Annotated in this window: 47 protein-coding genes and 1 rRNA gene; 21 read left to right on the plus strand and 27 right to left on the minus strand. The window is 47.5% G+C overall.

The genetic code is table 11. The features are described 5' to 3' along the window. Positions 1 to 215 precede the first annotated feature (215 nt). Positions 216 to 331 (plus strand): 5S ribosomal RNA (gene rrf, locus HRU42_RS10885). Between the two features lie 1,528 nt (positions 332 to 1,859). On the opposite strand, the gene HRU42_RS10890 is transcribed toward rrf, so the two are convergent. After that, on the minus strand, positions 1,860 to 2,171 hold the full coding sequence (locus HRU42_RS10890) for a hypothetical protein (protein ID WP_295031054.1): 312 nt from the start codon (positions 2,169 to 2,171) through the stop codon (positions 1,860 to 1,862). A gap of 342 nt (positions 2,172 to 2,513) precedes the next feature. Between HRU42_RS10890 and HRU42_RS10895 the strand changes: the two genes are divergently transcribed. The 3 genes from HRU42_RS10895 to HRU42_RS10905 all read left to right on the plus strand — a co-directional run bounded on the left by HRU42_RS10895 (position 2,514) and on the right by HRU42_RS10905 (position 6,910). Continuing rightward, positions 2,514 to 3,920, plus strand: coding sequence for an MFS transporter (locus HRU42_RS10895; RefSeq protein ID WP_295031055.1), 1,407 nt, complete (start codon positions 2,514 to 2,516; stop codon positions 3,918 to 3,920). A 327-nt stretch (positions 3,921 to 4,247) separates the two neighbouring features. Then, complete coding sequence (dbpA, locus tag HRU42_RS10900; RefSeq protein ID WP_295031128.1) at positions 4,248 to 5,624, plus strand: ATP-dependent RNA helicase DbpA; 1,377 nt, start codon at positions 4,248 to 4,250, stop codon at positions 5,622 to 5,624. Positions 5,625 to 6,007: 383 nt separating this feature from the next. Beyond that, positions 6,008 to 6,910: a diguanylate cyclase gene (locus tag HRU42_RS10905; protein WP_295031057.1), complete on the plus strand. Its 903-nt coding sequence runs from the start codon at positions 6,008 to 6,010 to the stop codon at positions 6,908 to 6,910. A gap of 313 nt (positions 6,911 to 7,223) precedes the next feature. Here the strand turns inward: HRU42_RS10905 and HRU42_RS10910 are convergent, their stop codons facing one another. From HRU42_RS10910 to HRU42_RS10930, 5 genes are all read right to left on the minus strand, one after another. Beyond that, positions 7,224 to 7,358, minus strand: coding sequence for a hypothetical protein (locus tag HRU42_RS10910; protein ID WP_295031058.1), 135 nt, complete (start codon positions 7,356 to 7,358; stop codon positions 7,224 to 7,226). A 251-nt stretch (positions 7,359 to 7,609) separates the two neighbouring features. Continuing rightward, complete coding sequence (locus HRU42_RS10915; RefSeq protein WP_295031060.1) at positions 7,610 to 9,316, minus strand: amidohydrolase; 1,707 nt, start codon at positions 9,314 to 9,316, stop codon at positions 7,610 to 7,612. Between the two features lie 136 nt (positions 9,317 to 9,452). Next, positions 9,453 to 10,217 carry a hypothetical protein gene (locus HRU42_RS10920; protein WP_295031062.1) on the minus strand — a complete coding sequence of 255 codons (765 nt, stop codon included), beginning with the start codon at positions 10,215 to 10,217 and terminating at the stop codon, positions 9,453 to 9,455. A gap of 496 nt (positions 10,218 to 10,713) precedes the next feature. Continuing rightward, complete coding sequence (locus HRU42_RS10925; protein ID WP_295031063.1) at positions 10,714 to 12,177, minus strand: DEAD/DEAH box helicase; 1,464 nt, start codon at positions 12,175 to 12,177, stop codon at positions 10,714 to 10,716. A 160-nt stretch (positions 12,178 to 12,337) separates the two neighbouring features. Beyond that, positions 12,338 to 12,853 (minus strand): type II secretion system protein, encoded by a 516-nt coding sequence (locus tag HRU42_RS10930; protein WP_295031065.1) that lies wholly within the window; start codon positions 12,851 to 12,853, stop codon positions 12,338 to 12,340. 361 nt (positions 12,854 to 13,214) lie between these two features. Between HRU42_RS10930 and HRU42_RS10935 the strand changes: the two genes are divergently transcribed. From HRU42_RS10935 to cydC, 4 genes are all read left to right on the plus strand, one after another. Beyond that, on the plus strand, positions 13,215 to 13,424 hold the full coding sequence (locus tag HRU42_RS10935; RefSeq protein WP_295031066.1) for a DUF3565 domain-containing protein: 210 nt from the start codon (positions 13,215 to 13,217) through the stop codon (positions 13,422 to 13,424). Between the two features lie 79 nt (positions 13,425 to 13,503). Beyond that, positions 13,504 to 13,866, plus strand: a complete 363-nt coding sequence (locus HRU42_RS10940; protein WP_295031068.1) for a DUF3622 domain-containing protein — start codon at positions 13,504 to 13,506, stop codon at positions 13,864 to 13,866. A gap of 351 nt (positions 13,867 to 14,217) precedes the next feature. After that, entirely contained in the window at positions 14,218 to 16,023 is a 1,806-nt protein-coding gene (cydD, locus tag HRU42_RS10945; protein ID WP_295031070.1) for a cysteine/glutathione ABC transporter permease/ATP-binding protein CydD, read from the plus strand. After that, positions 16,020 to 17,813, plus strand: a complete 1,794-nt coding sequence (gene cydC / locus HRU42_RS10950; protein ID WP_295031071.1) for a cysteine/glutathione ABC transporter ATP-binding protein/permease CydC — start codon at positions 16,020 to 16,022, stop codon at positions 17,811 to 17,813. Before cydD ends, cydC begins: the two co-directional genes overlap by 4 nt. 197 nt (positions 17,814 to 18,010) lie before the next feature. Here the strand turns inward: cydC and putA are convergent, their stop codons facing one another. From putA to HRU42_RS10970, 4 genes are all read right to left on the minus strand, one after another. After that, a complete protein-coding gene (gene putA / locus HRU42_RS10955; RefSeq protein WP_295031073.1) occupies positions 18,011 to 21,205 on the minus strand; it encodes a bifunctional proline dehydrogenase/L-glutamate gamma-semialdehyde dehydrogenase PutA in 3,195 nt (1,064 codons plus the stop codon). 306 nt (positions 21,206 to 21,511) lie between these two features. After that, positions 21,512 to 22,087, minus strand: coding sequence for a TIGR04211 family SH3 domain-containing protein (locus tag HRU42_RS10960; protein ID WP_295031075.1), 576 nt, complete (start codon positions 22,085 to 22,087; stop codon positions 21,512 to 21,514). Between the two features lie 251 nt (positions 22,088 to 22,338). Beyond that, positions 22,339 to 23,607: an inorganic phosphate transporter gene (locus HRU42_RS10965; protein ID WP_295031076.1), complete on the minus strand. Its 1,269-nt coding sequence runs from the start codon at positions 23,605 to 23,607 to the stop codon at positions 22,339 to 22,341. Positions 23,608 to 23,631: 24 nt separating this feature from the next. Beyond that, on the minus strand, positions 23,632 to 24,312 hold the full coding sequence (locus HRU42_RS10970; protein ID WP_295031078.1) for a TIGR00153 family protein: 681 nt from the start codon (positions 24,310 to 24,312) through the stop codon (positions 23,632 to 23,634). Between the two features lie 285 nt (positions 24,313 to 24,597). Here HRU42_RS10970 and HRU42_RS10975 point away from each other — a divergent pair, with 285 nt between their 5' ends. Then, on the plus strand, positions 24,598 to 26,100 hold the full coding sequence (locus HRU42_RS10975) for an inorganic triphosphatase (protein ID WP_295031130.1): 1,503 nt from the start codon (positions 24,598 to 24,600) through the stop codon (positions 26,098 to 26,100). Between the two features lie 212 nt (positions 26,101 to 26,312). Here the strand turns inward: HRU42_RS10975 and HRU42_RS10980 are convergent, their stop codons facing one another. The 8 genes from HRU42_RS10980 to HRU42_RS11015 form a co-directional block, all read right to left on the minus strand. Further along, entirely contained in the window at positions 26,313 to 27,119 is an 807-nt protein-coding gene (locus tag HRU42_RS10980; protein WP_295031080.1) for an ion transporter, read from the minus strand. Positions 27,120 to 27,191: 72 nt separating this feature from the next. Then, on the minus strand, positions 27,192 to 27,521 hold the full coding sequence (locus HRU42_RS10985) for a hypothetical protein (RefSeq protein ID WP_295031082.1): 330 nt from the start codon (positions 27,519 to 27,521) through the stop codon (positions 27,192 to 27,194). Between the two features lie 202 nt (positions 27,522 to 27,723). Beyond that, positions 27,724 to 28,377 carry a hypothetical protein gene (locus tag HRU42_RS10990; RefSeq protein ID WP_295031084.1) on the minus strand — a complete coding sequence of 218 codons (654 nt, stop codon included), beginning with the start codon at positions 28,375 to 28,377 and terminating at the stop codon, positions 27,724 to 27,726. A gap of 218 nt (positions 28,378 to 28,595) precedes the next feature. Continuing rightward, positions 28,596 to 29,282: a PspA/IM30 family protein gene (locus HRU42_RS10995; RefSeq protein ID WP_295031086.1), complete on the minus strand. Its 687-nt coding sequence runs from the start codon at positions 29,280 to 29,282 to the stop codon at positions 28,596 to 28,598. Between the two features lie 43 nt (positions 29,283 to 29,325). Then, positions 29,326 to 29,739, minus strand: a complete 414-nt coding sequence (locus HRU42_RS11000) for a DUF2170 family protein (protein ID WP_295031088.1) — start codon at positions 29,737 to 29,739, stop codon at positions 29,326 to 29,328. A 58-nt stretch (positions 29,740 to 29,797) separates the two neighbouring features. Beyond that, complete coding sequence (locus HRU42_RS11005; RefSeq protein WP_295031090.1) at positions 29,798 to 31,555, minus strand: polyamine aminopropyltransferase; 1,758 nt, start codon at positions 31,553 to 31,555, stop codon at positions 29,798 to 29,800. Between the two features lie 60 nt (positions 31,556 to 31,615). Then, positions 31,616 to 32,515, minus strand: a complete 900-nt coding sequence (locus HRU42_RS11010) for a DUF350 domain-containing protein (protein ID WP_295031092.1) — start codon at positions 32,513 to 32,515, stop codon at positions 31,616 to 31,618. A gap of 13 nt (positions 32,516 to 32,528) precedes the next feature. After that, positions 32,529 to 33,488: a hypothetical protein gene (locus HRU42_RS11015; protein WP_295031094.1), complete on the minus strand. Its 960-nt coding sequence runs from the start codon at positions 33,486 to 33,488 to the stop codon at positions 32,529 to 32,531. 269 nt (positions 33,489 to 33,757) lie between these two features. On the opposite strand from HRU42_RS11015, the gene glnE reads away from it, so the two are divergent. The 4 genes from glnE (at position 33,758) to HRU42_RS11035 (ending at position 39,178) form a co-directional block, all read left to right on the plus strand. Beyond that, positions 33,758 to 36,619, plus strand: a complete 2,862-nt coding sequence (gene glnE, locus HRU42_RS11020) for a bifunctional [glutamate--ammonia ligase]-adenylyl-L-tyrosine phosphorylase/[glutamate--ammonia-ligase] adenylyltransferase (RefSeq protein ID WP_295031096.1) — start codon at positions 33,758 to 33,760, stop codon at positions 36,617 to 36,619. A 248-nt stretch (positions 36,620 to 36,867) separates the two neighbouring features. After that, positions 36,868 to 37,617 carry a DUF4347 domain-containing protein gene (locus HRU42_RS11025; RefSeq protein WP_295031098.1) on the plus strand — a complete coding sequence of 250 codons (750 nt, stop codon included), beginning with the start codon at positions 36,868 to 36,870 and terminating at the stop codon, positions 37,615 to 37,617. 645 nt (positions 37,618 to 38,262) lie between these two features. Beyond that, complete coding sequence (locus HRU42_RS11030; RefSeq protein WP_295031100.1) at positions 38,263 to 38,631, plus strand: hypothetical protein; 369 nt, start codon at positions 38,263 to 38,265, stop codon at positions 38,629 to 38,631. A 379-nt stretch (positions 38,632 to 39,010) separates the two neighbouring features. Beyond that, a complete protein-coding gene (locus tag HRU42_RS11035; protein ID WP_295031102.1) occupies positions 39,011 to 39,178 on the plus strand; it encodes a hypothetical protein in 168 nt (55 codons plus the stop codon). A 16-nt stretch (positions 39,179 to 39,194) separates the two neighbouring features. Here the strand turns inward: HRU42_RS11035 and HRU42_RS11040 are convergent, their stop codons facing one another. Then, positions 39,195 to 39,986 carry an ABC transporter permease gene (locus HRU42_RS11040; RefSeq protein ID WP_295031103.1) on the minus strand — a complete coding sequence of 264 codons (792 nt, stop codon included), beginning with the start codon at positions 39,984 to 39,986 and terminating at the stop codon, positions 39,195 to 39,197. Between the two features lie 202 nt (positions 39,987 to 40,188). Here HRU42_RS11040 and mpl point away from each other — a divergent pair, with 202 nt between their 5' ends. The 5 genes from mpl (at position 40,189) to HRU42_RS11065 (ending at position 44,954) form a co-directional block, all read left to right on the plus strand. Beyond that, positions 40,189 to 41,616, plus strand: coding sequence for a UDP-N-acetylmuramate:L-alanyl-gamma-D-glutamyl-meso-diaminopimelate ligase (mpl, locus tag HRU42_RS11045; protein ID WP_295031105.1), 1,428 nt, complete (start codon positions 40,189 to 40,191; stop codon positions 41,614 to 41,616). 52 nt (positions 41,617 to 41,668) lie between these two features. Beyond that, the gene (locus HRU42_RS11050) at positions 41,669 to 42,331 is read left to right on the plus strand and encodes a flavin prenyltransferase UbiX (protein ID WP_295031106.1); all 663 of its coding nucleotides are present in this window, start codon (positions 41,669 to 41,671) and stop codon (positions 42,329 to 42,331) included. Positions 42,332 to 42,372: 41 nt separating this feature from the next. Further along, positions 42,373 to 42,903 (plus strand): hypoxanthine phosphoribosyltransferase, encoded by a 531-nt coding sequence (gene hpt / locus HRU42_RS11055; protein WP_295031107.1) that lies wholly within the window; start codon positions 42,373 to 42,375, stop codon positions 42,901 to 42,903. Between the two features lie 219 nt (positions 42,904 to 43,122). After that, positions 43,123 to 44,181, plus strand: coding sequence for an ABC transporter ATP-binding protein (locus HRU42_RS11060; RefSeq protein WP_295031109.1), 1,059 nt, complete (start codon positions 43,123 to 43,125; stop codon positions 44,179 to 44,181). 2 nt (positions 44,182 to 44,183) lie between these two features. Next, entirely contained in the window at positions 44,184 to 44,954 is a 771-nt protein-coding gene (locus tag HRU42_RS11065; RefSeq protein WP_295031132.1) for an ABC transporter permease, read from the plus strand. 50 nt (positions 44,955 to 45,004) lie between these two features. On the opposite strand, the gene HRU42_RS11070 is transcribed toward HRU42_RS11065, so the two are convergent. From HRU42_RS11070 to sfsA, 8 genes are all read right to left on the minus strand, one after another. After that, on the minus strand, positions 45,005 to 45,388 hold the full coding sequence (locus HRU42_RS11070) for a DUF4144 family protein (protein WP_295031110.1): 384 nt from the start codon (positions 45,386 to 45,388) through the stop codon (positions 45,005 to 45,007). An 85-nt stretch (positions 45,389 to 45,473) separates the two neighbouring features. Continuing rightward, on the minus strand, positions 45,474 to 46,319 hold the full coding sequence (panC, locus tag HRU42_RS11075) for a pantoate--beta-alanine ligase (RefSeq protein WP_295031111.1): 846 nt from the start codon (positions 46,317 to 46,319) through the stop codon (positions 45,474 to 45,476). Positions 46,320 to 46,470: 151 nt separating this feature from the next. Beyond that, positions 46,471 to 47,265 (minus strand): 3-methyl-2-oxobutanoate hydroxymethyltransferase, encoded by a 795-nt coding sequence (panB, locus tag HRU42_RS11080; RefSeq protein WP_295031113.1) that lies wholly within the window; start codon positions 47,263 to 47,265, stop codon positions 46,471 to 46,473. Positions 47,266 to 47,350: 85 nt separating this feature from the next. Then, a complete protein-coding gene (gene folK, locus HRU42_RS11085) occupies positions 47,351 to 47,842 on the minus strand; it encodes a 2-amino-4-hydroxy-6-hydroxymethyldihydropteridine diphosphokinase (RefSeq protein ID WP_295031115.1) in 492 nt (163 codons plus the stop codon). Beyond that, positions 47,842 to 49,197, minus strand: coding sequence for a polynucleotide adenylyltransferase PcnB (locus HRU42_RS11090; protein WP_295031117.1), 1,356 nt, complete (start codon positions 49,195 to 49,197; stop codon positions 47,842 to 47,844). The genes folK and HRU42_RS11090 overlap by 1 nt, the downstream gene beginning before the upstream one ends. Before the next feature lie 224 nt (positions 49,198 to 49,421). Continuing rightward, positions 49,422 to 50,294, minus strand: a complete 873-nt coding sequence (gluQRS, locus tag HRU42_RS11095; RefSeq protein WP_295031119.1) for a tRNA glutamyl-Q(34) synthetase GluQRS — start codon at positions 50,292 to 50,294, stop codon at positions 49,422 to 49,424. Between the two features lie 138 nt (positions 50,295 to 50,432). Beyond that, complete coding sequence (dksA, locus tag HRU42_RS11100) at positions 50,433 to 50,876, minus strand: RNA polymerase-binding protein DksA (RefSeq protein WP_295031120.1); 444 nt, start codon at positions 50,874 to 50,876, stop codon at positions 50,433 to 50,435. Between the two features lie 159 nt (positions 50,877 to 51,035). Next, on the minus strand, positions 51,036 to 51,752 hold the full coding sequence (sfsA, locus tag HRU42_RS11105) for a DNA/RNA nuclease SfsA (protein ID WP_295031122.1): 717 nt from the start codon (positions 51,750 to 51,752) through the stop codon (positions 51,036 to 51,038). Positions 51,753 to 51,876: 124 nt separating this feature from the next. Here sfsA and pepB point away from each other — a divergent pair, with 124 nt between their 5' ends. From pepB to HRU42_RS11120, 3 genes are all read left to right on the plus strand, one after another. Next, positions 51,877 to 53,154, plus strand: coding sequence for an aminopeptidase PepB (pepB, locus tag HRU42_RS11110; protein WP_295031124.1), 1,278 nt, complete (start codon positions 51,877 to 51,879; stop codon positions 53,152 to 53,154). Positions 53,155 to 53,425: 271 nt separating this feature from the next. Further along, positions 53,426 to 53,737 carry an Mg2+ and Co2+ transporter gene (locus HRU42_RS11115; protein WP_144048033.1) on the plus strand — a complete coding sequence of 104 codons (312 nt, stop codon included), beginning with the start codon at positions 53,426 to 53,428 and terminating at the stop codon, positions 53,735 to 53,737. Beyond that, positions 53,734 to 54,765, plus strand: a complete 1,032-nt coding sequence (locus HRU42_RS11120) for an efflux RND transporter periplasmic adaptor subunit (RefSeq protein WP_295031126.1) — start codon at positions 53,734 to 53,736, stop codon at positions 54,763 to 54,765. Before HRU42_RS11115 ends, HRU42_RS11120 begins: the two co-directional genes overlap by 4 nt. The last annotated feature ends 731 nt before the right edge of the window (positions 54,766 to 55,496 follow it).

Genomic DNA, 55,496 nt, shown 5'->3' on the forward strand with positions numbered 1-55,496 from the left:
TTAACCATACAACCCAGATGGGTTTATTCTTGTGAAGAGAAGTATGTGGTTAATGCGTGTATTACTTGATAAGCACAAAAGAATACGAACTTGATTTAAGTCGAACTTAATTATTACTTTTATTTAACGCTGTTTAAAAGACTATTTTAAATGGCCAGCTTTCTAAATTCTTTTACCTTTAGCTTTTTAAAAGCTGAAAGTAATCGCCAAATTAGTCTGGAAACCATAGCATTGTGGCACCACCTGAACCCATCTCGAACTCAGAAGTGAAACGCAATCGCGCCGATGGTAGTGTGGGGTCTCCCCATGTGAGAGTAGGTCATTTCCAGGCGCCTATTTAAGTAGAAAAGCCACCTGAATAAGGTGGCTTTTTTGCGTCTGGGTATTTTAAAAATATAGATGTTATTGCCCATATCCTACTTCAGTGCAGGCAGGTGACTTTTCCACTTAAGCACGTACGTGCAATGCCTAGCCCCGATGTCGACCCGCCGCTTAGCGGGGTCCCCAGCTTGCAGCAAAGCTGCTGAATACTGCGTATTCAAAGCACTGTTTTTTCGCCCCCATGTGTCCACTTCGCGGATCGAGGTCACTGATATGCTCCTGCATAAGTGACACTTCCCACATCCATGTGGGTCGTAAGTCATTTCCAGGCGCCTAATTTCTCGTAAAGAGAGTCGATAAAGCCCGTTGCTAACGCAACGGGCTTTTTTCGTTTAGGCCTGACTCTTTGTTGCAAGAAGTGACCGAACGAACATGGGGAATATAAAGAGCCCGAACGCAGTGAGGTTCATTCCATGTGATAGGTCGATAATTGCATCCTGCATAATCGACACTTCCCACATCCATGTGGGTCGTAGGGTGAAGGGCCTGCGCTTATCAAGCTGGGTTGGTAGAAAAACGTTCCAGACATTTTCTATATTCCTCACATCCTTGTGAGTCAACGCGGAGGATTTCGATAACTGCTCCTGCGTTATTCTACTTACCGCCATCCTTGGCGGCACGCCCGAAGCTGGGCCATTGGAAGGCGCCTTGGTTGCAGACTACAAAATCACTATTTCCGAGACCAATCGCCGCTGAGCTTGGTCAGAAATTGCGTCCATGCATTGCTGACATTCACCACATCCATGTGGCTTGCTCCCCAGCTTGCAGCAAAGCTGCTGCGCGTTACGACAATGCAATGTACTGTGTACATTAAGCACACTGTCTCCACCCCCATGTGAGAGTAGGGTGAAGGGCCTGCGCTTATCAAGCGTAGCTTGATGCTGGGTTGGTAGAAAAACGTTCCAGACATTTTCTACATTCCTCACATCCTTGTGAGTCAACGCGGAGGGCTTCGATAACTGCTGCTGCGTTATTCTACTTACCGCCATCCTTGGCGGCATGCCCGAAGCTGGGCCATTGGAAGGCGCCTTCGATTTTTTGTTCCATAACAGGCGCTCATTAAGTGACTAAGCCACCTGAATAAGGTGGCTTTTTTGTACAGGAAGTACTTATCCTTGAACGCCAAGGATGGCGTAGGAAAGGGTTTTCGTCTGGAATTTAATAAAATTCAGCTGTTTAGCTCGAACTTATCAGTACTGATATCAGGTGACTTATCCATTTAAGCACGTACGTGCAATGCTATTTTGGTTTATAAAGAGTCGATGTCGGTCGATAAATGCTCCTCGATAACGGCTCCTGCGTTATTCTACCTTCGTCCATCCTTGGTCTCGTACCTCCTGAATCCTTTCAGTCGTGCATAATCGACACTTCCCACATCCATGTGGATCGCCACGCCGCTGAGCTTGGTCAGAAATTGCATCCATGCATTGCTGACATTCACCACATCCCCACAGTTTGCAACAATGCTACTTCATGGTCTAATCGCAGAAACCTTCATGAAGAAATAGGTGTCTGGTTTGGTTAAATCTGGATTCGTCTGCAGTGATAAAGTCTATGGCTAGCTGATACTTTGCTAGGACAAATTTTTCTAGTTTAGCTATTTCGTATTCATTCATAACTATATTCATGGCTTCTTGAGTCCACTCGGGTTCACCAAGCCCTATATCATTGTCATCAGGATCATAGTGCGTCACCATCCATTCCTGAAGCTGATCTGAGTTTATCTTCTGCTCTCCCCAAGAGTTAAGTACATCGAGAAGCTGCTGTTTACTGATATTAGGTTTCGTCATAGGTCTACCATTACAAGGGAGCAAATTGAGTAATGGCGAAGAGTACCTGTAATTGCTGGTAGGATCGAGTCTTGTCGCAGTCGATGATAACCCTAGCCGTATGCTAGATATCTCCCTTTAGCTTAACTGAACCTTAATTTACTGTAATTCACTTGGCTATGCGTGTTAGTATCAAAAACTAATTTAACTGGGTTGATTAGTACTTTTGTTCTAACTAATCTATTGATAAATAACTTTAAAATAGTTGGTTGTGGGTGGTGCAGACAAGGTAGTGATGACAATTCACTTGTCATATCCAGTCATCAACTTATAACACTTACTTGAGCTGTGGATAACAATAATATGAATGAAAGAGTCTCACCAAAACCTCAATTCCCAAGAATATTTTGGATCGCTAACTGTGTCGAACTGTTAGAGCGCGCGGCTTACTACGGCGTGTTTATCGTTATTACCCTATACCTGTCCAGAATTCTTGGTTTCACTGATATCGAAGCGGCCTGGTTAGCGGGTTCATTTTCTGCTGGTTTATATTTTCTGCCTACATTTACCGGTGCACTGGCGGATAAAATGGGCTTCAGGTCGGCTCTTTTGTTAGCTTTTGGTCTGCTAACCTTAGGTTATTCAGGTTTAGCCCTTTTCCCCGCTCTGTTAGAGGCTCAGGGATTGGTAGAGTATGGCCGTGAAGCCATTTACCATGGATTGAAAGAAGCTGATATTCGTTGGGCTATTATTCCTATCTTGATTGTCATCATGATCGGCGGTTCATTTATCAAGGCGGTGATCACTGCCACAGTGGCTAAGTCCACCACAGCGGCGAACCGTGCCAAAGGCTTCTCGATTTTCTACATGATGGTCAATATCGGTGCCTTCTCTGGTAAGACTGTGGTCAAGCCGTTGCGGGAGTCGATGGGAGATCTTGGTCTGGTTAACTTGAACTATTTTGCCGCGACTATGACCTTGATAGCCTTTGTCAGTATCTACTTTTTCTTCAAAAATGCCGAGACAAATACCCAAGGTAAATCACTCGACGAGATATGGTCAGCCCTTATCAAGGTACTTACCAATGGCCGTCTAGTTACCTTAATACTCATCATCACTGGCTTCTGGATGGTGCAACATCAGTTGTATGCAACTATGCCTAAATATGTGCTGCGCATGGCGGGCGAAGGGGCTTCTCCTTCTTGGTATGCTAACGTTAATCCGTTAGTGGTATTTATGACTGTCAGCTTAGTGACCTCGTTAATGAGTAAGCGAAGTGCCTTATTTTCCATGAGCATAGGCATGCTTATCATGCCATTTTCTGCACTCTTGATGGCTTCTGGAAACATGCTCGATGGCGACGTGGATCTCGGATTTATGCAGATGCATCCTATCGCCTTTATGATGATAATCGGTATCGTGTTTCAGGGTTTGGCTGAGTCATTTATCTCACCGCGTTTCCTCGAATACTTCTCGTTGCAGGCCCCCAAAGGAGAAGAGGGCTTGTACTTAGGCTTCTCTCACCTGCACTCATTTATCAGTTCACTGCTCGGCTTTGGTCTATCGGGTTATTTGCTGCAAGCTTACTGCCCAGATCCACGTACGTTTTCCAGCCATGAAGCCTGGCTAGAGGCATCGGCCAATGCTCACTATATCTGGTATGTGTTTGCGGCCATCGCTACTGTCTCGGCAATTTCATTGATCATCTATGGCGTAGTGATCAAACGGTTGGATTCTAAAGCCGCAGAGGCAAGTCTGGTTACAGCTTAGGGTAAAGTGAGTCGAAAGGATTAAACCAGAAACAAGTATGCTCCAGCTTTGGGGCATACTTGTTTCTAGTGCTTAAATTTTCAGAGATTGACTACGATTTTCGGTTACCTATTAGCGCAAGTCAGTATAAAAATTGCTATACTCCGCCCATCATTATTAAGCCTGATTACCATCGATTTCACGGGGTGATATTTCGCTTAATAAATTCGATTTATATCAGCGGTATATCAGTAGTTTTAATTGATATTCGCTTTCATGGCGAGCTTGTCGTCGTGATAAAAATAGGAATAGACCTTGAGCCAAGTTACCCCAAAAGCAGACACCAATATGTCATTTTCGACATTGACCTTGAAACCTGAGTTAATTGATAACCTTAAGACCATGGGTTATGACTCGATGACAGCCATTCAGGCGCAAAGCTTACCGGCTATCTTGAACGGTGAAGATGTGATCGGCCAAGGTAAAACCGGCTCGGGTAAAACCGCAGCATTTGGCCTAGGTCTATTGAACAAGTTAGATGTGAAACGTTTTCGAATTCAGTCGCTGGTCTTGTGTCCGACTCGAGAGTTGGCTGATCAGGTAGCGAAAGAGATCCGTACTCTGGCTCGCGGTATTCACAACATCAAGGTGCTGACCTTATGTGGTGGCGTGCCTATGGGGCCGCAGATCGGCTCGCTCGAACATGGAGCCCATATCATAGTGGGTACGCCGGGTCGTATTATCGATCACCTGTCGCGTGAGCTGTTAAATCTTGAAAACGTTAACACCTTAGTGCTCGATGAAGCCGATCGTATGTTGGAGATGGGCTTCTTGCCAGATCTGGATTACATCATGGCCGAGATGCCACGTGAACGTCAGACCTTGTTGTTTAGCGCCACATTCCCTAAGCAGATCCAAAAGGTCGCAGAGCAGATAATGTTTAAGCCTGTGATGGTCAAGGTCGCATCAACTCATGATAGCAACAGTATCGATCAGCATTTTTATCAGATTGACAGTAATAAAGATCGTCAAAAAGCGTTGCGCTTATTGCTACTGCAGCACCGTCCTGATAGCGCAGTGGTCTTTTGTAATACCAAGCGTGAGACTAAAGATGTGGCGGCCACATTAGCCAATGATGGTTTCAATGTCGTAGCGCTTCATGGTGATCTGGAGCAAAGAGACAGAGATATCACCCTGATGCAGTTCGCCAACAAGAGTGCCTCGATCATGGTAGCAACCGATGTCGCCGCTCGCGGCTTGGACATCGAAGCATTGGATATGGTGATTAACTACGAATTTGCCTTCGATACCGAAGTGCATATTCACCGCATAGGTCGTACTGGCCGTGCTGGCAGTAAGGGCACAGCCTTTACCTTCTACACCTATGACGATGATTACAAGATTAAGTTGTTAGAAGAGTCTTTGGGTCGTGATATCGTCAGCGAAGGTTTACCCCCTGAGAATCTATTAGACACCTTCCCGACTCAGCCTAGAATGGTCACCCTACAGATCGAAGGCGGCAAGAAGAACAAGGTGCGCCCCGGCGATATTCTTGGCGCACTAACCGGTGACGATGGCATTCAAGGCTCAGAAGTCGGCAAGATTAAGATCACCGAATTTCGCTCATATGTCGCCGTTGACCGTAAAGTCGCTAAGCGTGCCCTGCATAAAATAGTCAACGGCAAGCTTAAAGGTCGCACGTATCGTGCTTGGGAAATGAGATAACCTAGTTTGCTAGTCTCATAGTTGAGACTAGGTTTTAATTTTTGAAGGGGAGCGATTAAGATCGCTGCCCTTTTTATTACCTTTAATTCAATGGTAACGTTAAGCCTCTAGTGCCCCACTAGAGGGGGGGAAGACCGTTTTAAATATGCTTCTCAAACTCAATCATAAAACGATTTTAGACAAAAGTAATAATTTCCCAAGGCTAGATCATAGCCTAGCGCTGGTTAATTATAAGGAGTGGTTACTCTAGTTTTTTGTGAGTAGTAGCTATTTTTACTATCTGTTTATTGTACACACCTAGTTACAATAAAATTCGTTACGATAATGATGGTTATGGATATATAAGTGTTAGCATTTTGAAAAGTGCTTACTGGATTTAGCGTGTGAACAACAATAATAATTATAATAAAATACTGTTTGATCACGCTGTCATCGGCCTAGCGTTATGTCGAATGAATGGCGACTTGGTCGATGTTAACTCTGCGTTCGCGGCAATAATTGGTAGGTCAACTGAGGAAGTATTAACCTTAAGCTATTGGGAAATCACGCCAGAAAAATATCTATCACAAGAAGCTATGCAACTAGAGAGTCTCGAAGACACAGGGAAATACGGGCCTTATGAAAAAGAGTACCTTCACGTGGATGGTCATCTAGTGCCTGTGTGCTTATCTGGACAAATTGTCGACATAGAGGGTGAGCGCTACATTTGGTCCAGTGTTGAAGATATCACAGCCCGTAAACAAACAGAAAATGAACTTGCTCGTCTCTACAAAGAAGTGAAACAACAGTCGTTATTGGATGGGTTGACAGGAGTATCCAATAGAAGAATGTTTGACTTAAGCCTTGAGAGAGAGTGGAAGCATTCTGTAAGAGACGGAGTGCCATTGTCATTGATCTTGATCGATGTGGATTATTTTAAGATGTACAATGATGGTTACGGTCATAGGCAGGGCGACGAGTGTTTGAAACTGATTGCTCAATTATTAAGTACGTTAGCAAGGCGTCCCCTTGATTTAATATCACGATATGGTGGCGAAGAATTTGTCTTATTGCTTCCTAATACAAGCAAATTACAGGCTATTCGTATCGCAGAGCAATGCATTAGCATTGTACGAGCAAGGAGCATCCCACATAAATTATCCAAGACCAGTGATATCGTTACGGTTAGCGCTGGAGTGTGTACTGTCATTCCCATGGGGGATACAAGGTCATCTAGTCTCATCGAAGCCGCTGATAAATTGCTCTATGAGGCCAAGACAAATGGTCGTAACCGACTTGAATATTAAGATATTAATCTGAGACAGCTGATTGCCATGGTATTTTTTGAATTCAGGTCATGCAGGGATTTTACTTGAGTCCTAGTGGTTAGATGTCTTTACAAGGTTATCCTTACCGAAAATCCAGTTTAGCTTCCAAGTTTCTGGTTCATGGGGCTAGCTACGCCAGCGTTTAGTCGAATACCTTACTGCATGCAGAACATGTGTTGAAAGCATCATCCCAACGGCGGATATCGTTGGCGCGTCTCCATCGTGATTGCCAGAATCCATCATGCAGGCACCATCCTAGCTCTATCAGTAGCGTGTCTTGCTCTTTTACCGGCTAAAACGGGGTGATCATTACTGCGGCCCAGGTGATGCCGCCGCGGTTATCGGCCCAGTTTTGCCAGAAGCTATCCAGATTAATCCATTGCAGACTCGACACTTCCCATGCCTTAGATTGACCATTTATTAACATGATCTGGCCGTTATATTCGCCTTTTAGCCCGTCTGTTAGTTCCGCCTCTTGGGTTTGTTTTTTGCATCACCTGTGTAGACTGCTGCAGAGATTAATATCATCATCAATACTATGGTAGCCGCCATGGCGCGTAAAAAGTACCAACAGACCTAACCTGGTGTACTTGAGAGCTGAGATTAGGTCAGAATGTATGCGGACTTAGCATGTTCCAAAGGAGCTCATTGAGCTCCTTTGGAACAATAAAAGCAAAGTTATAGATTTTTTGTTGGTTGTGACGCTATATCAAACACCTTAATTCCATTAATCCAGGTCTCTAATACCTGGGTCTGCCATATCATCTGTGGGTTGCCTTTAACCAGATCTTGGTCGATAAGAATAAAGTCGGCTTTCATACCTGGAGCCAGCTGGCCGATACTGTGTTCCTGATGCGCAGAATAAGCCGCTGCAACCGTGAAGCTATTGAGCGCTTGTGTCACGGTCATCTTCTCGTCTGGGTACCAACCATTAGCGGGCTGGTTGTTGTGATCTTGGCGAGTCACAGATGCATGTAAGCCAAAGAAAGGATTGGCAGATTCAACAGGGAAGTCGGATCCCGCGGCTATAACGGCATTGGCTTGCAGTAGCTTGTGCCAGGCATAAGCGCCCTTGATACGATTAGGCCCTATCCTGTCTTCTGCCATATTTTTATCACTGGTGGCATGAGTCGCTTGCATCGATGCAATAACGCCTAGTTCGGCAAAACGTGGTATATCGTCGAGGCGTAATACCTGAGCGTGTTCGACTCTGTGTCTGAGAGCCTTAGTATTCGTCTCTTGTATCAAGTCTTCATAGGCATCTAATACTAGCTTGTTAGCGTGATCGCCAATGGCGTGAGTATTGACCTGAAATCCGGCTTGCATGGCAGTTAGCATGTATTTTTTAAGTTGCTTATCGCTATGTAACAATAGGCCTTTGTGGCCGTGAAGATCCGAATAGTCCTCGATGAGCGCTGCGCCGCGACTGCCTAATGCGCCGTCAGATGAGATTTTAACACTGCTGAGATCTAGCATACCCGAGGCGTGGTGGTAGGGGCCTTTAGCCATGATGGCGGAGAAATGTGGATCACCCACGGCAACCATGGCGTAGACTCGCACCGGCATTTCATTTTTATCGGCTAAGTTCTTGTAGGCGGTAACGGTATCGCTGCCCACACCTGCGTCGTGTACGCTGGTCAGGCCGAGTCTGGCCAGATCTGTCATAGCCGTCTTGAGTACGGTTTCTTGCTCTGCCACACTAAGCGCTGGAATTGCCCTACTAATAAGTGACATGGCGTTGTCGATAAACACGCCGCTTGGTTCACCGGTTTTAGTGCGAACTATCTCCCCGCCTTCAGGCGCTTGAGTATCACGGTCAATATTGGCAAGCTTCATTGCCGCAGTATTGGCCCAGCCAGCATGCCCATCGACACGTCTGAGCCATACGGGGGTATTAGGGAAATGTTTGTCTAATGTCGCAGCCGTCGGGAAAGTCTGTGTGGGCCATAAGACCTGATTCCATCCTCGGCCCTGTATCCAGCTAAGCTCTGGGTTATGGGTGCGAAATTCAATGGTACGAGTCACAGCCTCATCTTCAGAACGACTGCCACGAAGATTAGTCCGCATCAAGTTTAACCCCCAACCTAGAACATGACCGTGAGCATCGATTAGCCCTGGTAGCATAGTCTTGCCACCGGCATCGATAACACGTATTTCTTTAGTTAGCTGCTCGCTTACCTGAGTGGTGAAGAGTTTATCTATTTTATTGTTGGTAAACTGAATAGCATTAAAGGTCACTAATTCGCCTTGGTTTACCGTGTAGCCCTTCAGATTCTTGATCACTGTAGTCTGCTTAGTTTCTCCAGTCTCTGCTGCACTTAAAGAAGCCGATAGACTTAATAGTATGGCCGATTTTAGTAGCCAGTGACGTGTAGTAATCTTCATAGTATCAACATCTTATTCTAGTTATTTTTACCGAACTCCATACTAACAGCTAGATAACAATACGCAATGTCCGAATCGCAGTGAGTAGCGTGTGCCTAGTTGGACTATGAAAAGGGCATGACAAGGTTGGTGAATTTTAATTTAGCGGTATGTTAAGTAGACTTTCATCCAGTTTTACTTCAAAATTAGTCATAAAATCATCGGTAAGTCTTTGTTTTTCTTCTCTACTGACATATCTATCTTTACCTTGGATATTAGCGACTAATTGACTTGTTATTTCACCGTAAACTGTATGTAATAAATGTTGTAATGCAACAATGTTATCATCACTCATTGAGGGATTAAATGTTAAAGATTTATTTTTGCTTATGGGTCCATAGAGCCCTTCCCAAAGGGGAGTTCCAGTAAGCGAGATTAGCGTTGCTTTAAGCTGGGGCAAAAACATTAACCCCTTCTCGCTAGGAATAACAATACACCAGGGCTCGAGTTTTATAACCTGCTTTTTTATATTTGAATTTAGATGAATAGATTTGATAATTCCCATTAAATCTTGGTTTTCATGTAGTGAACTCAGTAGAATTTTTGCCAAGTCAAATTTTTCTTGCAACTCCAGTTCTAAACTACCCTGTAAGCTATTCTCATTAACAATATCTGATACTAAAACGCCTATAAGGCCGAAATATGGCCCTAAATTTTCAGATGAATCAGACCAATCTACTACAACAAAACCAGTACCTTTAATTCTTCTGTCACCAGGAGAGAGACTTAAGTCGTTCCAGTTAATGTTTAATACATCTAAATTTAATTCTTTATTCGACTCACTAGGAATAGCGCCTCCCTTTTGTGTCGACTGACAGCCCATAGATAAAAAAACTAAGATTATGATAATTAAATATTTCAAATACACTCTGAACCATCCTTGTCTTCGTTACGCCTCAGTATTTATGGGGCGCACGGTTTGCCTAGTATAAATCGCTCGTTTAACTTACTGCTGCCAAATCCATATTATTCTGGGCTGTAGGCATTCTACATGCTAAAGGAATTTTATTTTTTGTTGTAGTCTATTTTCAAACTATACGAAATAAATGTTGGATATTATTTAATAAGATAAATAGGTTAGAGTAAATATAGACAAACGTTCTTATCAATCAGCCAGTGTCGATGCGGCTGAGAGCTTCCAAAACAGGGACGAAATCCTCATCAATGCGCCTTGAATTGAAAAACTAAGAGTCTCTGAACTGATCAGATATTTACTCTGAATGGTATAACTCATTAGGAGAGGCTTATATGAGGCAAAAAAAAGCAGAGCGGCTGCTCTGCTTATGGTTCGAAACGAGTATCGGTAGGCTGTTTAATTAAAGCGTTAATTTAAGCCGTAGTTAGGAAACCGGTATAAACTAGTTATTACCCCAGATGCTGGTATTTGAACCTGGCTTAGAGGCTGCTGAACTCGCACTGTTGCTAGCGCGGGTTTGAGAGCCAGATCTGCGGCGACTGTGACTGGCATTGCTATCATTTGGTTGATGACCGCGAGCGGCTTCACCACTGCGTTGGCCGTCTTTATGCTCGACCTTGCCTTGACCGCTGCGTGAGTCGCGAGAACCTTCGCCTGAGCGAGCGCCATTGCTACGCGAATTGCCATTACGACCATTTCCGCGGCCATTGGCATTGCGTGGACCACGGTTTTGACCATGTTTTCTGTCATTGAGATCGGTTTCGGCTACCACTTGTGTCGGCACAAAACCTTCCACCTCTTTGCGTGGAATATTTTGCTTAATTAAACGTTCAATGTCCCTGAGAAGCTTGCTTTCGTCAGCACTGACTAAGGAGACTGCTTGGCCACTGGCACCGGCGCGGCCAGTACGGCCGATACGATGAACATAATCTTCTGGCACATTCGGCAGGTCGAAGTTAACCACGTTAGGCAATTGGTCGATATCGATACCACGAGCGGCGATGTCGGTTGCGACTAACACACGAACGGCACCACTCTTGAAATTCGCCAGCGCCTTTGTGCGTGCGCCCTGGCTCTTGTTGCCATGGATAGCGGCAGCAGTCAGATCGTTAGCCTCGAGATTCTTGGCGATGCGGTTGGCACCATGCTTAGTACGGCTGAAGACGAGTACCTGTTGCCAGTCATTTTGTTTGATCAGATGGATCAGCGCCGCAGTCTTCTGCTTCTGATCGATCATATAGATATATTGCTCAACGGACTTCGCCGTGGCGTTACGTGGGGTAACAGAGATCTCGACTGGATTGTTCACCAGGCCTTTAGCCAGTTTACGAATATCGTCGGAGAAGGTCGCCGAAAACATCAGGTTCTGACGTTTAGCCGGCAATGCTCGAAGAATTTTTTTGATGTCATGAATGAAGCCCATATCTAACATGCGATCGGCTTCATCGAGGATCAGCACTTCAAGTTGGTTGAAGTTCACCGCGCCTTGGTTATATAGGTCAAGTAAACGACCGGGAGTGGCGACTAATATGTCGACGCCTTTACCCAGCTTAGAAATTTGTGGGCCTATGCCTACGCCACCGAAGACTACTGCGGATTTGAGTGGCAGGTACTTACCATAAGTTTCGACACTCTCGGCGACTTGAGCCGCAAGCTCACGAGTCGGTGTTAATACCAGAGCGCGTACTTTTTTAGCTTGAGCACGGTTGCCTCTGCTTAACAGCTCTAATAGAGGTAGAGTGAAGCCTGCGGTTTTACCTGTGCCAGTCTGGGCTGCTGCCATTACATCCTTGCCTTCGAGCACTGCGGGGATCGCTTGAGCTTGAATTGGCGAAGGTGTCTCATAGCCTTTATTGGCTACGGCTTTTAAAATCGGAGCGGATAAACCCAGGGAGGTAAAACTCATAGATTGGTCTCTTGACGCGGCTAAAACAGCGGCTTTCATGGAGCCAGATGGTCTGGCGGGCGTGCAGCTTACAGCATCCCCATTGAAAGCGCTATGTAATTAAAGGCCACAGAGGCCGAGTCATAGGAGTATGCCCGGCGCTTGTCATTCAGGTTGTCTCTTAACAACCCGAATCTTCACGGTCGAAACTAGCCGTGTTGCCTGACGTCTCCCACTTGTAGTGGATATAGCATTTTGTCGCCTCAACCTGGGCCTGACTTGGTTGAGCAATATTCAGTTTTTGTTTGGGGCTGGCGACGACTTGATAGGTACCGGCCACATAAATACGATAGGACCAGTCGCTAACATCGAGGCCAGCAGCCTTAAAAATTTCGGGCGGCGTCGAATAACCCGTGCTCGGAGATGTGCCGTTTGAGCTTGCGGCCCAGACTTGGTGCTTCGAACCCACGATTTCGTTATAGACGACTCTGGCGTCTCCACCATTTGAAATCAGTGACTTGGACTTAAACAGTGTGGCCGCCGATTTCATTGCTGCGGATGCGCCAGCAAGCTGGCTGCGGTAGGCATCGGATTGCAGGTTAATAAATTTAGGCGCCGCGGTCACTGCAAGTATGCCCAAAATGATGATGACCACCACTAATTCGATGAGGGTAAAACCTGTTATTGTTTTTTTCATATTGTGTAAGCTCCGTCTTAGCGACTGTCGAAAAAGCGTTAATCATAAAATTTAAGCTGTGGTTAAAATAATAGTCTCATTGTTTCTATGCTAATTCCTTTAGTCATTTACAGCGGGATACACACAGATACATATATAGTATTTATGAAAACATTCTTTGGCTAGTGCAGGCACATTAAGTGTGACCTAGGTCACGTTTTCGAGTGTTAATGAATGGGTTTAAATTTTTGTGGTGACACTTACTGTTATAAGATGCGAAACTTGATGGTTAAAGGATGTTGTTTACACTCTGTACGTGTTAGTCTCGCGCCCTAAAAGGCTCATTTGCCTCTATCACTCGGGCTTTAGGCCTGTAGGCGCTATGAAACAGTCGATAGTGGGTTATATCAAAGATGATGAGAATCATTGGCTTGTTAAGCTTTCATGTGGTCACAACCAGCATGTCAGACATACGCCACCTTGGGTTGTTCGCCCTTGGGTGATAACGGCCGAAGGCAGAGCATCTATGCTTGGTCATAGGCTCGATTGCAAAAAATGTGATCTGAGCCAGTCTAGAGAAGTGGATGAGTAAATGAGCTGGAAACATATTTTGTACTTAACGCCTGGGCCATTGGCTGGCGATAAGATTTTATCTGTAGGAAATAAGTAATATGACACAAACCAAAAAGTTCGATTTTCGCATCGTTCAAGACAAGCAAGTTTGGGCGGCCGAGATCACTCGTCGTATGACTGCGCGAAAAACTATCGTCTCTAAGCGTAAAACAGGTTTCGCGACCGAAGCCGAAGCAAGTGCCTGGGGAGAGAAGGAGCTTCAATCCTTCCTCGATAAGCTGATGCTGCGTAACGAGCGTAAGGCTAAGCAACGTGACGAGCGTACCCAAGCCGCTGCATCTAAAGAGCAAGCTGCCGATGCATGGCGTGATGCGCGTGATGTTGCCGACGGCGGCGAGTCGTCTGACTCAAGCACTTTCGATGAAGACAGTGACGACTACGCGTCTGATGAGTCGAAGTAACGGGATTCAAACTTGCTCATTGTCATGGTTCATTATCATGACTGATTAGATAAGGGTCGGTTGAGCAGATGCTCACCGACCTTTTTTTATGGGCTCATTTCTCTACCGATTATATTGTCCTAGTTTATCGCCACTCGATATTCCTATTGGTTTTGTGCTTGCCGAAATTTAGCCCTTTTCTAAGACAGATTAACTAAGTACAGGTTCCATGTTTTTTTGATCTAGCGCAATTTTTGTGAATCTCTTAACATTTCCAAGCCTGCTAGTTTATTCCTTGTGCTATGCCTGCGATACTGCGCAAACTCTCACTTCCCACTATTTCATCATGAGATACTAATTTGCAGGAGCGGCATGGACAAATCGTTAGAGAAACAACTGACTTCTTGGTTGAGACAGCAGAAAAAAGCCTGTGGCTTCTATCTCAACTTGACTGTGTTGTTGGGATTATTAACCGGATTTTCATTAATCGTTCAAGCATATCTGCTGTCGACGATACTGCATGGCATCATCATTCTCGAGCTAGACAAGTCTGACTACACCAATGAGTTTTTATTCTTACTGGCGCTCATCCCCGTGCGGGCCTTGCTGGCGTTTGCCCGCGAGCGTGCTAGCTTCGAGTCGGGGAAACGACTCAGGTTACAAATCCGTAGTGCGGTGCTGGATAAACTAACCGAACTTGGGCCTGCCTTCATCAAGGGAAAGCCCGTCGGAAGCTGGGCGAGTATCGTGCTGGAGCAGGTAGAAGACCTGCACGACTTTTACGCCCGTTATCTGCCACAAATTATTTTGGCTGGCTTCATTCCCCTGACCATACTCATAGTGGTATTTCCGTTAAATTGGGCTGCCGGATTAATTCTGTTGACCACGGCCCCCCTGATCCCCATGTTTATGATCTTAGTCGGTATGGGCGCCGCAGACGCCAACCGTAAAAATTTCAGTGCCTTGGCTAAACTGAGTGGTCATTTTATGGACCGATTAAAGGGCTTGCCGACCCTGAAACTATTCAATCGAGGTGATGCCGAAGTCAAGGAGATCGAAACCGCGTCCGAAGAGTTCCGTGAAAGAACCATGTCCGTGCTCAAGATGGCCTTCTTAAGCTCCGCCGTGTTGGAGTTTTTTGCCGCCGTGTCTATCGCGGTTCTGGCGGTCTATTTTGGTTTCAATTATCTGGGGCACCTTAATTTCGGCGATTACGGTGGGGGGATCAGTCTGTTTATCGGCTTATTTATACTCATGATGGCACCAGAATTTTACCAGCCACTGCGCGACATGGGCACTCACTATCATGCTAAGGCCCAAGCCATAGGGGCCGCCGAAGAGTTGATGGCATTGTTAGAATATAAGCTTGAGCCTGATGCCTGTGAAAGAAAGATGGGTGTCACTGAATTAGACTGGCGCACTGGAGTCGAGATCACTGCCACAGATTTAACTGTGATGAGTCACGATGGGGGCCAATTAGTGGGTCCATTGAGTTTTCACCTCAAACAAGGCCAGCATGTGGCGCTGGTAGGGCCAAGTGGCTCGGGTAAAACGAGTCTACTCAATGCTTTACTTGGGTTTTTACCTTATCAGGGCTCATTGAAAATCAATAATGTTGAGCTCAACGAGTTGGATATGCCTCGTTACCGCAGGCATCTTGCCTGGCTTGGACAAGATCCTCAGCTATTTCATGGCTCTGTGCGTGACAATGTGGCAATGGTCAATCCCGCTATGAGGGACGCTGAGGTGGAGGCATTATTGGCTAAGGCCAAGGTGTTGGATTTCGTCAAGGAACAAGCCTTAGGTTTACAACATCCTGTCGGTGAGCAGATGGCTGGCGTCTCTGTCGGTCAGGCCCAGCGGATCGCGTTAGCCAGGGCCTTAGGACAAGATGCTAGCCTGTTTCTGTTAGATGAACCTACGGCAAGTTTAGATAGTCATAGCGAACAGGCGGTATTAAGTGCGCTGCGAGATGCTATGTCACACGCTTCATGCCTGATGGTGACCCATAGGCTAGATCAGCTCGATCAGATGGACAGTATTTTAGTGCTGGATAAAGGCAAGATCGTTCAGCGAGGTAACTTAGGTGAGTTGAACCGAGAAAAAGGGCTATTTAGGCAGATGCAACAAGATGAGTGTGACGTAGAGACTGGTATCGATATGGAGTCACGATCATGAAAGCCTTATTACCTTTTATCAAATTATTTAAGCATCAGTGGCTGATGATGTGCATTGGGCTGATATTGAGCCTGACGACCCTGATGGCAGGCATAGGTTTGCTCTCGCTATCAGGCTGGTTTCTATCGGCCGCAGCAGTAGCCGGATTAACCGCGGCGACGGCGATGATGTTCAACTATTTTACCCCAGCTGCTGGGGTAAGATTTTTCTCCATAATTAGAACGGCGAGTCGTTACGGTGAGCGCTTAGCCACCCATGAAGCCACCTTTAAACTGCTTACTCAGTTGCGAAGCTGGGCGTGGCGCAAGTTAATGCCCCTCAGTGCCAGTAATATGCAAGGGATAAGGCAAGGGGACCTGCTTAACAGGCTGGTAGCCGATATCGATACCTTAGATCATCTCTACCTCAGGCTGTTAACGCCTATGGCCGCTTCATTGCTGATGTTAGCGGCACTGTATTTGTTCGTCTCTTGGTTCGATGCCGAACTGGCGTTGATCTTATGCGGCAGCTTACTCTTGGTGTGGCTGATATTGCCTTGGATCTTCTATCATCTGGGGCGCAAACCGGGTGTCGAATTATTGGAGAGTAAACGGATCTATCGGGTACAAGTACTGGAGTTTGTCCAGGGACTGGCAGAGATCTCCCTCTTCGGTGCCAATGAGCGTTTTCGGGCCCAGCTTGCCGAGTCTGAAGCTAGGCTATTAGCTAGCCAGAGGGCGATGGCGAATGTCACGGCCTTGAGTCAGGCTGCACTGATCTTGTGTCATGGCCTAGTCGTCATGGCCATTCTTTATATGGCATCATCCGGAGTCGGTGAGCATCAGCCGCCTGGCCCAATGCTTGCTATGGTCGTGTTTATGACCTTGGCCTGCGTCGAGATGTTGATGCCAATTGCCGGCGCCTTTCAGCATCTATCTTCTTGTGTCACAGCAGCCGAGCGAGTCAATGAGCTGGTGGAACAGGAGCCGGACATAGTATTCAATAACGCCAGCGATATTCGCGTTCGCCATGGTGAACTGACACTCAAAGGGATCTGTTTCTCTTATGAGCAAGACCCCCTAGTTGCGACTAAACAAGGGGTGCTTACAGACATTAACCTGAGTATTAAGCCTGGTGAAAAAGTGGCTCTACTTGGGCAGACTGGCTGTGGTAAGTCTAGCCTGTTGTCTATGATCACCCGAGAGTGGCAAGCTAGCTCAGGGAGTATTTGGCTCGATGGCGTCGAGATTGAACAATATAGTCAGCAAGCTTTGACCGATGGCATCACCCTTATGAGCCAACGTATCTATCTATTTAGCGGAACATTAAGAAGTAATTTGGCTTTAGCACAGCAACCAGTTGCTGACTTACCGACACGGGCCGAGCGCAGACTCGTACAAGCTGCTAATGATGAGATTCTGCTAGGGGTATTAAATAGAGTTGGATTATCCAATCTGACCCAAGGTGATAAGCCACTGGATATTTGGATTGGTGAGGGGGGCAGGCAGCTCTCTGGTGGCGAGCAACGTCGGATCGGAGTAGCCAGAACCCTGCTGCGCGATGCGCCGGTATTATTACTCGATGAGCCCACCGAAGGATTGGATAAGCGCACCGAGAGAGAGATTTTGGCCCTGCTGTTTGAATTTGCTAAGGACAAGACCTTATTGATGATCAGCCACAGGCTGACAGCTATGACCCAGATGGATACTATTCATTTGATGGAGAATGGGAAGTTAAGAGTCTCAGGTTGCCATGATGATTTATTAGCGGCTGATGAATACTACGCAAGTCTCAACCATAAACTGAGTTAGCAAAACCTAGGCTAAGCAGAGATAAAAAATCCACCCTAAGAGGTGGATTTTTTATCGGTATGATTAGCCACTTCATTGGCTATCACTCATCAAGATGGTGCGACTCAAAAAAAAGAGCCAGACACTAAGTCTGGCTCTTTTTTTGGCTAAGCTTTAGCTTTAGCTTAAGATTAGCTAAAGCTTATCGGGGAAGGTCATTAGTCGTCACTATCACCCAGGGATAGAAGCGTGGCATTACCCCCTATGGCGGTGATGTTATTGGTACGGGTTTTCTCTGTGATGAAGCGAGTCAGATAGAGTGGTCCACCGGCTTTTGGCCCTGTGCCCGATAGGCCCTGTCCACCGAAAGGCTGTACGCCAACAACTGCGCCAATCTGATTACGGTTGATATAGACATTGCCTACCTTGACCTTGTTGGCTATTTCCTGAGCCTGACCCTCGTTACGGCTATGGATACCGAGTGTTAGACCGAAGCCCGTGCTGTTGATCTCATCGATCACCTTAGCCAGCTCGGAAGCCTTGTAGCGGATCACATGTAAGATAGGACCGAAATGTTCCTTCTCCAGCACCCTGATCGAATCAATCTCCACAGCCGTAGGTGCGACGAAGTGACCCTTCTCGGTACCTGCGGGCAGATCGAGCTGCTTAAGCAGAGTGCCGACCTGTTTGATATGGTCGATATGGGCATTAAGGTTAGCCTGAGCCGTTGCATCGATCACCGGGCCGACATCGGTCTTGATTGAGCTAGGATCGCCAATGGTTAGCTCATCCATGGCACCTTTCATCACCTCAAGCACTCTGTCTGCGATATCTTCTTGAAGGAAGAGCACCCGTAGCGCCGAACAACGTTGTCCTGCACTGGTAAATGATGAATCAATAACATCATGCACCACTTGCTCAGGCTGTGATGTCGAGTCGACAATCATGGCATTCTGACCGCCGGTTTCGGCGATAAGAGGGATAATGGCACCGTCACGGTTTGCCAAGGTGCGGTTAATCAGCTTAGCCGTTCCCGTAGAGCCGGTGAAACAAACGCCGCCAATACGCTCATCTGAGGTGATTGCCGCACCGACTGTTGCGCCAGTGCCTGGTAGAAATTGGAGCACATCTTTAGGAATGCCCGCTTCATGTGCCAGCTGCACCGCACGAAAACCTACAATAGACGTCTGCTCCGCAGGCTTAGCGATAACGGTATTACCCGCAGCCAGCGCTGCGGCCACTTGACCAATAAAGATTGCCAGAGGGAAGTTCCATGGACTGATACAGACGAAGATACCGCGACCTTGAAGGAACAGCTCATTGAGCTCTCCCGTTGGGCCTGGCAGCAATTCTGGCTGAGCCATCATCTTCTTGGCTTGAACGGCGTAGTAGCGACAGAAATCTACCGCTTCACGCACTTCATCGATTCCATCTTGAATGCTCTTGCCCGCTTCACGGGTACAAAGGACGATGAGTTCTTCACGGTTTTCTTCGAGTAGATCGGCAAGCTTCTGTAGTGCATTAGCACGTACTTCTACAGGTGTATTAGACCAGCTGCTAAAGGCCGAGTCTGCGCCAGAAAGCGCCTTCTCTATAGCCTGGTTATTAGCGAATGCTAACTTACCCACGACCTTAGTGGTGTCGAAGGGACTGACGATGTCATGGGTTTCGCCGCTTAATAGCTCGCCATTGACCAGAGGCCCAGCGTTCCAGCTGATGTCTTTAAATTTCTCGAGAGCCGCGAAAAATGGCTTAGATTGAGAGATGATGTTCATATTGAGTCCCTTGGAGTTTTTACGCTCTGCGCCAAAAATATCGGCGGGTTTAACGATGTTATTATTAGACAGGGTTTTATATTTCTGCAGTGTCTTTAGCGGGTGAACGACAAGTGACTCGATGGCGACTTTAGGATCGACCAGCTTATGCACAAATGAGGTGTTGGCGCCATTTTCCAGTAAGCGACGAACCAGATAGGGTAGTAGCTCTTTATGTTCACCAATGGGGGCATAGATGCGAATACGTGTTGCTGGACTCTCGGCGATTAACGTATCGTAGAGCTCCTGTCCCATGCCGTGAAGACGCTGGAATTCATACCGGCGGTCGCCTGCCATATCCATAATAACGGCAACAGATTGGGCGTTGTGTGTGGCAAACTGAGGATAAATGGCGCCTCTAGTCGCGTCTGAAAGAAGGTAACGTGCAGATGCAAGATAAGACACATCTGTGCCCGCTTTACGAGTAAAGAGGGAGTATCCGCCTTCACCAGCTTGTTGAGCCCACTTTAATTCGCTATCCCAGTATGCGCCTTTAACGAGGCGTACAGGGATCTCATCACCTTGATCTTTCGCCAGGCGAGTTAACCAGCAAAGTACCGGCAGGCCACGTTTGGAGTAGCTCTGCACTACGATACCTAACAGGCCCCAGCCCTTAGCAGCATCTGAGTTATAGAGTTTCTGGAATAGTTTCAGGTGCAGCTCGAGTCTATCCATCTCTTCAGCATCAATTGAGATGCCGACATTTAACTCTCGACCTTGCTTGATTAGCTTGATGAGTGTGTCGTAAAGCTCTGAGAGGACACGATCTATATTGGCTACTTCATATCTTGGGTGAAGGGCTGATAGCTTGATAGAGATAGTGGGTCGGGGCGCTTGGATCTCATCGTAACTTTGCGCGCCAAGTGCAGTGATCGCGGATGAATATTCATCAAAATATTTATCTGCGTCAGCTTTAGTGAGAGCCGCTTCACCGAGCATGTCGTAACTATGTGTATAGCCAATCTTGCGGTTAGCTTCACTGTTCTTGAGACCATCTTTGATACTGGTACCCAGAACGAACTGCTTGCCCATGATTTTCATTGCTGCAAGCATAGCTTGGCGGATGACGGGTTCACCGACTCGATTGATCAGACGGTTTAGCAGGCTGCTGGGTTTGCCGTCGATATTCTTATCGAGAGTGACAATCTTGCCCGTTATCATTAAGCCCCAAGTGGAAGCATTGACTAACGTAGAGTCGCTTTGACTCATATGTTTATCCCATTTCGCACCCGATAGCTTATCCTGGATTAGGGCATCGGCAGTCGCAGCATCTGGGATGCGCAGTAGCGCTTCGGCAAGACACATCAGGATAATACCTTCTTGTGTCTCTAGACTGTATTGCTGCAAAAATGCATCAATACCAACCATTAAACCTTTTTTGTCGTATTGGCGCACTTTGGCTACCAAATCGTGAGCTCTTTTAGTGACACGCTGAATCTCTTCGTCACTAGAAGGCACAAGTTTGATCAGTTCAGATAGATATTCATCTTCATCGACAATGTAGTTATTGGTGATGGCTGTAAACAGCTCATCGAGGTTGGCTGAGTCATAAAGACCAGTCAGAACTTCACTTGCTTTGAACATAGTAGTCACTTCCATCTGGGCCGGTTAAGGACAGTTTGCTTGAATAAAATCTTCTCTAATTACAGCTTTGAAGAGCCTTTTAGATAATAGTAGCAAGATGCATCTTATTTTTTGTATACAATCCGCCATCTTTGCGCGGGATAGTATCATCAAAATGTGACGAACGACACCATTGCGGATGCGAATGTGAGCCCTGTTTGATCTTGTTCGGTCAAATGGTGTGCAAGGTCACTGTCTATGCGGGTTAGCCAAGGTGGAAATTAAAAAGCCAGCATTTGAATGCTGGCTTTTTGGGGAGGTTTTGGTGGAAAAATAGACTGTTTACCAGCGATTTTTCTGCTTACGTCTGGGTCTTGGCAGATAGACTAAGACGACACCTATCAGTAAACCAATAACGGCAATGATGCCGCCTTCTTGCCACATCTGGAAACGTTCGTTCTTTTCGATGTTAGCTAGCTTGCTAGTGGCGTGATCACGCTCACTGCTTGCCTTGGTCAGCTCTCGTTGTGCACGGCTGAGATCTGACTTGAGCTTACTGAGCTGCGCAGCATTGTTATCGCTGGAGCTAAGGGCTTGGGCTAGCTCAGACTTGGTCTTATCTAGCTCACTTTTCACTTCGGGTAACTGTTGACGGAAACTCTTTTGGCGAGTCACCATATTTGTTTCTACCCAGCCTTCACGGCCCTTATGGTCGATGATCTTAGTGTAGTCACCTTGGGTCTCGCCCAATAGTGAGATTGCCTGGCCTGCCTCAACACTGCCTAAGATACGAAATTGGGTACCCGGTCCACCATGAAGATAGAGATAAACTTTATCGGATATGTATCCAGGTTGACCTGCGGCCAAAAGGCTTGGAGAGAGTAATAACAGTCCCACTAAAGCAAAGAATCTTAACACTTTGAATTCTCATCAACGAAATATAGCCACATGCTAGGGATTTGCAGGGCGTTTTGCAAGGGCTAGATGCAAGAGATATGTCTGTGAGTGGATGAAGCTTCATTAATGTCAAAAATTGGGCGAGACAGGAGAGTATGTGGTCAAAATGATGGATAAAATCAAATATTACTTCAGAGGTTGAGAGCTGAAGCATAAAAAAGGGAAGCGCGAGCTTCCCTTATTATTTGTGTCTACAAACCAAGTTCAATGCCTTAGCTGAAGATACCTTTTATGGTGAAGAAGAACAGAATTGACAGTGCGGCACCCGCTGGCAAGGTGATAACCCAAGAGATCACAATGTTCCTGACCACACCCATGTTAATCGCTGCGATACCACGAGCCATACCTACACCTAAAACCGCACCGACTAAGGTTTGTGTGGTAGAAATGGGCAGGCCTGTGCCCGAGGCAATCACTACGGTTGAAGCTGCAGCAAGTTCTGCGGCAAAACCACGGCTCGGGGTGAGGTGGGTGATGTTCTTACCTATGGTCTGCATCACGCGTTTACCGAAGAAGGCCAGACCTAGGACGATACCTATGGCACCCAGTGGAAGGATCCACCATACGATAGCGGCCTCGCTACCGATCTCGCCACCACTGTTGACGATTGAAACGACCGCAGCCAGTGGACCAATCGCGTTGGCGACATCGTTAGAGCCGTGGGCAAATGCCATACAACTCGCGGTGACGATCATCAAGACAGCGAATACTTTCTCGACGTTGCCGAACTGAGTCTGGCGATCGGCCTGACTATCCATCTTCAGGCGTTTAATCGCTAAACTACCGCCGACCCCCACAATAACAGCAATACCCAAGGCTAATGCATATGCCTCGGCTGTGCTGAAGTGTAGACCGATATGTTTGAGGCCTTTCTGAATAGTCACTAGTGACATCATAAAGCCCGCTAGCGCCATATAGAAGGGCACGTAACGTTTAGCGTTTTCCAGTGGGTTATCTGTATCGAAGATAAGTTTCTGTACGCTCTGGAATATCATAAAGGCGATAAAGCCGGATATTGCCGGAGTGACGACCCAGGAACCCACGATAGCAGCTACCTTGAGCCATTCGACAGCTTCGGTGCCCACACCTACCGCGGCAAAACCTACGATGGCGCCGATGATAGAGTGAGTGGTCGATACAGGCCAGCCTAATGCAGATGCCGCAATCAACCAGATGCCTGCGGCTAAGAGCGCCGAGATCATACCGTAGACCAGTAGCTCTGGTGAGTCGACGAAGTAGGCCGAGTCGATGATCCCTTTACGGATCGTACTCGTTACTTCACCACCCGCTAGATAAGCACCGGCAAATTCAAAAATCATCGCTATGATGATCGCTTGTTTTATCGTTATAGCGTTAGAACCAACTGAGGTTCCCATTGCATTGGCTACATCATTTGCGCCAATACCCCAAGCCATTAAAAAACCAAAAATAGCAGCAATTGCAATCAGCAATGAGCCATTGGTGACTAATACATCAACCATGTTGTTACCTTGATAACTTTGTTGTTAGACGCGAGCTAGCATAAGCTCTAAGCGGGAACCGACACGTTCGGCAAGATCTGCCAGGTCGCCGACCCATTCAATTATCTTATAGAGGAACATCACATCGATAGGGTTCATATCATTTTCGATAGCGAACAACTGACGACGGATCTTGATTTGAAGATCATCGGTATCCTCCTCGATTTTATCGAGTTTGGCGATCATCTTTGCGACTAGGTCAACTTCACGACCACGGAAACCGGTTTCTAACAGGTCGTCGAGTTCGTTGATTGCTTGTTTGGCCAGAATGACTGCATCGAGGCAGCGGGACAAATAAGCTTTGAAGGGGACTTGAATCTCTTGAGGGATAACTAACTGACGGCCTATGATACGACCTGAGATATCTTTTGCTTTGTTGGCGATCTTATCTTGCTGGGTAAGAAGTTCCAGAAGATCGGTTCGCTCGACGGGCATAAACAGACCACCAGGAAGTGTTAGGCGGATCTCACGTTTTAGTGAGTCAGCTTCACGCTCCGTAGCACTGATCTGCTTACGTAGTACTATTGCCTCATCCCAATTTCCCGCAGCTGTGGCGTCGAAAAATGGGATAAGTATCGATGCACATTGGTGCACTTTGTCTATATGCTCTTGTAGAGGCTTAATTGGCGATTTTGCAAACACGCCCAAAATAGAGTTTACTGGCATTGCCGTGTACCTATTTAGGTTATTCCACTGTTGGAAAAAGCGGGCGCATACTAACCCAAGCGACCGCGTATTGAAACTGTGATTTACATTAAAAGTATTAGTTTTTATTCTAACGACTTATATCCAAACTTCAAAGCCTAATCCTACGGTTTGTTTGTGACAGTTATATTACATTTTGACATGCAGTCAATATTTTAATGAATTATTAATGAATTTTTGATGACGGCTTCTCCAGCGCCAAAAAAATACCGATCTAAACCTGACCACAGAGCGAGCAATTGGCGAATGAATGCCGAGATAGAACTAAAGTTATTTTTCCAGTTAGAACAACAACAAGCCTTGATTGATCTGCTCGATAGTCTGCCAGATAGTGAGCAGAAAGCCTGCCGATATCTGTCGAATGGTTATTTCGATACCCCAGATCTACAGCTGCGACGTTGGGACATGGGGCTCAGGGTTCGTGGCTGCGATGGCAAGCGTGAACAGACCATAAAAACCGCAGGGACAGTGATTGGCGGGATCCATTCGCGACCAGAATACAACATTGATATAGATCGAGCCGAGCCAGAATTAAATTTATTTCCTAAAAACATATGGCCAAACGCGGCGAATATTTCAGCGGTGCAATCTCAATTGACCTGTTTGTTCAATACTGATTTTGACCGGCGAACCTGGCATATTTATGTGGATGAGAGCCTGGTCGAAGTTGCCTTAGATATAGGTAAAGTGAGTGTCACCAGAGAGGGTGAAACCAAATTTGAGCCGATTTGTGAGTTAGAATTCGAGCTGATGGCGGGCAAAACTGGGGCCTTAATTGACCTGGGAATTAAGGTGGCCGCAAGTATTCCCGTGCGTTTAGGCAAGGCGAGTAAGGCTTTTCGAGGCTATCGCTTGGCGGCGCAATCGAGCCCATTAAGTCTGGAGGCGCTGGAGTTTATCGCCTTAGAACCTGATCAAGATCTTAAGCAGACACTGGTATCACTGTTAAGCACATGCCTGGATCGCTGGCAGCAGCTAGAAGCCATGATATTAGAAATTGGGGATCATGGCCTGAAGCAATTGCCAATGCTTTGCTATCGCTTACGTGCCTGCGTGCGACTGCTAAGCGGAACCTTAGCGCAGTTTAATCTGCTGAGCGATAGCCTAGTGGCTCAGTTCGACGCAATTGAGGCTCACTTGGCTTTCGTCGAGACTGGACTGAGTCTGGCCGAAATATTGCGTCACAATGGTCAGCTTATCGCTAAGCAGCCCCAGCAGGGTAAACTAGCCGATCAGGCCTTAAGATCACTGCAGCAGTTATCTATCTCGAGTCAGATGCAGAAGATGTTAGCCGATACTCGTTATGGCAGTCTGCAACTTAGTCTGGTCGATCTCTTGTTCGCCATACAGGCCGGAGAGCTAGGCATAGGTACTAACACAGATCTTAAGCGTTTTGCCGATCAGATGCAGCAAGCCTCCTGGCAGAAAATATTGACCTTGATGCCTGCAAAAACCGACTTGAGCAGTCGAGACTACCAGATTTTTGCTCGTGCATTGGACGACAGTATGTTTGTCGGCGTGGCATATGGCGCGCTTTATCCAAGGCAAACCAGGGATGTATTCAGGGCGCCGTGGCAAGATTTGGTTTTAGGGATCAGAACCTTGGCCGCCTATCGACAGTTGGCTCAGATCAGTGAATCCCTGGATATCGATATCTCGGACTGGCTACAGAATAAACAGGAGAGTCTGGTGTTTGCCCTGGAGCACTCGAGACGCTCGGCACTGAGCAATCAGCCGTATTGGAAGTAGGACCGGCTTTAGCCGGGAGAGAATCGATAGATTGAACCTCGATAGATTGAACCTCGATAGATTGAACCTCGGGGCTAAAGCCCCTCTTACAGTAGGACCGGCTTTAGCCGGGAGAGAATTATTGATTGAACCTCGATGGATTGCATCTCGGGGCTAAAGCCCCTCCTACGGGGATTGAATTTGGCTTGATTGCATCGGGGCTAAAGCCCCTCCTACGGCCTAGGCTCTTCTTTCCCTTCTCTTATCTCTTCACGTAAATTATTTATCTCTGCCAACAACACATTCTGGTTCTTTTCCATGCGGTCGATGGCCATCTTGAGTTCACATTTTATCTCTTCGCTCTGGCTTTCAAGTTTCTCTGCTTCATCGGGGGCGATAAAGATCGATGCCATATAACCTGAGATCACGCCGAAGAAGCTCACTCCACAGATGATAACTATCGCGCCTATCACATGACCGGCAGTCGATACTGGATAGAAATCACCATAGCCCACGGTGGATATGGTGACTAATGCCCACCAGATGGCGTGTTCTGCCGTTTGAATGTTCGCATCCGGTAAACCTGTCTCGACGATCAGCATCAACACAGATGAGAAGGTTAATATGGTCACCATGGCGACCAGCAGACTAGCTAAGGTCGCTTGCCTGCGCTGTTTCACCATGGGGATGATCATAGAGTGGGTCATACGGATCAGGCGGATCACGCGTAAGATCTGAAATAAACGCGCTAGCCTCAGGGGCTCAATGGCGGGGATACTGGCGACCAGATCGATCCAATTGTGTTGCAGGTATAGGAGCTTGTTTTCGGCTCTAAATAGGTTAAAGAAAAAATAACTCAAAAATATCATGCAGATACTAAAATCTATCATCAGGAGTAAACGGTAGGTCTCCTCCTCAAGGCTGGCGAAAGTGAGTAGCAGCACCACGATGACAGCCAAGAAAGACAGGGCCATCATGGCTAACTGGAATGGGGTTGGGTGAGTCTCAGTTGCGGGGAACCATCGACTTAATTTTACCATTTCGCATGCATCCGTTTTCATCCTATCGCTAGGTTAGCGATGAGATACTCCATTGATATCTGACTGAGTGTACTAGTTTTTATCACTAAAGTGGATGAGATCGTCCAGTACTCGCTTCTTTATTTCCAGCTGGGACTCAGGCGGAAGGTCATATTTCTGGGCTAGCTGCTCATAATCTTCAAGGTTGAGAGACACGGTAAGGCGTGGACGTTTAGGTCGCTTAGTGACCGAGAGTCCTAAGATGGTACGGATCTGATCCGAGGGGCTAAAGCCCGAGTCTAGCGCGGCCTTGCGGATGGAATACTGAAATTTTTCATCTAAGTCAAATGCCACCTGAGTCGCTTTCGCGGCTTTCTGGTTTTGTAGCCATTGCTCCGGAAGCGAGCTCTTTTTCTTAGTCATTCGGTATTACCTTAAAATTAATCTTAATAATAAAATGGTGCTTAACACTCAGTTCCTGGTGCTAGTGCCTAGACCTGAGATGTCGCTGTGCGGTACAATCAAGACGATGCTGTGTTGGTAGCGCTAAGACGATGTTTATCGAACAGACCTAGTCGTCCGCGAAGCGATAGGCCACAGGCCGTCGTCTTAGCTTATCGTGGCCTTATTTCCCGGGCCAATAATCTCGAATATCGCTAAGGGGGCGGTACAAGGTTAGCATGACATCGGTATCGCCATCGGCATAGACTTCTACATTGACGGCACATGTCTCATCTTCGTCCAGCAGGTGATAGGACTCAAATTCATCGCCTGTGGCACCATCTGCATCCTGTGGTGGCTTCTTGCCTCGGTAATCTTCACGATGGAAGTAACCAAATTTAGCGAAGTTGACCTGGTGGTATTCCTTGCCTAACCACTGAGAAAATTCAGCAACCAGCTCTGTGGGTAGGGTCAAGGTAGTTAATTGTGCCAGTTTATCTTCTTCGAATATGCTGCCAAACTGATCCAGATCGAAAATATTTTCAACGATAGAACGGTTGATCTTAATGGAAAAGGCCAGATAAGTTTCATCGTCTTCATCGAGCGACAAGAAGATAGTTTCATTTCCATGCCCCTTGAGTGCCCATTCAGTCTCTTGTTTACGTTGGTATTCATAGGTGCTGATGGATTCCACTCGTAACTGCTGACCCCTAAGTTGAGGCGGCAGGGCGAAGCTATCATCCAGAGAGATCATATCTCCCACTAGGAGTTTAGAGGGATGATCTAGCTGACGCTGGGGCGCCTCTTTCTTACCAAAAAGACCTTTAAAAAAACTCATCATCACTCCTGAGTTGTTAATGTAGATGTTAAGCCGATTTTCCCCTACAGGGGATCACTCGACAAGTGCTTCGATGGTTTGCCAGCTACAAATTATTTGCGGCTTAAGACAAAAGAGCGCCTTTCTTTATGAAAAGAAAAGCGCTGTATTCTTAGTCGATGTATGACAGGTTAGTGTCTAGTGTCTAGTGTCTAGTGTCATATGACATCTAATCGCGATTACTTACGTGCCTTGAGGCGATCCAATACGGCATTCGCGTTTGACTTCTGCTCACCGATGCCGGCTTCGGCAAGTTTCGCATGCAGAGACTTATCGCTGTTCTCTTCTTCTAGCGCTTCGGATGCCTTTAGGCGGTCATCGAACTGCTGTTGACGGGCCTTGATGCGTTCCAGTGAATCTTTGGCATTTAACAGCTTAGAGTTGCTGCCGGCGAAAGAGTTAGTGATCGACGCAGTGGCCTTCTGTACGCTCTCAGTGGTCTTTACCATAGTGAGTTGACGCTGATAGTCGGTCAACTGACGTTCAGTCTTACGTACCAGATCTTTAAGACGCGCGGCGTGAGAACTGAAGCTGTCGTTTGCTGACTGCTGCTCGACAAGTTCCTGATCGAGCTGAGCGATCTTCTCGGCAACTTCTAAGGCGAGGGCTTCATTCTCTTGTGTTAATGCTTGAGTCACAAAACCTTCATGCTCTGTGATTGAACGCTTGAGGCGGTCTATTTCACGGCTGGCTTGCATCTCCTTGGCCATGACTTCGGTCAGTTCACGCTTAGCCTTAGTCAGGTGCTTCTCTGCATCACGGATCTCCTGCTCGAAGATACGGGTTGAGTTTGCGTCGACTATGTTCTGACCAACTTCGTTGGCGCCGCCACGGAAAGCGGTTAAAATCTTGTTTAGTATGCCCATGATGTGGCTCCTTTAAAAATTAGTTAATTAAATTGCGTATAAATTACTTGAGAAAATTGCTCATCTCATCGATGACTTCCAGACAGTTATCAGACAGGACAGAAAGCTCCTGTTCGATTTCCTGCATATCCGAGAGTACAGATAGGGCACCATAGACCACGTACTTATCATCTACTTTTGCGAAAGATGACAATGGCATAGGAATGTTTAACTCCAACATGGTCTCAAACATCGCCATGCGACTCTCTTGTATGACTTCATCTTCACCCCAAAGGTAACTGATACAGAGGATCTGATTTTCTGTTACCGATACAAATACGGGTATCTCTTCACGACCTAGGATATTTACCTGTAACACTTCAACTTCACCATCGATAGGATAACAATCGAATTGAAGCCCTGTGTGACTCTTGTCACAAAGATCATTGAGGTGGTTAGCAATATTGTGGATATTCATATTTGTCCTCTTTGACATATTATGTCTGCGGTTAAAGATAGCATCACGACATAATATGTCAAGTGCTATTCTTGAGAAAAGTCATAACGCCCTGGTTTTCTGACCAGGCCTGCTGGTGGTACTGGTATAATTGCATAGATCCAATCTTGTTGGCTTGGATCTGGTCTATATCACGATAGAAATTCCTCGGGAACTCGAAAGCGCCCTTGATAAGCCCTGGCGTCAGCCAATCATCGGTTATCGACAGCTGCTCTATGTCACTCAGCCTTGCCTTAGCGTTCTTGCCCGATGCCGTGGCTATGCTCCAACCCCATTCACCGAAACTCGGTACGTTATGATGGTACTGGCTAACATCGAAGCCTGCGATGGCTAAGGTCTTTCCTACTGAGATAAAGGCCTTCTTTGCATGATAGGGGGAAGTCGACTGTACCGTTAGAGCACCATCGGCATTCAAGAGTTCCTTGAGTTTCTTATAAAAAAGATCTGAGTATAGCTTGTTGAGATCCGGATGGCTGGGATCTGGCAGATCCACTATGATGACATCATATTTCAGGCCTTGCCTCAGCAGCTTATCTACGCCATTGAAGGCATCATCCACCAAGACCTCCACCCTAGGATCATTCAAGGCGTCGCCATTGAGCTTGAGCAAGGTTTGACTCAAACGCAGGGGCATATCGGCGTCGTGGGAGCTGAACAGGGCCAGCAGATCCTTATCGAGATCCATCAAGGTGACGTGTTTAGGCTGCCACTTCAATACTTGTTTTAGCCCTAATCCATCGCCGCCGCCGATGACCAACACCTTGTCGTGGCGCGCCGCCGCTTCCATGGTGGGGTGGACCAGGAAGGCATGATAGATATGCTCATCCTGACTGGAAAACTGTAATCTGCCATTGATATACAAGGAATAAACAGGATCCATGCCACTGCCTCTCAGTCGCTCGGTGAAGGTGAGCTGCTGAAAACGAGTCGACTTGGCATAGATAACATTATCTTTATAGAGCAAGTTATTGAAGTTCTGCTCCCAGCCGGGTCCATGCCAGGCCAGTAAGAGTAATATTCCCGATGCGAAAAAGTGGCCCACCAACAAGACTTTCACCCATCTGATGCGATCCCAGAACCGCCAGATGAAGATAAAACCTGCCAGTAGATTAAAGCTGGCTGTGAATGCTGCCGCAAGCTGAATATCTATGGCCAGCATAAAGGTCACCCAAATGGCGGCGCCAATACCTGCACCTATATAGTCTGCGCCATAGATGGTGCCGGCATTGTGCATCAGGTGTTCATCACATAGGGACTGACGCACGCGGGCGATGAGGGGGATCTCCATGCCGATCATCAAGCCGAGCACGACGCCCCAGAAATAGGGCAGATACTCACTCAATTGCTGTAACAGGCCGATGAAGCCGCCTTCGGGGAGTTGATCCGGCGGTAGTCCTAGGGTGCTGGCGATGATCTGGGGCAGTTGTTGACCGAAACCGATAACGGCGGCGGTGATCAATATGGCCAGTGACCCACAGAGGGCGACACTGAGTTCGAGCACGACAAAGCCTGTGAAGGCGCAACGTATCTTTCTGGCGGCGAAGGCTCCGACGCCCATGGAGACGATCATCAGGCCAATCATGGTGTAGATTGCGGCCTCTAACGCCCCCAGGATACGACCGGCGTAATGGGAGAGGAGATACTCATAGATCAAACCACAGCCGGCGAGTACGGCCATGATGCCTAGCAGTAAGGTATCGTCGAACCTGCTGAGTCTTCTTGGTTGGGTTGTCGAGTGGGTATTAAGCGCTTTTTCAGTCACTTGTATCTCTTGCATTGAGGAAAATAAAACGGCTAATCAGATGATTAACCGTATTTGCTTGTTTCGCTAGCGAATTTAATACATCAAGCTGGTGAGGATGAGCGCCACGGCGACACTGATGGCCAGCTCTACGGTAGCGATACCTATGTTGTGCTGCTGCTCAACTTCCTGGGCTAGGTTGATCTTGGACAGTACCAGTTTCTTGACTAATTTTATTAAAATCGTCAGTGCCACCAACATGATCACCGAGAAGACAAGCCAGCCGATGAGGTTCGCGAGGTAGGCCTTGGGGTCATAGACGATGAAGTGACTCGCGGCGTTGAAGCTCAGTGCCATGGCTAACATATAGCCGCTATGACGGATAGCCACTGCAGTATGGCCTTGGACTAGGGCATCTTGCATGGAAGCATCTTGATTACGCTTGGCATATCTGTACTCACGAAAACGGGTCAGCAACACCAGCATCAGCTGAGAAATGGCGAATGCACTGAAGATGGCGATGAAGGTATCCAGAGTCAGATCTTCCGCCCAGATGAGTACCGAGCGGATGATGATCGCCGTGGCTATCGCGGCGCAGGCATCGACGATGGCTACCGAGATATTGCCCTTGAGGATCTGTTCACCCTTGTTGAACTCATTGAGGGCAATCTTATCGTGAAGATATCGACCTAGCTTGATCAGTATCAGACCGAATAAGCCGTAAGCACTCATGCCGATGGCCTCGGCAAGATAAGAGTCGGCGGCCTCTCCGGAGATGGCTCCGGTAAGTACAATACCTAGGCCCGCGATGGCGCCGGCTGTGCTGATGCCGAAGGCGAAGTTATCTCTCTCTGCCAGTTCGACCCGGCTATCGACCTTGGCCGTCCAACCCTGCAGATAACGCATCAAGGTGAGCAGAATAATGGCGATGGTCAGATCGATAACTAGGATGATGGCCAGATCGCTGGTTATGCCGAAGTTTTGAAATAATGTCATGTGAATTCCTTACCTATTTGCCTCGGCGTACACCGCGAGTCGTGCGACTGTTAGAATTGCGCAAGTTACTACTCTTAGAGTAATTAGAACGGAACTTGCTGCTACTTGTACTGCGAGTACCTGCGGTGCTCGCCTTAGGTGCACTTGTGCTTTGTCTCGATAGGCTGGTTGAGCCCGAGCGTGATTTGGCATAGGGACTATCGAACTTCCTCCCTTGTGAGTTGAATTGCTTCTTGGTGCGCTCGAAGGTCTTATTTTGCGCGCTGGCCTGTTTAGGTGACGTATAGCGGTAACGACCGACATCGTTGTAATAGCTGTAGTTTCTTCGGCCAGACCAACGATCGTAGCCGATAGGTCCACGCATCACATTGGAGAACATGGAATACATGCCGTACCAGGCCCAGAAGGACATGCCGTTAGAACCTGTCTGCCAGTTGCCATAACCTGGGTTACCCACAAGTTGACTGCCGGCACCGAAGTCTTCGGCGCCGTTGGCGAGTGCCGCGGCCTCGCGGCTAATGGAGTTCACCCTGGCTAGCGCGCCATTAGACATGTCGGCGACCACATTGAGTGGATCGGAGAGCATATCGTTATACAGGCTTGTATCGGCGGCATGATAGACATTTTCCGCTTCGGCTAACTGCTGATCGAGATCCACATAGTTACTGGGATTACTGAGGTCTCGATATCGACTCACCAGAGAGGTGTACATGGGGCCCTGAGTGGTCGCATCTTTGGCGAGTTCACCAAATAACGGCGCCATGTCCGGATTCTGCCGTGCCATAATACCCGTGTACTGTTTGAGTAACATTGCATTACGGATCTGGCCGTCATTGAGCATCTGGCCCAAGGTATCGATTCTCTGGCCGGCTAGTTGCTGAAATTGAGCAATTTTGTCTGGCCTGTCATCGCCACAACCGGCTAAGGTCAATAGCAATGTAAGGGTGAGAATACGCATAAGCATCGCTGCCATGTTTTCTCCATTATTATTTGATGGTGACTGAATTTTTATCCTCAGCGCAAGATTTCACTAACCAAGGGAGTGCTTGCTTAGGGTATAGTAACCTTTCGACTGAGATTATATATAGTCGTTTTATCTAAGATATCAGTTAGCCGTCCATCTTAGTGCAAGATGATGACTAATATATACCATTCGGAACATAAGCCGATCATTTAAGACATATCTATATCACCAAAGACATAATATGTCGACAGCCAAAATTGTTAAGGATCATTATTGCAATGGAAAGTATCAGTAACAAGCCCTTATCTGCCATTATGGTTAAAGTCGCAGATCGTTACTGGCAAAGACTGAATGAAGTCTGGCCTCAGCTCCTCGGCGAACTTAACCAGCAGCAGCGCGAGGAGCTCTATCGCATCATGGGGCTCAGTGATTTTATTGCAGAGCAATTATGTCGTCATCCGGATTGGATCTCTCCGCTTTTTAATGGACTGCGCGATAATCTAGAACGTCAAAGCTTCGATAGAGAGGTGCATCAGCTGCTAGAGGCCTGCGCCAGTGAAGATGATGCCAAGGCTCAGCTGAGACAGTATCGAAATCGGCAGATGATACGTCTCGCCTGGCGGGATTTCTGCGGTTATGTCAGCCTCGAAGACTCATTGTTAGATCTGTCGGCCCTGTCTGAAGCCTTGGTTATTGGCGGTCGAGACTGGCTGTACACTGATATGTGCAAGCAACTCGGCACCCCCTGTGACAGTGAAGGCAATCCTCAGCCTTTACTCGTGTTAGGCATGGGCAAGCTGGGGGGGCGTGAACTTAATTTTTCTTCCGATATCGATCTTATTTTTACCTTTCCCGAGCATGGTGAGACTCAGGGAGGACGTAGAAGCTTAGCTAATCAGCAGTTCTTCATTCGCATGGGCCAACGTCTGGTCAACTTATTACACCAGGTTACCGTCGATGGTTTCGTCTATCGCGTCGATATGCGGCTGCGCCCCTATGGCGAGAGCGGTCCGCTAGTGGTGAGTTTCAGCGGTCTTGAAGATTATTATCAGGAACAGGGGCGGGATTGGGAGCGATATGCCATGGTCAAGGCTAGGGCGCTCGGCCCCTGGACGGCATTTTCCGATGAACTCCATGCCATGCTAAGGCCTTTCGTCTATCGTCGTTATATCGATTTCTCAGCCATAGAATCTCTGCGGAAGATGAAGCAGCTTATCACTCAGGAGGTGAGACGCAGACAGCTCACCGATAATATCAAGCTAGGCGCGGGTGGCATCCGAGAGGTTGAGTTTGTTATTCAAAGTTTTCAACTGATCCGTGGAGGCCGTGAGCCTTCACTGCGTCAGCAGAGTCTATTTGCGGCGATAGACACCCTATATAGCCTGGGACAGCTCGAGTATCTGGTGGTGGATGAACTCAAGCAGAGTTATCTCGTGCTGAGGCGCGTCGAGAACCTGCTACAGGCAATAGGAGATAAACAGACTCAAACCTTGCCGGATAATGATCTGGACTGGTCGCGCTTGTGTCACGCCATGGGAATGGCTTCACAGGCAGAACTCAGGACACATATCGAGTCGGCCATGGGTAAGATCCATCGTCACTTTAAGGATACCGTTGGCGGGAATGAGCAAGATGATATCACAGACCTTTGGACCCAAGATCTTTGGAATGTCCAGGAAGATGAGCATGCCCAAAGCTTGATAGGCGAACAAGCTATCGAGGATCCCGAGCTCTGGCCCTTGCTGAAACAGTGGCGTGAAACCATAGTTAAACGCAGCATAGGCCCCCGTGGACGAGATACCTTAGACAAGCTTATGCCTTGGCTATTGCGTGAATTTACCCACCTAGACTCACCATCCAAGGCGTTTGCGGCGGTGTCTAAGGTGCTGGATCAGATCTTGACTCGCACCACCTATCTCGAACTCCTCTATGAGAACCCCGGGGCCCGTCAGCAGCTGGTGAGCCTGTGTCAGGCGAGTCCCTGGATCGCCGAGCAATTGTCTAAGTTTCCCATGTTACTCGATGAGCTTATCGATCCGACTCAGCTCTATGACACCACGTCTCTCGATGATTATGGCAGCGAGCTGAGGCAATATTTACTGCGCGTGCCTGAGGAGGATATGGAGCAGCAGATGGAGGTCCTGAGACAATTTAAACTATCACAGCAGTTAAAAATAGCTGCCGCCGATGTCACCGGAGTTTTACCTGTGAGCGAGGTGAGCGATCATCTGACCTTACTCGCCGAGGCGGTTATCGATCAAGTCGTCACTCAGGCCTGGCTACAAGTGACGAGTCGTCACGGGGCGCCGAGTCACCTCGAATGCGGTGATATGGGCTTTGCCGTCATAGGTTATGGCAAAGCTGGTGGGCTTGAGCTTGGCTATGGTTCGGATCTCGATCTGGTGTTTCTACATAACTATTCTCGTGAGCAATATCCCCAGCATAGTGAGACCGATGGCGATAGACCCATAGACATTGGACATTTCTATCTCAAGCTCGCTCAGCGGATCTTACACCTGTTCTCTACCCGCACCACTTCTGGTGAACTCTACGAAGTGGACATGCGTCTGCGACCATCAGGATCATCGGGCTTACTAGTCAGTGAAATAGAGCATTTTGGTCAGTATCAGCAAGAGGAAGCCTGGACCTGGGAACATCAAGCCTTGGTAAGAGCCAGGTTTATGTTCGGTGCCAATGCGCTATCGAGTCGTTTCAGCCTGATACGTTCTCAGGTTATCGAACAGGAGAGAGATAAGCATACCTTAGCCAAAGAGGTGCGGGAGATGCGACTCAAGATGCGTGAACACCTGTTAAAAGTGGATACTGGGATGTTCGATCTTAAGCAGAGTGAAGGGGGAATTGCCGATATCGAATTTATCGCCCAATACCTGGTGCTAGCCTATGCTCATGAACACGACGAGCTGTCGACCTGGTCTGATAATCTAAGGATTTTTGAAACCTTAGGCGAACTAGAGCTCTTGCCTCTCATCGACGTGCAGTCACTCATTCAAGCCTACTTCTTCTTGCGTGATGAAAGCCATAGGCTGGCCTTGCAGCATCTTAGAGCCCAGATACCCAACACAAAAGCTGAGGAACATGCACACAGGGTGATGGATATCTATCACAGGGTCTTGCAATAATACTCATTCATTTGAACCGACCGACATTTTAGCATTGTTAACTTCGCATTTTGCTATGCAGTTTGCCAAGATTACAGGGGATTTAAATGTTAACTTGTACTAATATTTTGAAAAATAACTAGTAAATAACTGGCCTGCTCTATGCATCCAAGTTGAATGGTATCCTCTTCAGCTTGGGGTGAACGATGAAACTTGATCTTATATATCCATGGTTCCTCCTGCTAACTCGATGGGTTAGCAGATGGCTCTTGAAGCTATTCACTGACAGGCATCAGCTCTCTAAACTCATTTCGAAACTCTTTTTCCGAGAGGGTGACAAGCTCACCCACCTGAGTGGTTTTCTGGTGCTCATCACCTGTCTGCTGGCGGTGCAGCAGGCGAAAGCGGCGGAGCATAAGCCCGAGTATTTATCGGCACATATCCCAGAAAATGAGCTGATTATCATAGATCCCGCGGTGCATGACCCTTACATGCTCTATCAAGCATTAAAGGCCAAATTTAAGCAGCATCTAGGTCAGAATAATAAAACTAAAATTGTCTTCCTCAGGCCTGAACGGGAACCCTTGCAGCAGATAAGAAACGCGATTAACGACACCTCTAATGTATCTCAGCTGTCTATCATCTCCCATGCATCTAACGGCGCGCTCTTCTTGTCGGGAAAATGGATAGACAAGGATTATATTAATCAGCATCAAGCTATGATGAGTGAGATAGGATCTAGTCTGAAAAAGGGGGCAGATCTTAAGTTATATGGTTGTAATTTAGCGTCGGGATTATCGGGTAAACGTTTCGTCAACAGGGTGGCTGAACTGACTCGATTGGATGTGGCCGCTTCTACCGATACCACAGGTGACGTTAACCAGGGACATGACTGGGATCTTGAGTATCAGGTGGGCAACATAGATCCTCGTTCGCTGTTTTCTGATGTGCTTCCGAGGTCCTACTCCTCGGCCGAAAGTGCTAGCCGATCCACAATCATTACCATTACCAAGAGATAAGATAGAACAGATCATAATGGCTCTCGGGTTTAATGACTCTAAAATGTTAGTCGAGGACATTAATATCAAGTGAGAAATAAACCGCTGAAAAGTGTAGATCATGTAATGAGCTGGCTCGTCTATTGCTTAATATTTATTACTGCATATGATTTTTGAGGTGCATTATGAAATCGGCAACTTCGAGTACGAATAGTGACTACAAGCTCGCGCGTGACCTAGCGGTATTAAGTCTCATCAGTACCTGTGCCAAGCTCGACTCTCACGGTTTTCCTCAAAGCAAAAATACTCAGAATAAGAGAAGAAAACCTAGGGTCAGATTCCCTTTTGCCTGGCTTGGGGTCTTATGCTGTCTTTTCATCGTGCAGGCCAGCGCTGCTGGAGAAACAGATAATCTCTCTTGGCAAGTATTCTGTTCGATGGTGATGAATATCATTATATGAAGACTGGGAGCGAGTGCGGTAGATACTGTTAAGTTAACTGATAGACTCTCCAATCAAATCTATCTTGGTGCTTATCATTGGACTCAAGTTTCTTAAGATAGCGATCACCATCACAGCGATACAAGTTGTATCCATTAAATGTTTTGCTGTTCAACATGTTAAATAGTATTGTTGTGTTTGTACTATGATTGTCTTGGCGGTAATTATGACCATAACCAGTGTTACAGCCCCAGTTAGCGGGCTAAATAAATATTCAATGAACTCGCGACCAAGCAGTCAAGGCGACGCTACAGGCGTGACTCTGGTAACTGAAGCTTCACCGGTACTTCTCTCACCCGAAGCTAGGCACTTGAGTGCACAATCGACTCAAGCAAGCCAAGCCATGAATACCGATGTGATCGCTTCGAGCCCTAATCAAGCCCAGGAAAAAGAGGACTCATCCTGGTTTGAGGATGCGTTAGATTCACTCATTCCCGATGCATCAGACGACAAAGAGGATGCTTGTCCCAGCACCATGAACAAATACTTAAAAGCCGCGGTGTCCATTGGTAGCGTTATTGCCCTTTTCGTCTGATCGCTACACTAATCATTTTTAAATATTCCTGCTAAAAAACTCAATATTGCCAGCACCTTTGGTGTGATGCTTACGTGGTTCAGTGAGAGCAAATCGTTTACTTCCACCTTGCCATGATAGATCACTAGGGCGCTTATTGATTTTAATGATAAATAAGTATATTTATAGGTGTTATCTAAATGTCGCTGATTTTATTGATTTATATTACATCGTTTACTAGGTTTATTTATCGTTATGTGATCTAGAAGCTGAAGCTTACATGGATGATGATAAATCTAGCCACTAGCCACTAGCCACTAGCCACTAGGCCGTGGGCCAAGGAGATAATCATGAATACTTATTCATGCATGCCAACCAAGCTATAGGTTAGGATCAAGCCTTGAGTATCAACACGACCCTTTATCTTGCTTACTCTTACGTTAGCAATGACGCCTTCAGTGCCGATGGCAAGGGCCATGGTGACAAGGTTGTTTCCGGCATGGGAGATGATCCCAGTGCCCTGTCATTTGGCATCATCTACAAGTTTGACGTTATTTTAGCCAACTAGATGATCTGGCTGAGCCTTATTTCTCGAATAGCCTGACTCTGATTAATCCACTGGGTTCGATGCAAGCTCTGATGGATAAGAGCAATGACAACGTGACCGAGACTGTCAGCATGACGAATATGGCAACGAGTATGACTAGCTGATACTTAATTGCCAGCATAGGGTCACTGCCACCTAAAATTTGCCCCGTCATCATGCCCGGCAGTGTGACTAAGCCTGTGGTGCTCATAGAGGCGAGAATGGGGGCGAATGACTGCTTCAATGCCGACTGCATGAAGGGAAAGGCGGCCTGATAAGGGGTAACCCCCAATGCCAGCGCTCCTTCATATTGATCTTTTCGTTCCTCGAAGGCGGAAAACAATCTCTGTAGCGCGACAATATTACCACTCAAGCAATTTCCCAATAACATGCCTGCCATAGGGATCATATATTGAGCGCTATATAAGGGCGCAGGTTGTAATAGTGCAAGTAGCAAAATAGCGATTAAAGGCGTAATTCCTACTAGGAGTCCGGTGAGGATGGGAAGATACAGACGTCGTTTAGGCAGCTTAGCACTACCGATTATGGCGCTGGCACCGACAAGTAACATTAAGCTAAGCCAAATTAAGTTGAGCGATAAACTGTTAAGTTCAAACAGGAACTGCAGATAAAGTCCCACAAGGATCAGCTGTACAGTCATGCGTAAAACGGCTGAGATTATCTCCTTGGCGAGGGCTAACTTTAGATATAGATTGATGAAGAAGGGAATGACCAAGATCAGCATAAACAGGGCGAGTTGGACCCAGGAGATATCAATAGTCGACTGCATATGTAAAGTTAGGGCTGATTAGTGGTTAAGAAGATCAATATCTTCTATGTCGAGCTTCCTAGCAAGGTGTTTCTTGGATTCGATACGTTTATCTGGCTATACTTTTTTGCCCCTTTGATCCTCCTTAAACCATAGTTAACTGACAATAGCCTCCCATCCCGCTAGAATACCCCTCAGATTATTTTTCATCAGAGCCAACTCCATGCATGTACACATCTTAGGCATCTGCGGCACCTTTATGGGTGGCCTAGCACTCCTTGCCAGAGCAGAAGGTCACAGGGTGACCGGTAGCGACGCCAATGTTTATCCGCCCATGAGTACTCAGCTCGAGGAGCAAGGCATCGAACTCATTCAAGGGTTCGATGCCAGTCAGCTTGGAAAAAACGAAGATGATGCGCCGGACTTGGTGGTGATCGGCAACGCCATGAGCCGAGGGAACCCCTGCGTAGAGGCCGTGCTTAATCGCGGTATTCCTTATACCTCAGGGCCACAATTTCTGGCTGCACATATTCTTAAAGATCGTTGGGTACTGGCAATTTCTGGGACTCATGGCAAGACCTCGACTTCGAGTATGCTGGCATGGATTTTAGAAGATTGTGGCTATGAGCCGGGTTTCCTGATTGGCGGCGTACCGCAAAATTTTGGCGTGTCTGCGCGTCTGGGCGGCTCACCGTTTTTCGTGGTGGAAGCCGACGAGTATGACAGTGCTTTCTTCGATAAACGCTCTAAGTTTATCCATTATCAGCCGCGCACCTTAGTGATCAATAATCTCGAGTTCGATCACGCCGATATTTTCGATGATCTTAAGGCTATTCAGCGCCAGTTTCATCATGTGATCCGTACCGTGCCTGGAGAGGGGAAGATCATCTGGCCCCAAGACAGCGAGGCGGTGCAGCAAGTGATCGACATGGGCTGTTGGAGTGAGCAAGAGGTTTATGCTAGGCACAGTGACAGTGACAGTGACAGCGCCAGAGTGAGCAGTAAAGAGTCGTCCACGACAGGCACCAAAGGAATCTGGTCTAGCAAGCTGATTGCCGCTGATGGTCACAAGTTCGAGTTGTTCCTCGATGGTGAATCTCAGGGGATCTTAGATTGGAGCCTGATCGGTCAGCACAATGTGGAGAATGCCACCATGGCTATCGCTGCGGCTCGTCATGTGGGCGTTAAGCCTGAATCGGCTATCCAATCCTTGACTCAATTCCAGCCCCCTAAGCGTCGCATGGAGCTGATTGGCGAGGTAAATGGTATTGAGGTATACGATGACTTTGCTCACCACCCTACCGCTATCGCTACCACGTTGCAGGGCTGCCGCGCTAAGGTGGGAGAGGCCAAGATAACCATTATCCTGGAACCGCGTTCAAATACCATGAAGAGCGGCATTCACAAGGATACCTTGGCAGGCTCCATGTCCCTCGCCGATCAGGCTTACCTCTATCAGGCCGACAGCATAGATTGGGATATCGAAGCTGCGATGGCGAAAGCCAAGCTACCCGTATCTGTGCTATATGACATAGATGAGTTAGTAGCTAGTGTCGCGAGCAAGGCGAAGCGTGGCGACACCATCATCATCATGAGCAATGGCGGTTTCGGTGGATTGCATAAGAAACTACTAGATAAGTTGAACGGTTAGCACTAAGTCCTAGAGCCTAGGATCTAGTTTCTAGGAACTTAAAGAGAGAAGTATGAGTTACCAAAAAAAACAAAAGTCGATCAGTTTGGCCTGGACGGGTGCCTCTGGGGCACCTTATGGGCTCAAGTTACTCGAATGCTTGTTAGTCGCCGACTATCAGGTTTTCTTGATGATCTCCAGCGCCGCACGCGTGGTGCTGGCCACCGAGGAAGGTGTTCAGTTGAGTGCCAATGGCAACAAAGCCGAGCAACAGCTAGTTAAATTGTTTGCCGAGAGGGCCGGGTCTGCGCTTAAAGGTTCGCTACATGTGCTGGGCAAGGATGAGTGGTTCTCGCCGCCTGCATCGGGCTCGGCCGCGCCTAAACAGATGGTGATCTGCCCTTGTAGTACAGGCACCCTAGCCGCAGTAGCCACGGGAATGAGCAATAGTTTGCTCGAACGTGCCGCCGATGTGGTCATTAAAGAACGTGGTCAGCTTATCTTGGTACCTAGGGAAACTCCCTTTAGTTCCATACATTTAGAGCATATGTTGTCCCTGTCTAAGTTGGGGGCGACCATAATGCCGGCGGCTCCCGGATTTTATCATGATCCCAAATCGGTACAAGATCTGGTAAACTTCATGGTCGCCCGAATTCTTGATCATCTGGGCGTCGAGCATGATTTAACAAATCGTTGGGGTTATAGTCATCATAACGCCGAAGATAGTGATAAATAAGACACTTTATAGAGTCAGTTGAAAGCAAAGTTGAGAGAGTTATGAAACACACGATTGAAGAGATGATTTCCGCCAAGGAGATTGATCTAATACTGAATCAGTTAGCCGAGAAGATTAATGCTCATTATGCTGACAGCGAGCGCCTGTTGATGGTGGGCTTGCTGAAAGGTTCTGTGGTCTTTATGGCTGATCTATGTCGTCTCATCAAGGGCCATGTAGAGATCGATTTTATGTCGGTTTCCAGCTATGGCAATGCCATGACCAGCACACGTGAAGTGAAGATCCTCAAGGATGTGCAGTCTGACATCAAGGGGCGTGACGTTTTGATCGTAGAAGATCTTATCGATTCGGGTCACACACTCAATAAAATCCGCGAATTGCTATTACTGCGTGAGCCAAAGAGCCTGGCGCTCTGTACTTTGCTCGATAAGCCCGAGGGGCGCGAGGTAGATGTACCTATAGACTTTATCGGTCTTACTATTCCTAATGAGTTCATTGTTGGCTATGGTATCGATTATGCGGAGCAGTACCGTAACTTGCCTTTCATAGCTAAAGTGATCCCCGCAGAATAAGTGCTGCTAATCGCTACTAGTATTGAGTGAAGAGAATTTTATGCAAAAAACCCGCACTTTGCGGGTTTTTTTTTGTGTAAATGTCCCAATATAAGTTCATTCAGTCTCTGAGTATCGATGCGGCTATAATGACTAGCAGCATCTGCTGATGACAATAAGCTATTCAATGGGACACATTCAGATTTTTTCTACCAGTGACATACTGGAATTAGGATATACATGGCGAATACAAAGAATTCCCCGATTTACGCACTCGAGATCAAAGATCTAAAGAAAACCTATAAAGGTGGTGTCGAGGCAGTAAAAGGGATCAGTTTAACGGTGGAGAAGGGAGATTTCTTCGCCCTGCTTGGCCCCAATGGCGCAGGTAAGTCCACCACCATAGGGGTGATTAGCTCACTGGTACAGAAGTCTTCGGGTACTGTGTCTGTGTTTGAACACGATATCGATCAGGAACTGGAACTGGCCAAGTTGCGTATTGGCCTGGTACCTCAGGAGTTCAACTTTAACCAGTTTGAAAAAGTGCTGCAAATAGTGGTCAATCAGGCCGGCTATTATGGGGTGAAGAAAGATGTCGCCTTGGTGCGCGCCGAGAAGTACCTGACTCAGCTGGATCTTTGGGATAAGCGGGATAGTCCGGCTAGAGCCTTGTCCGGTGGTATGAAGCGCCGACTCATGATAGCGCGAGCCTTGATGCATGAACCGCAACTATTGATCTTAGATGAGCCGACTGCTGGGGTGGATATTGAGCTGAGGCGCTCCATGTGGACCTTCCTCACCGAGCTTAATGAGCAAGGTGTGACCATTATCTTGACCACTCATTACCTCGAAGAGGCCGAAATGTTGTGCCGTAATATCGGCATCATAGACAAGGGGATCTTGGTCGAATGCACCAGCATGAAATCCTTGCTGAGCCGATTAAATATGGAGACCTTCGTGTTGGATCTGGCTAAAGATTTGAGCGTCGAGCCGAGTCTCGATGGGATCAAGTGTCGTCTCAGTGATGGCCATACTTTGGAAGTGGACGTGGCCAAGGAGCAGAACCTTAATGGCGTGTTTGCTCAACTCAGTGAGCTGGGCGTAGAAGTCTTGTCTATGCGTAACAAGTCTAACCGATTGGAGGAGCTGTTTGTGGAGCTGGTGGAGAAGGGATCCATTGAGCCACACAGCAGTGAGCAGCAGGCTAGTAATGGAGCCTCAGCTAATAAAGAAGCTTCAGCTAATAAAGAAGCTTCAGCTAATAAAGAAGCTTCAGCCAATAAAGGAGCCTCATCATGAACATGAAAGCCCTGTATGCCACGGCATTTAAGAGTATTTTGACCAAAGAGATCAATCGTTTTACTCGTATCTGGGTTCAAACCTTAGTGCCGCCGGCGATCAGCATGACCTTGTACTTCCTCATCTTCGGCAATCTAGTGGGTAAGCGCATAGGGGAGATGGGCGGCGTCAGTTATATGGAGTTTATCGCTCCGGGACTGATCATGATGTCGGTGATCACCGCCTCATATTCCAACGTGGCTTCGTCATTTTTCAGCGCCAAATTTCAGCGAAATCTGGAGGAGCTGATTGTGGCCCCCGTGCCGCACTATGTGATGATTGCCGGTTATGTCGGCGGCGGGGTTGTTCGCGGGCTATGCGTGGGCACAATCGTGACCATAGTGGCCATGTTCTTCGTCGATATTAGCCTGCATCATGTGGGTTTAGTGGCGCTGACTGTGTTGCTGACCTCGATACTCTTCTCTCTGGGCGGGCTTATTAACGCTATCTTCGCTAACAGCTACGACGATATCAGCATAGTGCCTACTTTCGTGTTGACGCCCTTGACCTATCTCGGTGGCGTATTCTATTCACTGTCGCTGTTACCGGATTTTTGGCAAGGGGTATCAAAGCTGAACCCTGTGGTGTACTTGATTAACGTATTTCGTTACGGTTTCTTAGGTTATGCGGACATGAGCGTGCCATTGTCTATCGCTGTTATGGTCAGCTTCTGTGTCGGCTTATGGGCTATTGCCTATTACCTTATCAGCCGTGGAATAGGCTTACGTAGCTAGGTCGGCGAGTGATAGGCGATGAGTCCCTAGGGACTCATCGCCTGCTATGGCTAGTTTGCTTCTAAATACTTCATCATATCGAATACCTGTTTGACCGTATTTGCGCCTAGCTTAGCCGTACAGCAGTGGCCTAAAGCACTGGCATGTCGTCTGACACTGCTTAACACTTGCTTGAGTTCAAGTGGCTCGGTGGCGGTTAGCCAGATCAGATGCTGGTTCGGCTTGCCATTGTCTATGTCTGCTAATGGTAGACGGTAGCTTATCCCAGCTGAGTCGAACAACTGGCTCATTTCATCTATGTGCCCTTGGGCTTCTATCTCCCAGTCTTGTTCATTATCAAGATAAATCAATTCATCATGGCCTGCATGGATCAAAATTGCAGGCCAGTGGATCTTGCTATGTATGGGTGAGGTAAGCTGAGCAAACTCTTTCATTAGTTAGTGATCACTTATCTTGCAATGGCTTGAGTCGTTCTGACTGCCTGAGCCTTTAGCTACACATTTTTGTGGCCTAGCTGGATTAACGCGCGAAGCAAAGATTGTCAATCAAGCGGGTTGTGCCCATATAAGCTGCAGCGACAATCACTAAGGCTTGTTGTTCATCCTTAGCCGGCGATAGATCCTTGGAGCTGCGAACCTCCAGATAGTCAGGCTTGAAACCTGCTTCTATCAGCTTAGCTTGGGCCTTGGCGATAACCCCTACAATAGCCTGACCAGACTGAATCTGTGCAGACATGGTATCCATTACCTGTTTTAGTGTCGCGGCTCGCATTTGCTGCGACGGATTCAGGTAACCATTTCGAGAACTCATGGCCAGACCCGAGGCTTCTCGTATGGTCTCTACACCTATTATTTCGATAGGCATAGAGAGATCTTCGACCATGGTCTTGATCACTAGAAGTTGCTGAAAGTCTTTCTTGCCAAATAGGGCAATATCGGGTTGGACGATATTAAATAGCTTGCAGACTATGGTCGCGACGCCGCGAAAGTGGCCCGGACGGCTTGCACCACAGAGTTCATCACCAATCTTGGGCACTTCGACATAGGTCTGCTGTTGCATGCCCTTGGGATAGATGATTTTTGAGGTCGGAGTAAACAGCAGTTCAGCTCCGGCATCTGTCAGCGCCTGTTGATCGGCGGCCAAGGTTCTGGGGTAAGCATCGAGATCTTCATTCTGGCCGAACTGCATAGGGTTGACGAAGATAGAGGCAACCACATGATCGGCTCGTTTTACCGCTTCCTTGACAAGTGTGATATGGCCTAAGTGCAAGTTGCCCATAGTGGGGACGAAGGCGACGGTTTCGCCCTTGGCATGCCAGGCATGAACTTGCTCACGTATTTGTGTTATTTCTTGGGTGGTGATCATCTTGATTAGGCCTGTTACTGCTCTAAGATAAGGCCTGCCTTATGGCAATCCTTAGCTATTTTCTTATTCTTAGTTATCAGTATCGCCGGCTAGAACCTGTGTCATGCCGGCAACATTTTTCATTTATTAGCTAAAGGGACAAGATTATTGTCTAGCTAAATGTATGCTCACTGCCCGGGAATATTCCAGTCTCGACTTCATCGATATAGGCGCGAATGGCCGTATGGATTTCGCCGGTCTGCTTCAGGTAATTCTTAGAGAAGCGAGGAATATAGCCACTGGAGATCCCGAGTACGTCATGCATGACCAAGATCTGTCCATCTGTATCCGCGCCGGCACCTATGCCTATCACAGGGATCGTCAGGGCTTCGCTGATGGTCTTTGCTAATGGCGCCGGAATACACTCGACCACCAATAGCTGAGCGCCGGCGGCTTCTAGCGCTTTGGCTTCATCTAAGATGCGCTGAGCATTGTCCGCATCACGGCCCTGGATCTTAAAACCACCGAATACATGTACCGACTGAGGCGTAAGACCCAGGTGAGCACACACAGGAATGCCACGTTCGGTTAGTTTAGTCACAGTTTCTAACAACCAGTGGCCGCCTTCAACCTTGACCATTTTGGCACCCGCTTGCATCAGGATGGCGGCATTGGTCATTGCCTGCTCTGGAGTGGCATAGCTCATAAAGGGCATGTCGGCTATAAGTAGAGCACGCTTTACTCCGCGACGAACGCAGCGAGTGTGATAGGCGATATCTTCGACCGAGACCGGCAGAGTATCATCATGTCCTTGAAGCACCATCCCCATAGAATCACCTACGAGTAATACATCAACTCCTTCACTGTCGAAGGCGCCGGCAAAACTTGCATCATAGGCCGTGAGTGAAGTGAACTTTTTACCTTCCTGCTTAAACTTGAGCAGGGTAGAGCTAGTTATCTTAGACATAGTGACTTTCTTAAATCTGATTAAAAAACGGTTATGAATCCTTGATAGAGACTTGTTATAAGCTAACTCCCATCAGAGTTCAATACTATCTGACTATTTGTTCTAATTCTGCTGCCAAACCCGCATCGATAAGTCCATTGAGTGCTGTGCCACATGGCAGTGTCAGCTCGGGGGCTATCTCGGCAAGAGGGATAAGCACGAAGCTGCGCTGTTTCATCCCATAGTGGGGAACAGTGAGTCTGGGAGTCTCTATGGTCTGATTATCAAAGAGTAAGAGGTCGAGATCTAACGTGCGCGGTCCCCAACGCTCTAATCTGACCCGGCCCTGATCATTCTCTATCTTTTGCAATGCGTCCAAAAGCTCGATGGGATCTAGGCTAGTATGGAAGCAGGCAACGGCATTAACATAATTAGGCTGGACTAGATCGCCCATGGGAGCAGAGCGATAGTAAGAGGATATTGTGAGTGCGGGCGTAAAATTCGAGTCAGCCAGCTCGAGCAGTGCCTTACAGGCGCTGTCGAGCTGAGATTCGGGCTCCGTCAGGTTTGCCCCGAGCGCAAGATAAACCTTGGCCATTAGCCGACTGGCTTATCCGTCGATGGGGACGCAGCTTGATTGCCTGGATTAGCAGTCTTGTTCTCCGATGGTTTCTCGGTTGACTGCTCGCCTGACTTAGGTGATGTCTTCTTGGCCGATGGCTTACGACGACGGCGCTGATTCGAGCTATGATTACGACTGCCATTGTTGACCGAACGAGCGATGACGCTACGTTGCTCTTCGCCGCCTTCGACAAAACTCTTCCACCAAGCGGCAGATTTAGCCACTGCGCCGCCCTCTGCGCTTGCTCTAAGCAATAACAGGTCATAGGCTGCGCGGAATTTAGGATGTTCGATAAACTTGAAGGCACGTGTACCTTGGTTACGATCGAACCTTAACTGTAGTTGCCAGATATCTTTCGCCGGGGTACTAAAACGGCGTGGAATACTGATGGTGCGACACTGTTGCTCCATCACGTCGCCCATGGCGGCATAATAGGCATCGTAGAGACTCAAACCACCCTCTAAGGCGATATCATCGGCACGTTGGCTCAGAGGGTACCAGAGAATAGCGGCGTAGAAGAATGCCGGGGTGACGGTTTTTTCGGCTGTTACCCGAGAATCCGTGCTCTCCATTATGCTCTGCATCATCTTGACCGACGGGCCATCAGGCTCATCGACAAGCAGGCTATTGACCAGAGGGAATAGCGGTTCAAACAGACCGAAGTCACGCATCATGTTGAAGTTGTTCTGTGCTTGGCCATTGAAGAAGAGTTTAAGGATCTCTTCATACATGCGGGCCGCAGGAATATCTTTCAGCAGAGGTGCTAATTCATAGATAGGTGAAGCTGTGTCTTTCTCTATGGTCATCCCCAGCTTAGTGGCGAAGCGCACGGCTCTGAGCATACGCACTGGGTCTTCACGGTAGCGGGTATTGGGATCGCCAATCATTCTAATGGTACGAGAATGAAGATCCTGAAGTCCACCGCCATAGCTGTGAATGGAGAAGTCGCTGATGTCGTAATAGAGGGCATTGACGGTGAAGTCACGGCGTTCGGCATCTTCATCTATGGTGCCGTAGACGTTATCACGCAGCAGTCGCCCTTCGGCATTGGTCTTGGAGATCTTCTCGCCCGAGTCTACGTGATGACCACGTAGAGTGGCAACTTCGATCACATCTCGGCCGAAGACGATATGGGCCAGACGAAAGCGTCGGCCAATGAGTCGACAATTACGGAACAGACCCTTGATCTCTTCCGGCGTGGCATTGGTGACCACATCAAAATCTTTAGGTTGAAATCCCAGCAGAATATCGCGCACGCCGCCACCGACCAGATACGCCTTAAAGCCAGACTTATGTAAGCGATAGAGTACCTTTATGGCATTTTCGCTCATCTGTCTCCGAGAAATATCGTGACCTTGTCTCGGGACAACCTCCAGACTTAAGCCTGAACTTATGGTTTCTTCAGTCGTCTGTTTGTTATCAAATAACTGTTTACAGAATTTGCTAATACGGCGAAAAATGGGACACCTCGGAATTGCATCAGTACTATGCAAAAGTACTATGGGTTACAACAAGGCGGCTATGATACCCCAAATGTAACCGAATGAGTATATTCTTACGCTTGGATGATTTCTGTTTGATTGGGGACTAAGGAAAGATCGAATTGGACCACGGCTTGAGTGACCATTTTTTCCATTTGCTGCTCCGGTGTTACCTGGGCTTGGCCTAAAAAAGCTAAGGCGGCATTGAAACTTGCCTGGGGCTGTATTTTATCTATGGCGGTGGCGTGGTTCTGTTTCGAGAGTTTCATGCCAGGCCCAGTACAGATCAGCGGTAAGTGGAGCCAAGCTGGTGGCGTCTGAGCAAACATCTGAAACAGACTTATCTGCCTGCAAGTGGGGATCAGTAAGTCACAGCCTCTGGTCACCTCGGTGATTTGTTGGAGGGCATCGTCCATCACCACGGCCAACTGATAGGCATATAAACCGTCGCTGCGCTTGATGATGAAGTCTTCGGTGGCAAAGTCTGTAGCTACTATGATCTCTCCCATCAGCAGGTCGTTAAATCTGTCGATGCCGGCACTATTGCGGATGCGAATTGCGCCGCTGTGGTGTGGCTTAGTGAGCCGGCCACAACGTCCATCATAGGTACCGCCCATGGCTTTGATCTGTTTACGGCTGCATTGACAATAATACGCCTTATTCTGTGCAATTAACCTGTCTATCTGGCTCTGGTAAGCATCGAGGCGGTTACTCTGGTATAAGACATCACCATCCCAATGAAGTCCGTAAGCGGCTAAGGTGCGTAAGATATCATCTGTTGCTCCTGCTATTTCTCGGGGGGGATCGATATCTTCGACACGAACCAGCCATTGACCGTTTTGTGAACGGGCACGCAAGTAACTGCCCAGAGCGGCAACGAGGGAACCAAGGTGTAAGGGGCCTGAAGGGGAGGGGGCAAATCGGCCAATATATTGCTGGTGACTCACATTATTTCACCTAAGACAAGATTAACGCAGAGCTGATTTTTTAACGGGGAATGAATTAGAGCGGGGCTAGGCCCCGCTTTATTAACTCTTGCCTATTCCTGCTCAGATATTTAAGCAAGAAAGATAAGATAAGTCAGATTAACCTGCCATCTGCTTTTCTTTGATCTCGGCAAGTGTCTTACAGTCGATACACTGATCGGCCGTTGGACGGGCTTCTAAACGGCGGATGCCGATTTCGATGCCGCAAGAATCACAGAAACCAAAATCATCATCTTCGATCTTCTGCAGTGTCTTCTCGATCTTCTTGATCAATTTACGTTCTCTATCACGAGCTCTAAGTTCCAGACTGAACTCCTCTTCCTGAGCTGCACGATCTACAGGGTCTGGAAAGTTAGCGGCTTCGTCTTGCATGTGACTTAGAGTACGGTCGACCTCTTCACGCAATTGATTACGCCAAGCATCCAGAATCTTTCTGAAGTGGCTCGATTGATCTGCGTTCATGTACTCCTCACCAGATTTTACCTGATAAGGTTGTACACCTGCGATAGCGAGCACGCCGAGTTTTTTAGTGCCTTCTGGCATAACGCATCTCCTGTTAATCATTTGCGTTGTGGGGCGCTTGTATTTTAAGGCCGATATCTATATCAGAAACTGATAGAGCAAGCAAATTTTTTGTGTTGCGATAATGATATTCCTTGACTATGTTCCCTATTGTTAATTAATTCAACTTTTACTGTCTATTTAGAGTTTGACAGGGCAGGATTTAATCAAGGATGAGCAATTTGGCGACATTTCTGCACAATATGCCAATACTTCGACGCCGGATTGATGTGCCTTGGTGAGCAGCCTGGCATATTCAGGATCGATATGCGTGGCCGCTTGTACCGAGTCGATTCCTGTGTGCTGCACCACAAAAAGCAGCACGCCTCTATGGCCTAAGGCGACCATCTCCATCAACTCTCGAAGATGCTTCTGTCCGCGGGTGGTGACAGCGTCAGGAAAGTAGCCTTGGCCCTCTTCTAAAAGGGTGCAACTTTTTACCTCAATATAGCAGTCTTGCTTAGGGCTCGTTGTCGATTCGTCCCGCAACAGAATATCGATACGGCTATTTTCACTGCCGTATTTTACTTCACGCTTAAGATAACTATAGCCCTGCAGCTCGGTGATGATGCCGGCTTTAATGCCGTCTTCTGCCAGCTGATTGGCTCTGCCGGTATTGATGCCGATAAGATGACCCTGAGCGGATTCGGCCAGCTCCCAGGTGCGTGAGTATTTACGTTTAGGATTATCCGAGATGGAAAACCAGACTCTCTCCCCCTCGAACAGACAGTTTCTCATGGAGCCGGTATTGGGGCAGTGTATGGTGACCTGGCTGCCATCTTCGAGTTCGATATCCGTGAGGAAACGTTGGTATCTTTTTATTAATTTTCCCTGTTGGAAAGAGGGACTGAATTGCATGAGTTTAGATCCGCTATTATTGACACAATGGCGCAAGGTTATCAGCTTTTAACTGTCGGAATCTGACTCTATGGAGTAAACTGCGTGCAAAACAAGATAAGAAATAGTTCAGGAAGGAACACCCATGACAGATTTAATGAAAGTTACCCTCACTAAAGAAGCCCCGGCCGCTCATTGGGGCAAGGCCGATGTTACTTTTAGCAATGAACTGGCGACGATCCATCTTCAAGGTAATGATGACTTGCGTCAGATCCAACAAGCGGCACGTAAACTACGTAGCCAAGGTTTATCGACCATAGCCCTTGAGGGTGAGTTGTGGAGTGTGGACGCTCAGTGGGCCTTCTCTCTGGGTTTTACCACGGCTAAATCTGAGCCTGAGATTCGTTGGACCGGTGATGATAGCGATCAAATTGAACTTCAAAACCGCCTCGAGAGTGCTGGTTTTGCACGCCATCTGATCAATGAAACCCCTGAAAATCTGGCGCCTGTTAAATTAGCTGTTCTGGCGGCCCATTGGTTATCAGAGATCGGCGGCGACAAGGTGACTTACCGTATCATCGAAGGCCAAGAACTTTTAGAGCAAAAATGGATAGGTATTCATGCTGTGGGTCGTGGCAGCGAACGTCCACCGGCCATGCTTGAACTTGATTACAACCCGCTAGGAGAAGATGCGCCTGTATCTGTTGCCTTAGTGGGTAAAGGCATTACATTTGACTCCGGCGGTTACAGCATCAAGGCCTCGGAAGGCATGCTGGGAATGAAGTGTGACATGGGCGGCGCATCTACCGTGACCGCGGCGCTCGGTCTTGCCATGAAACAAGGCTTGAACAAGCGGGTGAAGCTGTTCCTTTGCTGCGCAGAGAATCTGATCAGTGGCCATGCCTATAAGCTTGGTGACATCTTGACTTATAAGAATGGTGTTACCGTCGAGGTAGTTAATACCGATGCCGAAGGGCGCCTGGTGTTGGCCGATGGCTTACAAGCCGCATGTGACACTGGGGCTGAATTGGTCATAGATGCAGCGACCTTAACGGGCGCGGCAGTGATGGCGGTCGGGACAAATTACAATGCTATCTTCTCTCCATCGAGTGAAGTACTCGCTATGGCACAAGCCAAAGCTGCCGCAGTGGGTGAGCGTGTCTGGCCTCTGCCGTTAGATCCTTGGCATCGTGACATGTGTCCATCTGCCTATGCCGATACGGCGAACAGCCGTCCGATGAAAGGTGGCGGTGCAGGCGGCGCTTCCAATGCTGCAGGCTTCCTGTGGCATTTTGTGTCACCGGATGTGAAATGGCTGCATATGGATCTGGCTTCTGCCTTTGCCGATTCTCCAAATGCTCTTTGGGCTGCAGGTGGTACCACACACGGAATGCTGACCATAGCGGGCTTGCTTCAGGACTAATCATAAGTCGGAAACGGTCGTTTTTAAGCCGGAGCTAAGTGGCTCCGGCTTTTTTACACACATTTTTCATCCTAAACTGCAATATAGGCCTGTGATTAGGCTGGTTTACTCCCTTCGATTCAACTGTCATTCAGGCTGTTTAAGTTAGACTCCGATTGCTAAATTATTTTGTGCTTACTCATCTCGACGAGATGGCCGTATCCGTCCTCAGTGTGATTCCTCTTAGTGAAGATTATTGAGTATGGGCCCCAGAGTTCAGCTGAGAGAATTAATGAAAATACATGATACAAGTTTAGAGTTTGAATCCCTGCCGAGTTTGATGGTCTTGCTCGACTCCGTCGCATTTATGTGGTTTATCGCCCTAGTGACGCTATCGGTATTCTCTTGGGTTGCCCTCAAGCTATGGCACCTGCATTCATTGCCAAAATACATGGCTAAAGAGAAGGGGATGCATCAAGCAAAATTAATTTTTTGGTTATGTATGTTAGGTCTAATTTGGAAACCCCTGTGGGTCATCGCTGTTATTGCGATTGTGACTGACTGGGATAAGGCACAGTTATGGTTTAAGGGGACACGTTCATGAAAGAGATAATGCTGCCCTATATTTTTATTATGTGGTTGTTGTTTAAGTTTAAGGTGATCAAACCCAGACCCAGAAATTACTTCATCAGCGTGCTGATTGGTTGTCTGTTAGCCTTTAGCCTGTTTATGGCTCATCGATTCTATTCGCCTGCGGATCTGACTAACTCGACGACGGTGAGAGCCCCGCATGCTGTTCTATCACCGGCGTTAGGCCAACAGATCGATAAGATCTACGTGGATCATAACCAGTACGTTAATCAAGGCGAGTTACTCTATACCTTGAGGGATGATGCCGTTATCGGTGCCAAGGATGAGGTGATGGCGAAGAAGATGGAAATTCAACGCACGGTGGAAGCCAAGGAGGTTGAGTTTGCTCAGGCCAGCCGTGATTATGTTCGTAACCAAAGGATCCAAGATCATGTCAGCGAACGTGATCTGGAAAACTCCGGGGATCGAGTCGAGATCCTTCGTGCCGATCTCAAAGTGCTAGAGGCACAGTTAGATGTGCAGAAGGCTAAGGTCAGAAGCCTGGATTACGAGCTTAGTCAGCTCAATGTGACCGCTCCCTTCGATGGCATGGTGACCCACATCTATATTGCCGATGGATCACGCATAGGTGCCCTGCATTTTTGGAATACCAATAAGAAGTTTGTCGAGATGCGGATCCCGGATCAATCGTTTGCCTATATCAAGAAGGGCCAGTTTGCCGAGTTTTATATCGATGCCTACCCAGGACAGATATTCAGGGCTCGAGTCCACAGTAAAGTAGAAGCCACCGGAGAGGCGCAGGGAGATATATTTCCTCGCGAGCAGTCTGTTGGCAGGCACATTTCCTTGGGGTCGATGCCGATTGGACGCACGGTTATCTTAGAAGTCGATGAAGCCACCATGGCCATGTTGCCCATCGGAGCCACAGGTTCAGCCTGGATCAGTGCCGAAAAGCCCCATAGCATCTTGGGCTTCTTAGACATCATAGGTGCGGCGACGGTGCGTCTAGTGGCGACTAAGTCTTACTTGAATGCAATCTAGTGATTGCCTTACCAATCTGCCTTATTAGCGGGTCATATTGAGCCCGCTTACAGCACATTTAAATCACCCTATCTGCATTCACAGCCAATGCAGATAGGGTGTATCCCACCTAGTCTCTCGCTGTCCGTTAACCATGACTGCAAATAACGTTTTAGCGTCTAGCTGAGTTGATATTGGGGAGTGAGTTTGAAGGTCGACCCTTCATGGTGATCTATCGCTTGCAGCGAGCCTTTATGCACTCTTTACTTTGAGAAGGTTCTACTAGACGCCGGCTCTTGATTTTATAAAAGTCTTCCCTATACGATCTGCGATTTCCAATAACGTACTTGTTAAACAGCCAGTTCGGCAAATATGTCCATATACAAAGGCCAGTTCAGCAAAATATGTCCCTATAAAAAGGCCAGTTTAGCAAAATATGTCCCTATAAAAAGGCCCGTTCAGCAAAATATGTCCCTATAAAAAGGCCCGTTCAGCAAAATATGTCCCTATAAAAAGGCCAGTTCAGCAAAATATGTCCCTATAAAAAGGCCAGTTCAGCATCCATGCTTCTCGTTCATAGGCTCATGGCTTTACCATATTCACCATGCTTCTCGTTCATGAGCTTACCTGATTACCCACTATAGTCAGCCATTGCTATACTGTAAGTAATCCCAGTGGTGTTTGAGGTGCAAAATGGCCAAAAACAAAGTGCAGTTCCAAAAAGGGTATAGCTTAATTGAGCTATTTAAAAA

Source organism: Shewanella sp. (assembly GCF_013214165.1).
In the GTDB taxonomy this organism is placed as follows: Bacteria; Pseudomonadota; Gammaproteobacteria; order Enterobacterales; family Shewanellaceae; genus Shewanella.

What these genes read in the sequence shown, in the direction of transcription:
- mpl (WP_295031105.1), top strand. Translation starts at nt 40,189, where the DNA reads ATGCATGTACACATCTTAGGCATCTGCGGCACCTTTATGGGTGGCCTA.
- HRU42_RS11005 (WP_295031090.1), bottom strand. Translation starts at nt 31,555, where the DNA reads ATGCAAGAGATACAAGTGACTGAAAAAGCGCTTAATACCCACTCGACA.
- HRU42_RS10940 (WP_295031068.1), top strand. Translation starts at nt 13,504, where the DNA reads ATGACACAAACCAAAAAGTTCGATTTTCGCATCGTTCAAGACAAGCAA.
- pepB (WP_295031124.1), top strand. Translation starts at nt 51,877, where the DNA reads ATGACAGATTTAATGAAAGTTACCCTCACTAAAGAAGCCCCGGCCGCT.
- cydD (WP_295031070.1), top strand. Translation starts at nt 14,218, where the DNA reads ATGGACAAATCGTTAGAGAAACAACTGACTTCTTGGTTGAGACAGCAG.
- HRU42_RS10970 (WP_295031078.1), bottom strand. Translation starts at nt 24,312, where the DNA reads ATGCCAGTAAACTCTATTTTGGGCGTGTTTGCAAAATCGCCAATTAAG.
- HRU42_RS10890 (WP_295031054.1), bottom strand. Translation starts at nt 2,171, where the DNA reads ATGACGAAACCTAATATCAGTAAACAGCAGCTTCTCGATGTACTTAAC.
- dksA (WP_295031120.1), bottom strand. Translation starts at nt 50,876, where the DNA reads ATGCCAGAAGGCACTAAAAAACTCGGCGTGCTCGCTATCGCAGGTGTA.
- glnE (WP_295031096.1), top strand. Translation starts at nt 33,758, where the DNA reads ATGGAAAGTATCAGTAACAAGCCCTTATCTGCCATTATGGTTAAAGTC.
- HRU42_RS11070 (WP_295031110.1), bottom strand. Translation starts at nt 45,388, where the DNA reads ATGAAAGAGTTTGCTCAGCTTACCTCACCCATACATAGCAAGATCCAC.
- HRU42_RS10980 (WP_295031080.1), bottom strand. Translation starts at nt 27,119, where the DNA reads ATGGTAAAATTAAGTCGATGGTTCCCCGCAACTGAGACTCACCCAACC.
- HRU42_RS11090 (WP_295031117.1), bottom strand. Translation starts at nt 49,197, where the DNA reads ATGAGCGAAAATGCCATAAAGGTACTCTATCGCTTACATAAGTCTGGC.
- cydC (WP_295031071.1), top strand. Translation starts at nt 16,020, where the DNA reads ATGAAAGCCTTATTACCTTTTATCAAATTATTTAAGCATCAGTGGCTG.
- HRU42_RS11060 (WP_295031109.1), top strand. Translation starts at nt 43,123, where the DNA reads ATGGCGAATACAAAGAATTCCCCGATTTACGCACTCGAGATCAAAGAT.
- HRU42_RS10895 (WP_295031055.1), top strand. Translation starts at nt 2,514, where the DNA reads ATGAATGAAAGAGTCTCACCAAAACCTCAATTCCCAAGAATATTTTGG.
- HRU42_RS10985 (WP_295031082.1), bottom strand. Translation starts at nt 27,521, where the DNA reads ATGACTAAGAAAAAGAGCTCGCTTCCGGAGCAATGGCTACAAAACCAG.
- putA (WP_295031073.1), bottom strand. Translation starts at nt 21,205, where the DNA reads ATGGAAGTGACTACTATGTTCAAAGCAAGTGAAGTTCTGACTGGTCTT.
- hpt (WP_295031107.1), top strand. Translation starts at nt 42,373, where the DNA reads ATGAAACACACGATTGAAGAGATGATTTCCGCCAAGGAGATTGATCTA.
- HRU42_RS11000 (WP_295031088.1), bottom strand. Translation starts at nt 29,739, where the DNA reads ATGAATATCCACAATATTGCTAACCACCTCAATGATCTTTGTGACAAG.
- HRU42_RS10925 (WP_295031063.1), bottom strand. Translation starts at nt 12,177, where the DNA reads ATGAGTTTTACCTCCCTGGGTTTATCCGCTCCGATTTTAAAAGCCGTA.
- HRU42_RS10965 (WP_295031076.1), bottom strand. Translation starts at nt 23,607, where the DNA reads ATGGTTGATGTATTAGTCACCAATGGCTCATTGCTGATTGCAATTGCT.
- HRU42_RS10975 (WP_295031130.1), top strand. Translation starts at nt 24,598, where the DNA reads ATGAATGCCGAGATAGAACTAAAGTTATTTTTCCAGTTAGAACAACAA.
- HRU42_RS10935 (WP_295031066.1), top strand. Translation starts at nt 13,215, where the DNA reads ATGAAACAGTCGATAGTGGGTTATATCAAAGATGATGAGAATCATTGG.
- HRU42_RS10990 (WP_295031084.1), bottom strand. Translation starts at nt 28,377, where the DNA reads ATGAGTTTTTTTAAAGGTCTTTTTGGTAAGAAAGAGGCGCCCCAGCGT.
- HRU42_RS11010 (WP_295031092.1), bottom strand. Translation starts at nt 32,515, where the DNA reads ATGACATTATTTCAAAACTTCGGCATAACCAGCGATCTGGCCATCATC.
- HRU42_RS11065 (WP_295031132.1), top strand. Translation starts at nt 44,184, where the DNA reads ATGAAAGCCCTGTATGCCACGGCATTTAAGAGTATTTTGACCAAAGAG.
- panB (WP_295031113.1), bottom strand. Translation starts at nt 47,265, where the DNA reads ATGTCTAAGATAACTAGCTCTACCCTGCTCAAGTTTAAGCAGGAAGGT.
- panC (WP_295031111.1), bottom strand. Translation starts at nt 46,319, where the DNA reads ATGATCACCACCCAAGAAATAACACAAATACGTGAGCAAGTTCATGCC.
- HRU42_RS10995 (WP_295031086.1), bottom strand. Translation starts at nt 29,282, where the DNA reads ATGGGCATACTAAACAAGATTTTAACCGCTTTCCGTGGCGGCGCCAAC.
- folK (WP_295031115.1), bottom strand. Translation starts at nt 47,842, where the DNA reads ATGGCCAAGGTTTATCTTGCGCTCGGGGCAAACCTGACGGAGCCCGAA.
- HRU42_RS10915 (WP_295031060.1), bottom strand. Translation starts at nt 9,316, where the DNA reads ATGAAGATTACTACACGTCACTGGCTACTAAAATCGGCCATACTATTA.
- HRU42_RS10910 (WP_295031058.1), bottom strand. Translation starts at nt 7,358, where the DNA reads ATGTTAATAAATGGTCAATCTAAGGCATGGGAAGTGTCGAGTCTGCAA.
- sfsA (WP_295031122.1), bottom strand. Translation starts at nt 51,752, where the DNA reads ATGCAATTCAGTCCCTCTTTCCAACAGGGAAAATTAATAAAAAGATAC.
- HRU42_RS11015 (WP_295031094.1), bottom strand. Translation starts at nt 33,488, where the DNA reads ATGGCAGCGATGCTTATGCGTATTCTCACCCTTACATTGCTATTGACC.
- HRU42_RS10930 (WP_295031065.1), bottom strand. Translation starts at nt 12,853, where the DNA reads ATGAAAAAAACAATAACAGGTTTTACCCTCATCGAATTAGTGGTGGTC.
- HRU42_RS11115 (WP_144048033.1), top strand. Translation starts at nt 53,426, where the DNA reads ATGAAAATACATGATACAAGTTTAGAGTTTGAATCCCTGCCGAGTTTG.
- dbpA (WP_295031128.1), top strand. Translation starts at nt 4,248, where the DNA reads ATGTCATTTTCGACATTGACCTTGAAACCTGAGTTAATTGATAACCTT.
- HRU42_RS11040 (WP_295031103.1), bottom strand. Translation starts at nt 39,986, where the DNA reads ATGCAGTCGACTATTGATATCTCCTGGGTCCAACTCGCCCTGTTTATG.
- HRU42_RS11050 (WP_295031106.1), top strand. Translation starts at nt 41,669, where the DNA reads ATGAGTTACCAAAAAAAACAAAAGTCGATCAGTTTGGCCTGGACGGGT.
- HRU42_RS11030 (WP_295031100.1), top strand. Translation starts at nt 38,263, where the DNA reads ATGACCATAACCAGTGTTACAGCCCCAGTTAGCGGGCTAAATAAATAT.
- HRU42_RS11120 (WP_295031126.1), top strand. Translation starts at nt 53,734, where the DNA reads ATGAAAGAGATAATGCTGCCCTATATTTTTATTATGTGGTTGTTGTTT.